Origin of the sequence: Sanguibacteroides sp. AM78-02pH3A, assembly GCF_027666085.1 — a bacterium.
In the GTDB taxonomy this organism is placed as follows: Bacteria; Bacteroidota; Bacteroidia; order Bacteroidales; family Marinifilaceae; genus Gabonibacter; species Gabonibacter massiliensis.
The window spans coordinates 461372-519042 of the sequence record NZ_JAQEHX010000003.1 but is presented as its reverse complement, the minus strand read 5'-3'; the positions used below and the strand labels follow the sequence as shown (position 1 = coordinate 519042).

Annotated in this window: 42 protein-coding genes, 2 tRNA genes and 5 pseudogenes (1 of these 49 cut by a window edge); 28 read left to right on the top strand and 21 right to left on the bottom strand. The window is 42.3% G+C overall.

The annotated features are described in order from the left end of the window. Nucleotides 1–60: 60 nt before the first annotated feature. Nucleotides 61–387, top strand: coding sequence for a cupin domain-containing protein (locus PGR74_RS07160; protein ID WP_041504417.1), 327 nt, complete (start codon nucleotides 61–63; stop codon nucleotides 385–387). A 142-nt stretch (nucleotides 388–529) separates the two neighbouring features. On the opposite strand, the gene PGR74_RS07155 is transcribed toward PGR74_RS07160, so the two are convergent. Continuing rightward, on the bottom strand, nucleotides 530–916 hold the full coding sequence (locus PGR74_RS07155) for a hypothetical protein (RefSeq protein ID WP_270516878.1): 387 nt from the start codon (nucleotides 914–916) through the stop codon (nucleotides 530–532). An 82-nt stretch (nucleotides 917–998) separates the two neighbouring features. Further along, nucleotides 999–1568, bottom strand: coding sequence for an RNA polymerase sigma-70 factor (locus tag PGR74_RS07150; protein ID WP_235375110.1), 570 nt, complete (start codon nucleotides 1566–1568; stop codon nucleotides 999–1001). A 1093-nt stretch (nucleotides 1569–2661) separates the two neighbouring features. Here PGR74_RS07150 and PGR74_RS14130 point away from each other — a divergent pair. Next, a pseudogene (locus PGR74_RS14130) lies at nucleotides 2662–3046 on the top strand (type I restriction enzyme HsdR N-terminal domain-containing protein); the annotation flags it as partial. A 7-nt stretch (nucleotides 3047–3053) separates the two neighbouring features. Here the strand turns inward: PGR74_RS14130 and PGR74_RS07145 are convergent. The 8 genes and pseudogenes from PGR74_RS07145 to PGR74_RS07110 form a co-directional block, all read right to left on the bottom strand. Continuing rightward, nucleotides 3054–3524 (bottom strand): annotated as a pseudogene (locus PGR74_RS07145) (metallophosphoesterase family protein); the annotation flags it as partial. Nucleotides 3525–3904: 380 nt separating this feature from the next. Then, nucleotides 3905–5104 (bottom strand): glycosyltransferase, encoded by a 1200-nt coding sequence (locus PGR74_RS07140; protein ID WP_041504414.1) that lies wholly within the window; start codon nucleotides 5102–5104, stop codon nucleotides 3905–3907. 4 nt (nucleotides 5105–5108) lie between these two features. After that, entirely contained in the window at nucleotides 5109–6608 is a 1500-nt protein-coding gene (locus tag PGR74_RS07135) for a lipopolysaccharide biosynthesis protein (protein ID WP_052634859.1), read from the bottom strand. Between the two features lie 39 nt (nucleotides 6609–6647). Beyond that, the gene (locus PGR74_RS07130; RefSeq protein WP_235375109.1) at nucleotides 6648–7916 is read right to left on the bottom strand and encodes a nucleotide sugar dehydrogenase; all 1269 of its coding nucleotides are present in this window, start codon (nucleotides 7914–7916) and stop codon (nucleotides 6648–6650) included. A gap of 1 nt (nucleotide 7917) precedes the next feature. Next, nucleotides 7918–8514, bottom strand: a complete 597-nt coding sequence (locus PGR74_RS07125) for an acyltransferase (protein ID WP_052634856.1) — start codon at nucleotides 8512–8514, stop codon at nucleotides 7918–7920. Between the two features lie 2 nt (nucleotides 8515–8516). Beyond that, the gene (locus PGR74_RS07120) at nucleotides 8517–9638 is read right to left on the bottom strand and encodes a DegT/DnrJ/EryC1/StrS family aminotransferase (protein ID WP_181416522.1); all 1122 of its coding nucleotides are present in this window, start codon (nucleotides 9636–9638) and stop codon (nucleotides 8517–8519) included. Between the two features lie 12 nt (nucleotides 9639–9650). Beyond that, complete coding sequence (locus tag PGR74_RS07115; protein WP_041505150.1) at nucleotides 9651–10559, bottom strand: Gfo/Idh/MocA family protein; 909 nt, start codon at nucleotides 10557–10559, stop codon at nucleotides 9651–9653. A gap of 395 nt (nucleotides 10560–10954) precedes the next feature. Then, nucleotides 10955–11188 (bottom strand): DUF6043 family protein, encoded by a 234-nt coding sequence (locus PGR74_RS07110; RefSeq protein WP_052634854.1) that lies wholly within the window; start codon nucleotides 11186–11188, stop codon nucleotides 10955–10957. 159 nt (nucleotides 11189–11347) lie between these two features. Between PGR74_RS07110 and PGR74_RS07105 the strand changes: the two are divergent. The 8 genes and pseudogenes from PGR74_RS07105 to PGR74_RS07070 all read left to right on the top strand — a co-directional run. Then, nucleotides 11348–11998: pseudogene (locus tag PGR74_RS07105) on the top strand (porin family protein); the annotation flags it as partial. Between the two features lie 140 nt (nucleotides 11999–12138). Continuing rightward, a complete protein-coding gene (locus PGR74_RS07100; RefSeq protein ID WP_041504411.1) occupies nucleotides 12139–13311 on the top strand; it encodes a FecR family protein in 1173 nt (390 codons plus the stop codon). A 108-nt stretch (nucleotides 13312–13419) separates the two neighbouring features. Further along, nucleotides 13420–16830, top strand: coding sequence for a SusC/RagA family TonB-linked outer membrane protein (locus tag PGR74_RS07095; protein WP_236684980.1), 3411 nt, complete (start codon nucleotides 13420–13422; stop codon nucleotides 16828–16830). A gap of 18 nt (nucleotides 16831–16848) precedes the next feature. Continuing rightward, nucleotides 16849–18372 (top strand): RagB/SusD family nutrient uptake outer membrane protein, encoded by a 1524-nt coding sequence (locus PGR74_RS07090; RefSeq protein WP_041504410.1) that lies wholly within the window; start codon nucleotides 16849–16851, stop codon nucleotides 18370–18372. An 18-nt stretch (nucleotides 18373–18390) separates the two neighbouring features. Further along, nucleotides 18391–19095 carry a DUF4843 domain-containing protein gene (locus tag PGR74_RS07085; protein WP_041504409.1) on the top strand — a complete coding sequence of 235 codons (705 nt, stop codon included), beginning with the start codon at nucleotides 18391–18393 and terminating at the stop codon, nucleotides 19093–19095. Between the two features lie 18 nt (nucleotides 19096–19113). Then, nucleotides 19114–20742 carry a PKD-like family lipoprotein gene (locus tag PGR74_RS07080; RefSeq protein WP_041504408.1) on the top strand — a complete coding sequence of 543 codons (1629 nt, stop codon included), beginning with the start codon at nucleotides 19114–19116 and terminating at the stop codon, nucleotides 20740–20742. Nucleotides 20743–20870: 128 nt separating this feature from the next. Then, the gene (locus PGR74_RS07075; RefSeq protein ID WP_041504407.1) at nucleotides 20871–21791 is read left to right on the top strand and encodes an ABC transporter ATP-binding protein; all 921 of its coding nucleotides are present in this window, start codon (nucleotides 20871–20873) and stop codon (nucleotides 21789–21791) included. A gap of 20 nt (nucleotides 21792–21811) precedes the next feature. Further along, complete coding sequence (locus PGR74_RS07070; RefSeq protein ID WP_041504406.1) at nucleotides 21812–24106, top strand: Gldg family protein; 2295 nt, start codon at nucleotides 21812–21814, stop codon at nucleotides 24104–24106. Nucleotides 24107–24276: 170 nt separating this feature from the next. Here PGR74_RS07070 and PGR74_RS07065 read toward each other — a convergent pair whose 3' ends face one another. From PGR74_RS07065 to PGR74_RS07050, 4 genes are all read right to left on the bottom strand, one after another. After that, nucleotides 24277–24828 (bottom strand): RNA polymerase sigma-70 factor, encoded by a 552-nt coding sequence (locus PGR74_RS07065; protein ID WP_041504405.1) that lies wholly within the window; start codon nucleotides 24826–24828, stop codon nucleotides 24277–24279. 405 nt (nucleotides 24829–25233) lie between these two features. Continuing rightward, the gene (locus PGR74_RS07060; protein WP_052649390.1) at nucleotides 25234–25497 is read right to left on the bottom strand and encodes a sigma-70 family RNA polymerase sigma factor; all 264 of its coding nucleotides are present in this window, start codon (nucleotides 25495–25497) and stop codon (nucleotides 25234–25236) included. A 16-nt stretch (nucleotides 25498–25513) separates the two neighbouring features. Then, nucleotides 25514–25792: an RNA polymerase sigma factor gene (locus tag PGR74_RS07055; protein WP_052649389.1), complete on the bottom strand. Its 279-nt coding sequence runs from the start codon at nucleotides 25790–25792 to the stop codon at nucleotides 25514–25516. 66 nt (nucleotides 25793–25858) lie between these two features. Next, nucleotides 25859–26323, bottom strand: coding sequence for a hypothetical protein (locus tag PGR74_RS07050; protein ID WP_041505148.1), 465 nt, complete (start codon nucleotides 26321–26323; stop codon nucleotides 25859–25861). 77 nt (nucleotides 26324–26400) lie between these two features. On the opposite strand from PGR74_RS07050, the gene PGR74_RS07045 reads away from it, so the two are divergent. The 5 genes from PGR74_RS07045 to PGR74_RS07025 all read left to right on the top strand — a co-directional run bounded on the left by PGR74_RS07045 (nucleotide 26401) and on the right by PGR74_RS07025 (nucleotide 35041). Continuing rightward, nucleotides 26401–26907: a hypothetical protein gene (locus PGR74_RS07045; RefSeq protein ID WP_041505147.1), complete on the top strand. Its 507-nt coding sequence runs from the start codon at nucleotides 26401–26403 to the stop codon at nucleotides 26905–26907. Between the two features lie 91 nt (nucleotides 26908–26998). Beyond that, nucleotides 26999–29071, top strand: coding sequence for a M3 family metallopeptidase (locus tag PGR74_RS07040; protein WP_082027529.1), 2073 nt, complete (start codon nucleotides 26999–27001; stop codon nucleotides 29069–29071). 327 nt (nucleotides 29072–29398) lie between these two features. Further along, entirely contained in the window at nucleotides 29399–30535 is a 1137-nt protein-coding gene (locus PGR74_RS07035) for an efflux RND transporter periplasmic adaptor subunit (protein WP_041505145.1), read from the top strand. Continuing rightward, on the top strand, nucleotides 30532–33651 hold the full coding sequence (locus PGR74_RS07030; RefSeq protein ID WP_041504399.1) for an efflux RND transporter permease subunit: 3120 nt from the start codon (nucleotides 30532–30534) through the stop codon (nucleotides 33649–33651). Before PGR74_RS07035 ends, PGR74_RS07030 begins: the two co-directional genes overlap by 4 nt. Nucleotides 33652–33688: 37 nt before the next feature. Continuing rightward, entirely contained in the window at nucleotides 33689–35041 is a 1353-nt protein-coding gene (locus tag PGR74_RS07025) for an efflux transporter outer membrane subunit (RefSeq protein ID WP_041504398.1), read from the top strand. Nucleotides 35042–35092: 51 nt separating this feature from the next. On the opposite strand, the gene PGR74_RS07020 is transcribed toward PGR74_RS07025, so the two are convergent. Next, nucleotides 35093–36739, bottom strand: coding sequence for a metallopeptidase TldD-related protein (locus PGR74_RS07020; protein ID WP_041504397.1), 1647 nt, complete (start codon nucleotides 36737–36739; stop codon nucleotides 35093–35095). A 49-nt stretch (nucleotides 36740–36788) separates the two neighbouring features. Then, nucleotides 36789–38495, bottom strand: coding sequence for a TldD/PmbA family protein (locus PGR74_RS07015; RefSeq protein ID WP_052634838.1), 1707 nt, complete (start codon nucleotides 38493–38495; stop codon nucleotides 36789–36791). 534 nt (nucleotides 38496–39029) lie between these two features. On the opposite strand from PGR74_RS07015, the gene PGR74_RS07010 reads away from it, so the two are divergent. Then, entirely contained in the window at nucleotides 39030–39431 is a 402-nt protein-coding gene (locus PGR74_RS07010; protein WP_052634836.1) for a bactofilin family protein, read from the top strand. A 104-nt stretch (nucleotides 39432–39535) separates the two neighbouring features. Here the strand turns inward: PGR74_RS07010 and rocD are convergent, their stop codons facing one another. Both rocD and PGR74_RS07000 read right to left on the bottom strand, forming a co-directional pair. After that, entirely contained in the window at nucleotides 39536–40747 is a 1212-nt protein-coding gene (gene rocD / locus PGR74_RS07005; RefSeq protein WP_041504396.1) for an ornithine--oxo-acid transaminase, read from the bottom strand. A gap of 111 nt (nucleotides 40748–40858) precedes the next feature. Then, nucleotides 40859–45256, bottom strand: coding sequence for a translocation/assembly module TamB domain-containing protein (locus PGR74_RS07000; RefSeq protein WP_270516877.1), 4398 nt, complete (start codon nucleotides 45254–45256; stop codon nucleotides 40859–40861). A 282-nt stretch (nucleotides 45257–45538) separates the two neighbouring features. On the opposite strand from PGR74_RS07000, the gene tsaD reads away from it, so the two are divergent. The 4 genes from tsaD (at nucleotide 45539) to PGR74_RS06980 (ending at nucleotide 48090) form a co-directional block, all read left to right on the top strand. Continuing rightward, on the top strand, nucleotides 45539–46564 hold the full coding sequence (gene tsaD, locus PGR74_RS06995; protein ID WP_041505141.1) for a tRNA (adenosine(37)-N6)-threonylcarbamoyltransferase complex transferase subunit TsaD: 1026 nt from the start codon (nucleotides 45539–45541) through the stop codon (nucleotides 46562–46564). 37 nt (nucleotides 46565–46601) lie between these two features. Next, nucleotides 46602–47531: an NAD(P)-dependent oxidoreductase gene (locus tag PGR74_RS06990; protein ID WP_041504393.1), complete on the top strand. Its 930-nt coding sequence runs from the start codon at nucleotides 46602–46604 to the stop codon at nucleotides 47529–47531. A gap of 208 nt (nucleotides 47532–47739) precedes the next feature. Further along, nucleotides 47740–47821: transfer RNA gene (locus tag PGR74_RS06985), tRNA-Tyr, on the top strand. Nucleotides 47822–48017: 196 nt separating this feature from the next. Next, nucleotides 48018–48090, top strand: a tRNA-Gly gene (locus PGR74_RS06980). A 91-nt stretch (nucleotides 48091–48181) separates the two neighbouring features. Here PGR74_RS06980 and PGR74_RS06975 read toward each other — a convergent pair. Both PGR74_RS06975 and PGR74_RS06970 read right to left on the bottom strand, forming a co-directional pair. After that, the gene (locus PGR74_RS06975) at nucleotides 48182–49186 is read right to left on the bottom strand and encodes a DUF362 domain-containing protein (protein WP_082027519.1); all 1005 of its coding nucleotides are present in this window, start codon (nucleotides 49184–49186) and stop codon (nucleotides 48182–48184) included. Between the two features lie 28 nt (nucleotides 49187–49214). After that, on the bottom strand, nucleotides 49215–49454 hold the full coding sequence (locus PGR74_RS06970; RefSeq protein ID WP_146216453.1) for a hypothetical protein: 240 nt from the start codon (nucleotides 49452–49454) through the stop codon (nucleotides 49215–49217). A 444-nt stretch (nucleotides 49455–49898) separates the two neighbouring features. On the opposite strand from PGR74_RS06970, the gene PGR74_RS06965 reads away from it, so the two are divergent. From PGR74_RS06965 to PGR74_RS06935, 7 genes and pseudogenes are all read left to right on the top strand, one after another. After that, nucleotides 49899–50426: a flavodoxin gene (locus PGR74_RS06965; RefSeq protein ID WP_236684977.1), complete on the top strand. Its 528-nt coding sequence runs from the start codon at nucleotides 49899–49901 to the stop codon at nucleotides 50424–50426. A gap of 350 nt (nucleotides 50427–50776) precedes the next feature. Next, nucleotides 50777–51596, top strand: a pseudogene (locus tag PGR74_RS06960) (4Fe-4S binding protein). 51 nt (nucleotides 51597–51647) lie between these two features. Continuing rightward, nucleotides 51648–51989, top strand: coding sequence for a DUF1893 domain-containing protein (locus tag PGR74_RS06955; RefSeq protein WP_394341866.1), 342 nt, complete (start codon nucleotides 51648–51650; stop codon nucleotides 51987–51989). A gap of 60 nt (nucleotides 51990–52049) precedes the next feature. Further along, nucleotides 52050–53939, top strand: a complete 1890-nt coding sequence (locus PGR74_RS06950) for a TonB-dependent receptor plug domain-containing protein (protein WP_041504389.1) — start codon at nucleotides 52050–52052, stop codon at nucleotides 53937–53939. An 11-nt stretch (nucleotides 53940–53950) separates the two neighbouring features. Then, nucleotides 53951–54133, top strand: a complete 183-nt coding sequence (locus tag PGR74_RS06945) for a hypothetical protein (protein ID WP_041504388.1) — start codon at nucleotides 53951–53953, stop codon at nucleotides 54131–54133. A gap of 40 nt (nucleotides 54134–54173) precedes the next feature. Continuing rightward, nucleotides 54174–54951 (top strand): annotated as a pseudogene (tatC, locus tag PGR74_RS06940) (twin-arginine translocase subunit TatC). Between the two features lie 142 nt (nucleotides 54952–55093). Further along, nucleotides 55094–56560 carry a tetratricopeptide repeat protein gene (locus PGR74_RS06935; protein WP_041504387.1) on the top strand — a complete coding sequence of 489 codons (1467 nt, stop codon included), beginning with the start codon at nucleotides 55094–55096 and terminating at the stop codon, nucleotides 56558–56560. 6 nt (nucleotides 56561–56566) lie between these two features. Here the strand turns inward: PGR74_RS06935 and PGR74_RS06930 are convergent, their stop codons facing one another. Continuing rightward, nucleotides 56567–57052 carry a pyridoxamine 5'-phosphate oxidase family protein gene (locus tag PGR74_RS06930; protein ID WP_041504386.1) on the bottom strand — a complete coding sequence of 162 codons (486 nt, stop codon included), beginning with the start codon at nucleotides 57050–57052 and terminating at the stop codon, nucleotides 56567–56569. A gap of 129 nt (nucleotides 57053–57181) precedes the next feature. Here PGR74_RS06930 and hcp point away from each other — a divergent pair, with 129 nt between their 5' ends. Further along, nucleotides 57182–57671: the 5' portion of a hydroxylamine reductase gene (hcp, locus tag PGR74_RS06925; protein ID WP_041504478.1), read on the top strand. It continues 1154 nt past the right edge of the window; the window shows 490 of its 1644 coding nt (coding positions 1–490); its start codon is at nucleotides 57182–57184; its stop codon lies off the right edge, out of view.

The window sequence follows — 57671 nt, the reverse complement described above, 5'->3', positions numbered from 1 at the left end:
ATTATTAATATTATAAAATAAACTCTAATCATTCTATTGCGTTATCAAAAAAAAGATCATATGAAATCGACAGATCTCCATGCAGGTATCCTGAATATGGGAAAAATGATTGAATACGCCGATCAGGGTATCATCAGCAAACAAATCATTAAGAATGAGGCAGGTAATATCACCCTATTCTCTTTCGATAAAGGACAAAGTTTAAGTGAACCCACGGCTCCGTTCGATGCTTTGGTGCAAATTCTCGACGGGAGAGCCCAAATTTACATCGATAAAAAATCATTTATCTTAGGAATCGGCGAAGCGATTATCATGCCGGCAAACACTCCTCACGCCCTAAATGCTGTCGAACGGTTTAAGATGTTACTTACGATGATCAAAGGATAACCGGAAATAACCCTGATAAATAAATCCATCGGTAGTGATCTAATGGCAATTCAACCTGCAAACAAACTTCATTACAGGCTAAATATCTCTATTTTAGAGCCGTTTCATAACGAGTACCGAAATCATATTCCTTCTCCATCCGTCAATCCCCATCGACGGATTCTTTTATATAGATCGGTGTATACTTGGATATACTATGTGATGATGAATAATAGACACGGACAACAATATAATTCTCCCCCCAATCCACTTCTTCCCGCTTCGGCGTCCATTCCAAACTTCCTTTAGGAGATTCTATTTTCCCTATATAAGTTTGAATTTTATCCTTCTTTTCCACGTAAACGGACATAGATAAAGGTTGATTTATTTCTGCTAAAACCGTCACAGACTGCCCCAACACGATCGTATCTTCGGATAAACCGACAGCATACTCCACATTTTTCGAATTATAAGGAGAATCCTCCCCTTTACTGCAAGAGAGTAGCATCCCTAAAAAAATAACGAACCCGACAAAACCGATATTTTTCATTATTCTTTGTTTAAATGACTTTCAAAGTTAATCTTGACTTTTCTTTTATGCAAATTCAAAGACTCCTATTTCGATGTACCCGTTAATTTTGCCAAACGATTTCCTTCTCTTTCGCAATCGCAAACAACCCCATCAGCAAGAAAACAGCCATGTTATCATCACTCAATTGTTCTCTCAACTTTTTATACCCGCGAGCAATCTGGGTACGGACGGTATTCATCGTAATCCCCAATTCATTAGAAATCTCCCAATATTTTTTCCCTTCGACAACGCTCATTAAAACGATTCGCTTACATTGATCCGGTAATGTCTCGATTGCACTTTGTATCTTCGCGTACAATCTTTCATCCACACATTTATCAATATCGGCCGCGTAGAGCATCGCTTCCGCCATCAAAAACTTATTACGATCCATTACTTTCAAATGTCGTAAATAATCGATGGCGGCATTCCGGGCCAGACAATACAGCCAAGATTTCAAATTAAAATCATTCGGAAAAGAAGAACTATTTTCATACAATTTTAAAAAAATATCCTGAACCAAATCCTTGGCCGTATTCCGATCCCCAATATGTCTCTCCACAAACAAGACAAGCACCTTATAGTACATTTTAAATACTATTTCGTACGCTTCGGGATCTCTTTTTTTCAATCCCTCAATATAAATGTTGTCTTCCTTTGATTTAACTATCAACTCCTTATATCTTTAATCCCGGTTTTTATTTTAGCTTACAAAATCCATTTATTGGAATTTTCAAAAATATTAAAATTATTTCAACTCATCAACTACAAATTATCAAATATTATTACAATTATATCCAATACCAGCAACTACACAATTTGGTTTAAAGTAGATCAAATTTAATCTTTATAATCGCTCTATTTTAGAAAAAAATAAGTTCCCCTCGTCATACCTTAAATCGGAAGCATCCCGTGATAACTCGGATGACGGTTCTCGAACGTCCAAATCAACATGAAGAACCCTCCCTCTCGTTCCAAAATCGAAAAAAATAAAAATAAATAATATCATAAGAAAGGACAATTTTTAATGCGTTATCAGACACTTATATTAATTTTGTGACGTGACACCCTTATGAACGTTTGTTGAATGCTTAAAATTAACAATATCCGTCGTGTTGTTAGGAATACCGAGCAACAAGCATATTTGGTTATGGAAGCGTTTAGCTTTATCCCGTTTTTAGAAATCTGATATATTTCAAGTGATACGGGGATTAGCGTTACAAACGTTCATGCTTTTCGTATATATGAAAACGTATATAGGTTTAGCGTGGAGTGTCGTTTTATCTTGTACCACAGGTTTACCAGAACCTCTGAAACAGATAACTCTAACAGTTCCCACGCTTGAACCGAAATACATTCTATATAAGTCTGATATATAATTGTTATATATTGCTTTCTTATGAATATGGTACCGTAAAGTTCCCGTTGCTTGTTAGTTTCCCGAAAGCAATAATAACTATCACAGCATAGATTTGCCATTGCTTTGAATATTGATTCCATTGAAATATCAAAGGATTCAATTTTTGCAGCTTCATGTATCCTTCATCGTAAATATTGGTGTATTTTTTATGCTCAAATTTAATATAGAACAAGCAAAAACAGAGCTATGATATTCTTATCAAAAGATATATAATACACCTGTTTTGAAATTAAGCCGTATTTAGTGCGAAACATAAACGTCAACTATGCTTAAGCATAGAAATAATAATAAATATTATTTGAATATGGGCATCTGTCACGAGCTTACAGAGGAAGATATAAAGTTCCGCTATATCAACTATGCCATCATTAGCAATTAATGGACGAAAGATAGTATCTTCATGGAACAGCATGTTAAGTTTACCGATGGTAAAATCAACTTGCATGGTAATTTTGTGCATCGTGAAAAGCCGAAATTCGCAGACTATGTGCTCTATGCAAACAAGGCAACTCCCATAGCTGTCTATAGACTAAAAACACCAATCACCCTGTTTCGCATGGGCTGCAACAGGCTATGGAATATGCTAAATGCTTGATGTGAATTTTGCTTTCAGTTCAAACGGAGAAGGTTTTGCGGAACATGACTTTCGGACGGATAAGGAGAGAACTTTCGGAATGGATGAGTTTCCATTCTCGCTTCCAGGTCTTTGAATTCTCCGACGTCGATGCAGAAGCGCACCAGCGTGCGTACCTTATGGAAACCGTAACGTCCGGCTGCTCCGGGGTTAATCTGGAGCATATTCAGGCTGCGGTCGTATTTGACTTTGAGGATATGCGAGTGTCCGCTGACGAACAAACGTAGCGGGCGCACTAACAATGTGCCGACGATGGAAGGGGCGTACTTGCCGGGATAGCCTCCGATGTGCTTTATCAGTATGTCGGTTCCATCTACGGTGAAACGATTCAACAACGGAAAGCGTTGTCTCAGGTCCTGGCCGTCGATGTTGCCATATACTGCGCACGGGAGGCGGAATGCCGAAAGGCGGTCGGCTACCTCGGCGGAACCGATGTCGCTCGCGTGCCAGATTTCGTCGCATTCAGCAAAGTATTGTTTGTATCGCTCGTCCCACCAGGCGTGGATGTCCGATAAAAGTCCGATTCGTATCATTGCTTTTCTTTTGATTTGGACGACTAAAGATATTATATTGATTGCGATAAGCGGTGGGAAGCATCCTGCGATTGTCGATGTAAACGGAAAATATTGTAAGAAGCGTGTGCTTCATTCTTGTCTTTGAGAACCTGAGAAATTATCAAAACACTCGAGAATGGCACAGGCGGTTTCCTACGCGGATTTCAGCGTGGGTCTGCTGTCTATCTATCGAGTGTAAGGTTTTCTCAGGACTGTCAAAGATAATGGGTAGCACGTAGTTTTACGCTTATTCTTCTTCATGTTAATGCTCATAAATAAGATTTCTTTTGCCACAAAGAACTAAAAAATTTAGTTGGGCTACAAAAGTACTTTCCCAATCCATTATAAAAAACACATAATCACCTGGAAGCAAGATAATCAATAAGCAAACGAGTCTGATAACGACGCGAATATTGACGAATATTATCCCAATTACGAGGCAAAACTTCACGATTTTGCCATATACGATAGCACTTCATAATGACCTCTTTAATGCCTTTTATATCAGACTCGTCTACTACAAAGCCTGCCTTGGTCTCCTCCATTAAAGCACCAACAACATCAGTAGGATCATACATAGCTATAATTGGCTTATTAGTAGCCAGATAATCAAGAAGCTTTCCTGAATAAACTCCCTTGCGCCCTTTGGGATGTACCATGACTAAGACATCTGTTTCATAAACTGATATCCTTATGGCTTCATCATGGATTACAGCATCAAGTTCCTCAACATTAGACTTTATGGAATCGGGAATATTCAACTTCATATAATTTCCTACTATCTTTATTTTACTGTCGGCCGGTAACCGTCCTTCACATATTAATTCAGAATAAGCCTTAAACCAATTATCAGGAGTTATCTGGCCATAAAAGTGACCTATATATCCCATAGTGAAGTGGTTTTGGAAATTGGTTTCATGAACTTCTTCATAGTCATAGCCATTTCTGATCTCAAGAAAGCGATCATGTATAGTCATAGCCCGGAAATCGTCTAGAATCGGCTTCGACACAGACAACACTAAATCGGCATTATTCAATATCCGACGTTCAGGCCCCGCAAGTCTACGGGATATTTTCCACCTGTCTTTCGGCCATTTAATCTTCGACATCTCGTCACGCATGTCAGCTACCCAATAAAACTGATATCCCTTCCTACGCATAGCCAAAGCGATCATGTGCGGTGACAACATCCCATAAGTAGTCAATACCACATCAAATTTCCTGCTATCAAACAGCGTTTTCACACGTTTTTGAGCCCTAATACGCCATAAACGTTTGTCATCAAGCGTCAAACGGTATTCCAAAGCCCGAACAATACGCCGGGGAACCCACTTCCGCCGAGATTGCAAATATTGGTGCAATTGCTGTTCAGAAATAACAGGATCCTTAAGATAATGTATTTCACACCCCTCCCAAAACGTCGTATAATCACAACAACCTTCAGTAACTACAGTCACTTCATAACCGACTTCATGAAAATATTTGGCAAAAGCATTAATCCGAAAAGAAGCTATTCTATTATTCGGGAAAAAGTAATTAGATATTATCAATATATTCATAACGTTATGGATTGTTTGTTTTTAATCTAAACGTGGACAACACCGACTTTATTAAAGAAAAATATCTGATGCCGGCAATGCGAGAGACAAAAATATAAACCATGAGATAGGCAAATGAGCCAATGACAAAACGAACCAATTCACCATTAGCATTGCACAATTCCAAAATTACCTTAGACACCAAACCAGCTAACAATGAACTCACCAACAACCTGACAAGGCCACCCCACGGTATCATGCGAGAAAGACTGACATCGAACATACGGGAGATAGATTTCATCAGAAGAATCAGGCATAATATGGTAGTGGAGACAAATATCACGGCAATACCGGTAAAAGACGGAAAAAATCGAACACAGACGATATCGAGACAGACAATCAGGATGGCAATAAACAAATGAATATTTGCAAAAACATTTCCCTTTCCGACCGCAAACATTATCGGACCGTAGGGAAGCACTCGAACAAAATTAACTACTGTAATGATGCGAAACAGATGTGCCGCATCTTGATAACCATTCCCAAACAAAAACATCATTATATCCTCGGCGAAAATAAAACAATATATAGCCACCGGATATATCAATGCCGCTGATTTATAGACTGTCCTGTTCCACAACGATACGTACTCACTTTTAGAAGTACCGGCGCAGCGCATTCTCAAAAACTCAGGCAGCATAACAGTCCCGACAGCACTGACAATCATGTTCGCCAACGGTAATTCACGAAATCCGTTGGCGAATACGGCAAATTCACATTCTCCAAAATATCGGCTTACAAAAAACGGGCTTGACGACAATATGATGAATCCATATATTCCTGCATAAAAAACAGGCAAAGAGAACCTGAAAACATCGACAAGCCTTAGCGAACTGCACACAGACCCAATACCAGAGAAAGGAATATACATCAATAGCAGGCCGACGGCACATGTCAGTGCCGATGCAACCACAAAACCTGTAACTGCACCTTTAATCCCGGTGTCAAAAACCGTCACTGCCATTACCACACATACCAGCGTTACCAAACGACTTATCAACACATAAATAAAAATAAGCCGAGTCTTCTTATAGACCGTAAGGACACCCTCGACACCAATAACCGGCATTAGCAACAAGGGTACTGGAGAGAAGCAGCGAATATACTGGTCTAACATAGGATTGCCCAGTAACCCGGCAATCCATCCGGATCCGCAAAATAAGGTCAGGGAAAACAATGCACCAAGCAACATAAACAGCATATTAAGCTTACAGACCACTGAACGTCCTTCGTTAACCGGCACCAATGTCAAGAAATAGGAATAACTCTTGGGAAGGCCCAAAGAAAATATAATCAACAACGTGTTATATACATAGAATATTTGGCAGTATGTACCGTAAGCGGATTGATCCATGAAACGGCTCAATATTGACGCCAATGCCAGTGACATACAAAAAGATGCCATATTAGCCAGACCAAGCCACGCTGTAACTGCCGTACGGCTCTCGCCCATTGCAGGAGGCATATTCTTGACGTTTTTACACATAATCATTCGGCACAACAATCACAATGTCCAATATTTCATATTCTTTATACGACCTCGATAAATTCCTTTCAAATCAGCTAACAAAGCATCCTTGTCAATGGTTATCGATAAGAAATAGTTTTCGTCCAAATCCAAAAAATCGCTATGTCCTACAGTAACAATGACAACATTATAAGGGGGACAGATATTTGAGGACATATCAACCCCAAAAACTTTTTTGACATTAGCCATATCAGCATGAGGGTCTACCAGATCGATCGCAACGCCACCCGCCATTAACAATTCCCTAAGACGGAATACGGCCGGATTGCGAATATCATCGGAATTATCTTTATAGGTGACTCCCATTATCAATGCCTTTGCCGGCTTTGGGCGAGACAGGTCAATCCTATCAAGTACCGAACGGGCTATATAGTCTGACATACCATCGTTTACTACACAACTATACTTGATCAAAGGTAAATCCATTCCCCAATGACGAGCTTCGGAAATTAAATAATACGGATCTACAGGGATACAATGCCCGCCAACCAAACCGGGAGCATAAGAGGAAAAATTCCATTTTGTAGAAGCCAAATCGAGCACCTCGCGCAGGCTCATCCCCATATGCGAAAATAATGCGGACAATTCGTTCACCAATGCAATATTAACTGCACGTTGAACATTCTCTACGATTTTTGACGCCTCGGCCACCTTAATGGAGGAAGCCGCATGTACACCGGCTGTAATAACATAGCCGTAAATTTTCTGTAATTCCTCAGTGGCAGCCTTATCAATGCCTGACACAACTTTCGGAGTATTAGATAAAGTATGCGCCGAATCACCGGGATTTATACGTTCAGGAGAATAACCAACTTTAAAATCAATGCCACACCTTAATCCCGAGATTTTTTCCAACAATGGCACACACTCAGACTCTGTACAACCAGGATACACCGTAGACTCATACACGACATAATCACCTAACTGTAAATGAAGACCGACAGTACGCGTAGCAGACATGAGCTGAGATAAATCGGGACGCATGTACCTGTCAACGGGAGTACCTACCGTCACAATAAAGAGGGACGCATCGTCAAGAGCACTATCAGAGGATGTGACATTCAACGACTGTGATAAATGAACACATTCGTCACGAAGATGATTCACACGGGACTCGGATATGTCATAAGCTATCACATTAAAGATTTTGGAAAACTCCAACGCAACAGGAGCACCCACATACCCAAGCCCAATAACAGCCACAGAAGTCTCTCGATCAAGAAGACGCTGAAATATCGTACTCATGTCATTCATATTCAAAAATCACATTACCACACCGATGATACTTTATTCCCGACTCAGGACACACGGCATTATCATTACAGTCAAACTCAAGCATATGGCCATAACGACTCATCCAACCAATCTGCCGACTTGGTACACCGATCACTACAGCATAATCAGGAACATTATGAGTTACCACACATCCAGCTGCAATAAATGCATAGCAACCAATTGTCACTCCGCAAACCACGGTTGCATTAGCACCAATGGTAGCCCCCCTACGCACAATCGTTTTCTCATAATTTCCTCGCCGGGAAATCTCGCTGCGAGGATTGCGGACATTAGTAAAGACACACGAGGGACCTAAAAAGACATCATCCTCGCAAATGACTCCTTCATACAGAGACACATTGTTCTGAATCTTAACATTTCGCCCAATAGTGACACCAGATGCTATCATAACATTCTGCCCCAAATTGCAGATATCACCAAGAACAGCTCCGCACATGACATGAGAAAAATGCCAAATCTTACATCCGCGTCCTATTCTTGCTCCCGGATCAACTACCGCAGTAGGATGAATAAATATATCATCCGTACATTCACAATAATTACACATACTTACTTGTAAAAATTCTTTATAGCCTCTATCACAATCCTTTGATCATCTTCTGTAATATTTCCATGCATAGGAATAGACAAAACGGATTCAGAAAGTGTTAAGGCATTTGTTATTTTCTTATCCATCGAACACGCCTTATGGTAGGCTGGCTGCAAATGTAACGGCTTAGGATAATAAACCATAGATTCGATACCGGCTTCCTTTAATGCCCTGCGCAGGCTATCGCGAGTTTCGGAAGGAACTTTTAGTGTGTACTGATGATATATATGGGTTCCGAAAACAGCCTCAACAGGAGTCTGAATCATAGGGACATCTGACAACATGGCTGTATAAACAGCAGCCGCATGACGCCGATGAGCAATCCATCGGTCAAGATGAGGTAGCTTAACCCTCAATACCGCAGCCTGTAAGGTATCAAGACGGGAATTTAAACCAACATAATAATGATGATATTTTACACCTTGTCCATGATTAGCAAGCGACTTAATCTTATGAGCAAGCTCAGGATCATCAGTAAACAACGCACCACCGTCACCAAAGCACCCAAGCACTTTGCTCGGAAAGAAAGATGTACAACCGACCAAACCTATCGTTCCTGCATATCGACTACTTTTATCGGAAAACACGAATCGGGATCCCAACGACTGAGCATTATCCTCTATTACCACGAGCCGATATCTGTCAGCTATCTCCATAATCCGCTCCATGTCACATGGCTGACCAAACAAATGTGTTGGAATGATGGCTTTAGTACGAGAAGTAATCAACCGTATCACACTTTCATAATCAATATTAAACGTAATAGGATTGACATCGGCAAATACCGGATGCCCTCCAAGAAGAACTACCGCCTCTGCAGCGGAAACAAACGAAAAAGAGGGAATAATAACTTCATCACCAGGACACAATCCGACAGCCATCAAAGCCAGAATAATCGCATCGGTACCATTGGCACATCCTATGCAATGCCGGGCACCGACATACTCAGCCAACTCAACCTCAAAAGCATGTACATCGGTTCCATTGATAAACGAGCCGCCAATCATGACATCACCCACGGCGCAATCCATTTTGTCTCGCAAATCAGAATATTGTGCCTGGAGATCAACCATCTTTATCATCGGAAATAGAATTTAAAATACAAACCGGACAAAGGGATGGCAATCTCCTGTCAATGCAGAAACAGACTCCTTTTGTATCATTGAAGCTGTCTCAATGGCAGGTGCAGCGTCAGCAATAGAGAAACCATCTCCTTGAAAAATACGTTCGTAACAGAGTGTGTGGAGATTAGAAAAACCATTAGAAAAATCAAACTTTTCGCCATCAATATCAAGCCTGCGACAGGAAGACTGATCGGCCGCATACGTACGGTTGATACTCAAAAAGAACTTCACTCTGGCTCGTTTAAGTAGCATTACCCCGGCAATGCAATCGGAAGCGGAGTGATGCACATAGAAATTATCCATGCTTCCGAACACCCATAGCAACATATCAATGAAGTGAACCCCAATATTCAGTATTAATCCGCCACTGCGGGACAGGTCACCTTTCCATGATTCGGCATACCATTTTCCGCGAGGAACCACATAAGTAAGTTCAACATCATGTATGCAATCAGATGACTGTATGTCAACCAGTTGCTTTAAGCGTACTATTTCAGGGTGAAGCCGCAATTGCAAAATCGGATATACGCGATGTCCTGATTGTATCTCAGCCTCTCTCATTATAAAAAGTTCCTCACCATTCAATGCCAAAGGCTTCTCGCAAATAACATCTGCTCCAGCTCTCAAGCCCATAATAGAGTGTTTATAATGAAGATGATTGGGGGTACACACGGCCAGGTAATCCACACTCTTTTCAATCGCCTTTACAAACGTCTCATAATCAGTGGTAAAATAAGCGTCAGGGAAATAACTATCAATAACGCCCACACTATCAGACAAATCATGAGCCATGACCAAATCGCATCCCAAACTTTTCATGGCAGCAAGATGGCGAGTCGCCACATATCCCGCCACTCCAATAAAGCCTAAACGTTTCATCAACAAAATATTATATTCACCTTAATTTTCAGAGTCTATTTAAATCTACCCAAACCATTCCTTTATGGTTTTCTCTGAACGGTGCCAAGCATGATTCATGCCGACTTTTCTCAGTGCGAAATTACTTATATTATATACATATTACAAAATCCCCCCTCCTTTTTAAATAATTTAACGCGGGTGCGACTGACATAGGACATCAAACATTTTTTTCAACACATCGAACGGAAGTGCCTGGCGGACGGCGCTCGTGTCGTCGGGATCGAATTTGCGGATACACTCTATAACAGCTTACTTATTCTCACAGTCAAAATAGTCTGCAAGCGGGTGTTTCTGTATCTTTTTCTTTCCGGTTGTGTATTATAACTTGAACGTTGCATCAATATTATTTTCCGCTAAATTTGTTGCACTGACATTTTTGTCATTACCTGCCTCCAGTTCAGCACAGCAGTAGCAATCTGCAAAGCCCATTCACCGACATGGCCTTTCTTCATGGCCTTGTTCATGGAGAAGTATCTGTCCCAGTCTACTCGGATACGGAAGCCGTTCCTGATGGGTATAACTACAATCTGTCTGGCGACAAAAGAGCAACCGAGTTTGTCGGCATTGGCCACCTTCGGGTTCTTCATCTGTCTATAATACTTATCATCGCCTCGAAACTCTTGCCGTAATACAACCGGTTAAATCACCTATCTGGGAATTGAGGTACACAATATCATTTTTATGAAAAAAATTCTCATGTTAGCGGTTATTATCGCAAGTACGGCAATTGTGCAAACGCACAAGAATCAAGGTTCGGCGTAAGAGGCAATATGAATCTCTCGAACATTATGAACAAGTACGATGGTTCTCTTGCAGAAGGAGACAAAGCATCGGATTATGAAAATGATTTCAAAAGTCGTTTAGGATTTAAAATCGGTGTGATTTACGATTGGGGACTTAGTAAAGCATTTTATATTCAACCCGGATTGTATTTCTCTACCCAAAGTGCGCATGACAGTGAAAAAGAAGAAGGCGATAAATATGAACAAAAATGGAAGCTGAATTATTTACCGTTATCGATCCTCGCTTCGTATAGGATTGCATTGAGCGACAATATGAAATTACATATCAACGCTGGTCCATATTTAGCGCTTGGATTAGGAGGAAAAGTAAAATGGAACGCAACAATCGGCGGGGAAAAATACAAGGGAGACTACAAAGCTTTTGGAACAACCAAATCGGGTGATGACGAGTCTGAAGATGAGTCAGACAACAGAAAAGGCGGTCTAAAAAGATTTGACGCCGGGTTAAGCTTTGGAATCGGAGTTTCAATTAAAAAGTTTTACGTCGGTTTAAATTATGATCTGGGATTGGCAAATATTGCCGATAAGGATCAATGGAAAGATTATAAAATTAAGAATCGTAATTTTTCAATCGGAGTTGGCTATAATTTTTAACTCTTCTCCGCTCTTTTCCATTCGAGTTTAAAATAGAACATTAAAAAGACTGCCGAAAAAACATTCTTAAAAAAAAATCCAAAAGCTTGTCACCCGTTTTCAGGGGGTCGTTGTGTTATTGATAAAATAACATAAAAAGGATGAATTACAACGATCAAGACATAGAATTTGCCTATCGTATCTTAAATCACCGAAAGGAGTTACATGAAGAAGAAATTACTGCCTGGTTGAAAAATCCGGAACATCTGAAACTATTGGATGAAATAGCGGCAATCCGACAATCCTTCTCTTCTCAAGACTTCGAAATCATAAAAGAAGAAGTACATTCCCGTCTTTTGCAATCCATACAAAAACAACAAAGTTACCGCCATATGATTCGATGGTCGGTAGCCGCTTCAATCCTCATCGTGATCGGCCTATTGGCTAATCAAGTCATAAATCGTTCGATAGAAAAAGAGTGCGTCACGCTGAAAACTCCGATTGCCGCCATTACACCCGGAGAAGTAAAAGCCCAATTGATCCTGCCCGACGGGAAAGTAACCAAGCTAAAATCGACCAATCAACGAGTAGAGGTTCCTTTTGTACAAGGGATCAAAAATGATTCCCTATTAGGACTTAGCTACAAACAAGTTCATATCAACGATATAAATCTGGCCGAATCGGAGATTTACAGTACGTTAGTCGTACCCACGGGCGGATTCTACCCGCTGGAATTATCGGACGGAACGCGGGTATGGCTGAATTCCGAATCGGAATTACGTTTCCCGGTCAAATTTCTGTCGGACAAACGGCAAGTTACCTTAAAAGGAGAGGCTTATTTCACGGTGAAAAAAGACAGTACCAAACCGTTTATCGTGCACATAGAAAATGCATCTGTCGAAGTATTAGGTACCACGTTCAATATAAACACATACGGCGATGATGAAAACATATATACGACACTCGTAAACGGTTCCGTACGATTCGTCTCTGAAAAAAACAAACAGGAGATCATTCTGAAACCTGGAATGCAAAGCGTAATGAACACACGTACCGGAAATACGGATATAAGACATGTGGATGTACAAGATTATATCTCTTGGAAAGAGGGACGTTTCGTATTTCATTCCATGACGTTGGAGTCCATCATGCAACAACTCCGACGCTGGTACGACATCCAAGTTTTTTATCAAAATCCGGAAATAAAGCAATATGAATTCAAAGGAGTGATCAACAGAGACATGGATTTGGATAAAGTTTTAAATATTATATCAGAAACAACGAATATAGCATTTAACATAAATGGCCGGACAATAACCATATCAAAACGATAAAGAAAGATTACTTATTTATTACTAAAGGAAGAAAAACGAGGATTGCCGTGAACAACCCTCGCTCATCCTCCTAAGAGAATCTTAGTATTAATTTTCAACTACAAAGTTATGAAAAAAAAACGAAGTTGGTGCTTTTTATGCACGCATGAAAAAATCTTTAACTTATTACGAGTAATGAAAATCGTGATTTTTATAATGCTGGTAAGCTTGGCCCACGTATCTGCCGAAGTTAAAAGCCAGAATTCTTTAATTAATCTCAAATTAAAGAATGTTTCTATCGAAAAAGCCGTTATAGAACTGGAGAAACAACTGAAACAAGATTTCTTTTTCAGCAAGCAAGAGATAGATGTAAACAAGAAAATCACGATCAATTTAACACAAGCGACTCTGGAAGAGGCCGTACGAATTGTTTTCGGAAAACAATTCAAGTACAGAATAGTAGATAATGTCATCGTTATCTCCCCGCTAAAAAATATACCGGATGAGATTAAAAAGATGGTCATTAAAGGAAAAGTCTTGGATAAAGACTCTGTTGCCATTCCCGGCGTAACGATTCGTCTTAAAGGTTCGGCCATCGGTGTGGCAACGGACCGGGAAGGTAAATTCTCTTTCTCCATACCGGAAACAAAAGATCCCGTGTTAATTTTCTCTTTTATCGGGATGAAACCCCAGGAGATTAAATACACGAAAGAAGAATTTCTGACTGTTATTCTGGTAGAAGAGACGACCTCTTTAAATGATGTTGTTGTAACCGGATACGCTAACATTAAAAAAGAAAGTTTCACGGGGGCTTCCACTAAAGTCAATAAAGAGGATCTCCTGAAAGTATCCAGCCAGAACGTAATGAAAGCCTTACAGGTTTTCGATCCCTCTTTCAAATTAATTCAAAACAACGCCATGGGTTCCGACCCGAATACGATGCCCGAGTATTATATCCGGGGACGATCCGGCACATCAGAATTGAAAGAGTTGGACAAACTAACTGCCGACGACGTCTCTCAATTCGCTTTAACGAACAACCCGAGTGCTCCCATTTTTATTTTGGACGGATTCGAAGTGGATATGGCTAAAGTATATGATATGGATATCAACCGGATCGAGAGCGTTACCATCCTAAAAGATGCAGCAGCAACCGCTGTTTACGGTTCACGGGCCGCCAACGGTGTTATCGTTATCGAAACTTCGGCTCCGGAACCTGGAGAAATCCGGATCAGCTATGCCGGAACATTAGCCGTCTCGGCTCCGGATCTAAGCAGTTATCACCTGTTAAACGCGGTCGAAGCGCTGGAAGCGGAATATCAGGCCGGTTTATATACCGGAACGAACGCCAATTCCATCGCTGCCGGAATCATCAATTACGACAACCAATACAACAACATCCTCCGCGGCATCGATACGGATTGGATTTCCAAACCTTTGCAAACGGAAGTAAATCATAAACATTTCCTTTATATCGACGGAGGTTCTCAGGAACTTCGCTGGGGCTTGGAATTAAACTATCAACACAACGGAGGTGTAATGAAAAAGTCATTTCGGGATGTATATGGAGCCGCTATTACCGTCGATTACAGATGGAAATCCTTACAGATTAAAAATCAGGCTTCATTAAGTATTATGTCTTCCGAAGATTCTCCTTACGGTTCATTCAGCGATTACGTAAGAATGAAACCCTATCTCTCTCCTTATGATCCGGAGACAGGAAATCCTTATAAAAAATTTGAGATTTACCGTACCTCCGTTCCGCCTAACGGAGCGACACGGATCAACAATCCCTTGTATGAGGCCTCTTTACAAAGTTTCGATAAAACCAAATACAAAGAATTTACCGACAACTTAAGTATCAGCTGGTATATCAACAACTACTGGTTGTTAAAAGGAACGTTCAGCGCTTCTTTCAAATTACAGGATGAAGATGAATACAAGGATCCGGCTTCAGGAGATTTTTATCAAAGTGAAAACGATTTAAAAGGAAAATACACGGACCGGGAAATCCGTACAAGCAAATGGAATGCCAACGGTTTGCTGTCTTACAACCAACAATTAGGAAAACATAATTTGAATTTCTCTTTAGGCCTGGAAGCATCAGAAACCAAACAGGAAGCTACTTATGCTTATTATCAAGGATTTCCGTTCGGGAGTGTTCCTTCCCCCAGCAGTGCCGTTGACGTGAGTTCCAAACCGACCTATAAAGACAGTTATAGCCGTCGTTTCGGCACCTATCTGCAATTCAATTACAGTTTCAATGACATTTATTTGTTCGACGTTTCCGGTCGTCTGGATGGATCTTCCGCCTTCGGTAGTAAAAAGAAAACAGGTACTTTCTGGTCGTTCGGTACCGGAATAAACATTCACAATTATGCGTTCATGAAAAACATCAGTTTCCTGAACCAATTCAAGATCAGAGCGACTTACGGACAAACCGGAAAAGCCAATTTCAACCCTTATCAGGCGAGAACAACGTACGAAGTTCTATACGATGTAGATTATGCCAATATCCGGGGTATGAAATTAAAAGCCCTCGGTAATGAAAACCTTAAATGGGAAAAAGTAAGAACCTGGAATGCCGGTACGGAAATCTCCGTATTGAATAACGCTTTAACCCTGAAAGTGGATTACTATCACGCTAAAACGCTTGATCAGGTCGAAGATGTAAGTATCCCCTCTTCTTCCGGTTTCACCTCTTACAAAAGTAATGTAGGCGAAATCTTAAACGAAGGGGTCGATATCGATATCAATATAAGGGCATTTGAAAACAGAGACTGGAGTATCTATCTTTTCGGCAATGCCAACCATAACAAAAATACCATTACCAAAATCGGAAAGGCTTTGGAAAACTACAACAAACGAATCGATGAACACTTCAGTAGTTACGGTTCTACAAGCACGAGTTCGAATGTTGCCACCCCCTTTATGAAATACGAGGTAGGAAACTCCCTATCCGCCATCTACGGTATGAAATCTTTGGGCATCGACCCGGCCCGGGGGGATGAATTATACGTGAAACGGGACGGGACTACCACACACGTGTGGAAATCCGAAGAACAACAAAATTTGGGTGATTCCGATCCTAAAATATCGGGATCTTTCGGTCTTAACGTTCGCTGGAAAAACTTTACTCTCTACACTACCTTCATGTATCGCTGGGGAGGACAGGCTTACAATCAAACCTTACAAGCCATCGAAAATGTTGATTTGAAATCATATAGCGGAGACCGACGTATTTTAACCGATCGCTGGAAAGAGATCGGAGACGTAACCCCGTTAAAGGATATCAAAGACCAAACTTACGTTACCCGTCCTACCTCCCGGTTCGTCCAGGATGACAACACGTTAACATTTAACTCACTGACAGTAGGTTACGATTTCAACAAGGCATTAGTAAATCGTTGGGGACTCAGTACGTTAAGATTACAGTTCAACATGGAAGATATCGCAACCATCTCCTCCATCAAGCAGGAAAGAGGTACGAGCTATCCTTTCGCACGTTCGTTTAATTTCAGTATGAATGTCAGTTTCTAATATTTAACCACATCGATTATGAAAAAAATAAAAATCATAGCACTATTTCTCACGCTATCGACCTGCATCCTGGTCAGTTCATGTGATAAATGGTTAGATGTCCTTTCGAACGAGGAGATTCTCGAAGAAGATGCTTTTGCCACAACGAAAGGATTCCGGACTGCTTTAATCGGAGCTTATCAGATTGCGGCCTCCGATCCTTTATGGGGACAGGAATTAACCTGGGGAATGATGAGTGTTTTAAGCAGAAATTATACCGCAAGCTCTCTTCCTACCAAATACAAATACGCGATGGACAATACAAACTTTGAAAGTTCTTATACCAAAGATGCCATTGCCAGTATTTGGGAAACCGGTTATAACGTTATCGCGAACTGCAACAACATCATCAAAAAAGTCGAAACGACGGACAAACCTTTCGAATACACGTGGGAGAAAGGTATGGTATTGGCAGAAGCCAAAGCCTTGCGCGCATTGATGCACTTCGAACTTTTACGTTTATTCGCTCCGGCACCTATTTTAGGAAACAAGGATAAAGCCATTCCTTACGTGACGAATTATCCTAACATATCCCCCGAATACAAATCGACCTCTGAGATTATCAAAAATATAATCGAAGATTTGAAATACGCCCGGGATATCCTGAAACCCATCGACGTGGATATACTTTGGGGTGAAAGTATCATGTCATATTTCAGCACGATGTTGTTTTACGGCATTCAAAACTTACAGGACGACGGTCAACGATCCAACGGAAACGCAGCCGGATTTTTCGCTTACCGGGGATACCGGTTAAATTACTGGGGCGTCACCGGTTTATTGGCACGGGTATACTCCTACAACAGGGAAAATGACAAAGCCATACCCTATGTAAATGAAATCATAGAGGAGTGGATCGATTCAGGTGTCGGATTCGAATTTGCCTGGGATCAAAAACCCAATAACAATCCTAATTTAATCGACGGCAAAAGATGTCCGGAGGGATTGATATGTCTGTGGAATACAAAAGTTGCGGAAAATTACAGCAAGGCCGCGGGAACAAGCTATTTCAAAATGACAAAACTAAACGATCTGTTCGGGGCGGACGATATTAAAGAAGATTACCGCTACACGGCTTTCTATAACACGTCGACTTCCCGCTATCGCGTATGGGATCCTTCCAACTCTTCCCATTCAACGGATAGTTACATCGAAAAGGTCCGGGTTATCTTGCCGGTATTGGAAATTCCTGAAATCTATTACATCAAAGCAGAATATTTAGCCGAACAGGGAAAAATCGGGGAGGCCATCAATACGCTGAAAGTGGTAAAAGACAATCGCAATATCACCACCCCCATTCCCAGCACGGTAAACGATTACAACTCTTTCATGGAAATTCTGATCAACGATTTGAGCCGGGATTTCCTGACGCGGGGACAAACCTGGTTCTATTTGAAAAAATTAAACTGGAAAAAGATGTATAACGGAACAAACGTTCCGTGGGAAGCTCCCGACTCCTGGTTCGTGTTACCTCTTCCGGACAGTGAAACATCTTATTATTAATACTATAAAGTAAATCATATGAAACATATATATTTATTGGTAATAAGCATCGTAGGTCTATTGACCAGTTGCGAACGGGAAGATATTCCCACATACAACGATTTGACCTCCAATAGATACCTCTATCTATACAAGGCCGAAACGGATTCTACCGAAACCTCTTTCTTCTTTTATCCCGGAGAGACAACGATCGAGTTCCCGATCAGCGTAAGATGTACCGGCAGGGGAGATCAAGACCAGACTTATAAAATTTCCGTGGTGGATGAATATACCACGGCCCCGGCAGAAACCTACGAAATCCCGGAAAATCCGATTATGAGAGCCGGAAGAGCTATCGATACCTGTTACATCAAATTAAAATACAATCCTGTTTTAGACACGAAAAAAGTCCGTTTAGTGGTCGAAATAAAGGATTCTGAAAATTTCTTAGCCGGAAGGACAGAATACAGAGTGGCTATCATCTGGTTCCATAACATCATCGCAAAACCCAAATGGTGGAATTCCAACGTGGTAAATTATTATTTGGGTAAATATTCCGATGAAAAATACCAATTATTCTTGGACAAGATAAAAGTAGACCTGACAAATGCAACGGACAGTGAACTCCGGAATTATTCGCTTTTATTCAAAAAATACCTGACAGATGAAAAAGCGGCAGGAAGAACCGTGTATGAAAAAGACGGTTCTGAAATGGAAGTAGCGGTTCTCGGGAATTTGATCTAACACTAAAAAACGATGTATATGAAAAAAATAATATATTATTTAGGCGCGTTTTTAGTCTTATGGGGACTATTTACAGGATGCTATGACGATAAATCGAAAACAGCCCGGATTCCGATGCCCAAAATCACGATCCTGGGAGACGAGGCTCTATCCGGAGACCGTAGTAACAGAATTGCTTACGTCGGAGAAGAGTGCGAGTTGGATTGTAAAGTAAACTGGGGGACGGAAGACTCGACCCAATACGATTTTAAATGGACTTATAACGGAGAAGAGATCTCGCAAGAAAGAGTATGTCGTTATACATTCAACGAATCGGGAAGTACCTATGTCACCTTCCAGGTAATACAAAAATCTACCGGTCTTAGCTGGGGGGCTTCCCTTTCCGTAACGGTCAGCGCCAAATATCTTTTAGGATGGTTGATTCTCTCCGACAAAGAAGGACGCTCCGCTTTGGACTTCATCCATATTGACACGTATGAACTCTACCCCGATATTTACAAAACCTTGCATCCCGATAAACCTCTCGGCTCCCAACCGTTCCGACTGGAACAACATTTCACTTCGGCTTACGACGAAATATTAGTCATGCAGAGAGGAGAACCCGGATTAGTGGAATTGGACGGAAGAAATTTCAGTCAGGTAATTCAAACGAAAGATGAGTTTATCGGTGAAAAATATCCGTACGAAGGTTTTGATCCCGTACAGGTATGTTACGCCAACGGAACGATCAGCGGTGTCGAATTGTTATTGACGGCCAAAGGAGAAGTGTATGCCCGAATGAACAAAACCGTAACGAGCCAATTCCAAACGGCCCAATACCCCACGATTCCTCTTGAATACCCCGGTGGAATGGAGATCACCACGTTTACCTTCCCCAAACCGACCTATTATCAACTTATGTTCGATAATAAAAACAAAAGATGGTTAGCCATATACAAATCTTCCAGCAACGACAAAATGTTACCCTTGTTGGTCAAAAACTACGACGAAGAAGAGTTCCCGGATTATTTCGATTTCTGTAACGGGATGGATCAAAAAATGGAATTAGTATATGCCCAAACCTGCGACGAATGGGGAGGCGACTGTTACCTGATAAACATTTTAAAAGATACGGAAACCGGGAAATATTATTTCCAAAAGTGTTATCTGACTTGGGATTCCTCAACAAATACCATAAAGGTGTCACAACCCGTCCAAAAAGAATTTGCTGCAGGTTACAATCTCACCGAAGATTCGCAATTTTGGATGTTACGGGGACAAAATACCTACTTCCAGGATAGTCCTCACGTATTCTTTACGGTAGACAAAAAAGTCTATTTCTACCGGGAACAAAATGATAAGTATTATTTATACAAAGACTGCAATTTAGGAGAAAATCCTCCGACCGGAAAAATTGTTTCCATTCACACGAATGCCGTTGTTTCAGAAATGGGAATCGCTTTCAGCGACGGTCATTTCTATATCTGTAACTTGGATCCGGAAGAGGTTGTCAATGCTATCGCCCGGGGTAATATAGATCCCTCCACACCTGCTGTAAACGCAGAATTGGAGATTAAACACTATTCCGGATTGGGAAATATCGTTCACTCTATTTTCAAATACGGTAGATTTTCCAACTGGTCGTCAGCAGAAGATCGATACAGATAAAAATAGACCAAAATCATTCATGAGGTCGTGATTAAACGACCTCATGAACACCTAAATTACTTGTTATAAAATTGTATATCATATATTTCGTGTATGATTAGGGATGTGTTATGTAATCAAATAAAACTATGGAAGAAACAATTGTAAAAGTGGAAAATCTATCCCACCGTTATAGCGTTCAGTGGGCCATTCGGGATATCAATTTCGAAATTTCCCGTAACGGCATATACGGTCTTTTGGGATCCAACGGGGCGGGTAAATCGACCACGATGAATATCATGTGCGGGGTACTGAAACCCACGCAAGGAAGTGTTTACATCAAGGGGATCGACTTGAGAAAGTCGCCGGTGGAAGCCAAAAGACATATCGGTTTCCTACCGCAAAAACCTCCCCTGCACATGGACCTGACGGTAGAGGAGTACCTGGTGCATTGTGCCAATCTACGATGGCTCAGGGGTAAAGAGGTGGAGCGTGCCGTGAAAGAGGTGATGGGCAAATGCGGGATTACCCACTTCAAAAAGAGGCTGATCCGGAATCTATCGGGTGGATACCAGCAACGCGTGGGAATAGCCCAGGCGATCGTGCACGACCCCGATTTCGTGGTGTTAGACGAGCCTACCAACGGGTTGGACCCCAACCAGATCGTGGAGATACGACACCTGATCAAGGAGATCGCCGAGGAACGTACCGTGGTCCTATCCACTCATATCCTACCGGAAGTACAGGCTACCTGCGATTATATCCGCATGATCGAGCAAGGAAACCTGGTATTCGCCGGGACGGTCGATGAATTCGATAATTATATCATTCCGAACACTTTACTGATCAACATGGCGGCGGCTCCACCTGTCGACGAGCTACGCTCCATACAGGGCGTGTTAGCCGTGGAAGAATTGGGCGGAACGAAATTCCGGGTACAATTCGGGGACGCCCAAGACGTTTGCGAGCGTATCGTGGAGACCAGCGTGGCAAGGGGATGGAGACTCACGGAGATCAATATTGAGAAGAGCTCGCTCGATGCCGTCTTTGCAGAATTATCCAAGAAATAATAACCCTTAAAATTGATGTTATGAGAATGATATATAAAATAGCCCGAACCGAATTGCAAACTCTTTTCTATTCACCCGTGGCCTGGTTGATTATCGTGATTTTCACCTTCCAGGCCGCCATGGCGTTCTCTGACGTTTTCAGCAATTTCGTCAGGAACCAGGAATTAGGATATACCCTACGGGATGTTACCATGAGAACCTACGCCGGGATGTGGGGACTTTTCACTAACGTGCAACAATACCTATACTTCTACATACCCCTGTTAACCATGGGACTCATGAGCCGGGAGTTAGGGAGCGGGTCCATTAAACTACTGTACTCATCTCCCGTTACCAACACTCAGATCATACTGGGGAAATTTTTATCCATGATGATTTACGGGATCGTGCTCGTGTTCATCCTTTTCGTTTTTGTCGTCTACGGGGCTGCCGCTATAAAATCGTTTGATTTCGTGGCCACCTTATCAGGTTTGCTCGGGCTCTATCTTTTGATCTGCGCCTACGCGGCCATCGGGCTGTTCATGTCAAGCCTCACCTCTTACCAGGTCGTGGCCGCCATGGGAACGCTGGCAGTGCTGGCCGTGTTGAATTTCATCGGGGGCACGTGGCAGGATATCGCTTTCGTGAGGGATATCACCTACTGGCTATCCATACGGGGACGCGCCTCCGAGTTTATTAACGGACTGATTTGTAGCGACGACGTGTTATACTTCATCATCGTGATCGCTCTTTTCCTGGCTCTTTCCATCATCCGGTTGCAGGGTGTCAGGCAAAAGAGTGCGTGGACTGTTTCGTGCGGGAAATACATCGGGGTGGTTTTTATCGCCATGTTCCTCGGGTACCTCAGTTCGAGACCGAAATTGATGGGTTTTTACGATGCCACGCGTACCAAGGCCAGGACATTGACCACCAACAGCCAGGAGATCGTGAAAAAAATGGAAGGCGGGTTGACCATCACGACCTATACCAATATCCTCGATAATTACTACACCATCGCTTTACCACGCAGTATCAACAGGGACCTCGAACGGTTCAAACAATACACCCGGTTCAAACCGGAGATCAAGATGAAATACGTCTATTACTACGACAAGGCTGAAAACCCGCAACTGGATAAGCGATACCCGGGGCTTTCCGACAGGGAACGCATGGTGAAAATATGCAATTCATGGAATTTAGACACCAACATGTTCATCACGCCGGAAGACGTCAGGAAAATGGAAGATCTATCGCCCGAGAAAAACAGGTTCGTGAGGGTGTTGGAGAGAGAAAACGGCCAGAAAACGTTCTTGCGCGTCTTCGATGACATGTACGTGCATCCATTCGAGTCCGAGATATCCGCCGCCTTCAAGCGACTGGTGATGGAACTACCGAAAGTCGGTTTCGTGAAGGGACACGGCGAGAGGGACTGCATCAAGGAGGGGGACCGCGATTACAACCGGTTCGCACAGGACAGGCCTTTCCGTTACTCGTTGATCAACAACGGGTTCGATTTCCTCGAGGTGACGCTGGACAGGGAGATTCCGGAAAACATCGATATCCTGGTTATTGCCGACATGCGGGAACCCCTCTCCCCGGAAGAGAACCGGCGCTTGAACGCTTATATCGAGCGGGGCGGCAACCTGATGATCGCCGGGGAGCCCAGGCGGCAAGAGGTCATGAATCCTCTCGTGGAACAGTTCGGCGTACGATTCATGCCCGGACGCCTGGTTCGACCGACTGAAAATTTCCAGGCCGATTTCATCATCGCCACGCCCACGAGAGAGGCTGGGGAGTTCTCCTATCATTTCGACAACATGATCAAGAGGGAATACGTGGTCACGATGCCGGGTTGCACGGCATTAGAATACACGCGGGACAAGGGATTCAACGTCACTCCTCTTTTCACGGGCGACACCGTCAACTGCTGGAACGAGGTGGAAACGACCGATTTCGTGGATGACACGGTGAGATTGAACCCCGAAGCCGGAGAGATCGAAAAAATTTATACCACGGCTTTAGCCTTAACCCGGAAGGTGGGAGAGAAAGAACAGAAAATCATTATCCTGGGAGATGCCGATTGCCTGAGTAACGGGGAGATCAGCATCAGCAGAAAAGGCGTGAGAGCTTCCAACTACTCGCTTATTACCGGCTCCTTCTTCTGGATGTCCGACGAGGAAGTGCCCATCGACGTGCGCCGCCCCAATCCGCCCGACAACGCCGTGCGCGTGGGTGAAACGGGAATGTATATTTCAAAACTCGGTCTCATGGGACTCTTCCCGATCTTGTTAGCGATCGCGGCTATCATCATCTGGATCCGGAGACGGGGAAGATAAAAACATTCTTTCAAGTACCAAGAAAGGGGTATTCATATCCCTTTCCACGTACTTACAAAAACATTTGAAACCAATTACCTAAACATAAAACAAACAACCCGCCGTAGTGTGCTGCCGGAGAAAACAATGCTATTTCTCCGGCACTTTTAATTAATCCTCCGGAATAGAAATTAAAATCTTCCCATACCCATCTTTCTATACTGGAAGAACAATAAAACCACTTCGTCATGCATCTCCTCCCGCAAAAATTTCAAAGCCCGGGACAGATGGGTTTTTACCGTGTTCAAACTGATTCCGAACTCTTCGGCCACATCTTTATACCCCTTCCCTTCTATAAAACACTTTTTCAATATTTCCTGCTGTTTTTGAGGTAATAGAAGCAGCTTTTCATGTAAACGAAACAATCTCTTCTCACGTTGCTCCAATTCATCATTCGTACTCTCTATGAAAGCCGTCATCTCCCGTTCATTCGAGGCAACAACGCGCAAGTGCTTCAAGTAATTCAAGGCATAATTCCGGGATAACGTAAATAAATAAGATTTCATCGAATAGGAAAAGTCTAATCGCTTTCTATTATTCCAGAGTACCAGAAAAACATCATGAACAATATCTTTAGCTACTTCCTCATCTTTTACATAGCTATTAACAAAGCCCATCAAATCTACAAAATGAAGATGAAATAATTTTTCGAACATTTTACTATCAAAAACAGACCTTACCATGCTTTTGCTTATTTTAGTCACCACCCATACACTTGTCAAAAATAACTTTTTTTATCATCAATACAAATATTTTCTTACTATTAACCCCTCATTTTTAAGTTAAAAAACAGCCGTATTTCAATATAATCCAATATACAAACAGTATAATAATCTGTGAATTACAACATATAACCTATAAAACTATTATTCACAAAATAACAACTTATTTATAAAAACAAATGTAATTCCAAAATTCAATCTCCCCGAACAATAACGTAAATGTACCCCCGATAATAAAAACGTGGATTTTCCGTCATACGGAGAATCCACGTTTATTCAACCATCCGTTTTCAGTTTGCCTATCTATTAAAAACATTATTTTCTTCAACAACTACCTTTCGGACGAAAAGGCGAAAATTATACCGATCAATGCCTTAACAACAAAAGGACGATAGCATCCAACTCTTCACGTAATTGTTTCAAAGCTCTTGAATAATGAGTCTTTACCGTATTCATCGAAACAGATAATTTTTGAGCGACCTCTTTATAAGACATATCTTCCAAAACAATAGAGACGAACACCTCTCGACACTTTTCCGGTAATCGGTCAACCTCTTTTTGCAGTCTATGCTGACGTAAACGAATCTCCTCCTCCGATAAATTTTCTAAACGTTCGGGAAGTGAATTCAAATGATTCTCGATCTCTTCAAAAATAAAACGTCCCGAACGGTTCCAAGAACTTCAGTGCAGCCTTTTTTACGGACCCGAACAAATATCCTCGAACGGACCCGACGAAACGAGTGCCTTTTTTATTTTCCCAAAAGGAGATAAAAACATCCTGAACAAGGTCTTCAGCATCCTGAAACGAATCAATATAGCGCAAAACATAAACGGATAAAGCCTGATAATAATTATCAAACATCATCTTTACACACAAGGGATCGCCCTGTTTGAGACTCTTTATTATATCCGTTTCTGCATACACGATTTACGCTCAAAAAGTATACAAAAATATAAAAAAGTCCAAACAAACAATCAATTTTAGAATATACTACTTTTTTTGTTTTTTCGCCTTATAGGTCACTTTGGTTTCCATGGACTGCATGATGGTAGCCTTCACTTCAGAATCGAGCTGACCGTCAATCACTTTCCCCGAGGCTTTCACCTCCATGGGCATTCCGTTATAGGTATAGGAGAAAGAGATATAAAGATTATAAATCGTTTTCCCTTGCTTTATTTCCGATTTCACGGAAACACCTTGAGAACGGTAATTGAATTTTTGACCGTTAGGCAGTACGAAATTCGTCACCTTCACGATAACGCTATCCTTATGAATTCGTATCAGTTCCAGTTTCAATTCCATCTCTTGTTGCATGATCTCCACGAAGGCCGTTCCCTCGTATACTCCTGCAACCGAAGCCGCATTGTCCTTTTTTTCCTTATCACCCGCGAACAGGAAATTTTCAACCCCAAAAATACTTATTACAATTAAAAGGAATACGCGTACGAATTTCATTATTCAAGCTGTTTTAATTCTTAAAAAGGTTTTCTTATTTTAGCCGTTCGAAAATACAAAAAATAAAATCAAAAACAATGAAGCGGATACGACTCTTTACCGGGATTCTTTTCTTACTGTTGTTAATGGCACACCTGATGACTTCCTGCACGGGATGCAGCCGGAAAAAAGCAAACGATGTCACCTCCTTGCCGGGAGTGTACAAAGGAGAAGCTACCATCGAATTACCGGAACATATTAAAAGTATGATCAAACCGGCTCCCGACGGGAAAAAATTAATACCGGACGAACCGGTTCCCTGCAAATTAGAAATAACCCGGAACGCGGAAGAGGAAATTTTCATTCAATTAATTGATTTCAAAATGCCCGTAGAAGGAATCAAAATAGAACCGGCAAAATGCCAAATAACACAAACGGCAGACACGTTCTATTTGGCTGGAAACGGAAACGTCGTTTACGGCAAACAAACCATCGGTTATTCTCCTAACGGAACGATCAAGGAAGACGAAATGGACTTGAAGATAACGGTAAGTATCATTCCTATGATATTGGAAGTTCAAATCCTTTTTAAAGGAAAAAAATAATCTACCGGAAAAGCGGAAAAAATCTTATTTTTGTACCCGCAATTTGAAGTATAAATTAAACTGACTTTTATAAATGAAAAAAATAACTTTTATGGCTGCAATTATTCTCGTTATGGCCTCTTGCGGTAAAAGCGATCAAAATCCCTTATTAACGGCTTTCGATACCCCGCACCAGACCCCTCCGTTCGATAAAATAAAGGCGGAACACTACGAACCGGCTTTTGATATAGCTATTGAAGACGCAAAAAAAGAGGTCGCTCGGATTGCCGCTTCCAAAGAGACTCCTACATTCGAAAACACCATTGTTGCCCTCGACAATACCGGAGAGCGTTTGGAATATATTTCCAGTATTTTCTTTAACCTGAATTCTGCCATGACCGACAGCCTGATGCAGGATATAGCCCAAAAAGTCTCTCCTAAATTAACAGCATACGGTCACGAAATATACATGAATCAGGAACTCTTTAACCGGGTAAAACAGGTTTACGAGCAAAAAGAAAAACAGAATCTGAATCCGGAACAGCATGCATTACTGGAGAAGACCTGGAAAGCCTTTATCAAAGGCGGAGCCAATCTGGAAGGAGCCGACAAAGAACGGTTCAAAGAGGTTTCCATCGAACTCTCCAAGTTGAGCCTGACCTTCGATAAAAACGAACTGGCCGAAACCAATGCCTTCGAATTACACGTGACAACAGAAGAGGATCTGTCAGGACTACCGGAAGGAGTAAAAGAGATGGCCGCAATAACAGCCAAACAAAAAGGAAAGGAAGGTTGGATATTCACGCTCCACTACCCGAGTTTCGCCCCCTTTATGAAATATGCCGATAACCGGAAATTAAGAGAACAAATGTATAGGGCGAACTCTTCCAGGGGATACCATGACAACGAATACAACAATGAAGAAATTATAAAAAAAATTACCGCTCTGAGATTGGAACTGGCCCAAATCATGGGATATAAGAATTACGCTGAATACGCCCTTACCGATCGCATGGCCAATACTCCGGAGATCGTGAATAATTTCATCGAAGAATTACATAAAGCATCCCATCCGGCCTCTTTGAGAGACAAAAAAGAGGTGGAAGAGTATGCCCGCAAAGCCGGCCTGAAAGGAGAACTACAACGTTGGGATTGGGCCTATTATTCCAATAAACTCATGCAAGAAAAATATGCCCTCGATGATGAAATGTTAAAACCTTATTTCAAACTGGAAAACGTACAATCCGGCATATTCGATTTAGCCAACCAATTATATGGAATTACCTTCAGAGAGGTGCATAATATCCCGTTGTATCACAAAGAGGTGAAAACATTTGAAGTTTATGATACAGACAGTACCTATTTAGGTGTACTTTATTTGGATTTCTTTCCGAGAGAAAGTAAAGGCGGCGGAGCCTGGATGACCGAATTCAGAGGACAAAAAATAAAAGACGGCAAGGATTCCCGCCCGTTGATTTCCATGGTAATGAATTTTACCAAACCGACAGAGACGAAACCTTCACTCCTGTCTTTTAATGAAGTAACCACATTCTTACATGAATTCGGACACGCGATGCACGGCATGTTATCCAAATGTACTTACGGATCTACTTCAGGAACGAATGTTTACCGTGATTTCGTGGAATTACCCTCTCAAATCATGGAAAACTGGGCATTGGAAAAAGAGTGGCTGGATACCTGGGCCGTACATTACCAAACGGGGGAAAGATTACCTCAAGAATACATCGACAAAATCAAAAAATCAGCTAATTTTCAAAGCGGATATGCCAGCGACCGGCAATTAAGTTTCGCCATGGTAGATATGGCATGGCATACCATTACCCAACCGGTGACGGAACCTTTGATCGAGTTCGAGAATAGGGCTATGGGTAGAACGGAGATCATGCCGGCAGTAAAAGGAAGTGCCTTTTCAACAGCCTTCGGGCATATCTTCGCAGGAGGATATGCTGCCGGATATTACGGTTACAAATGGGCGGAAGTCCTGGATGCCGATGCCTTTTCCGTTTTCAAGAAGAATGGAATTTTCGATAAGAAAACGGCAACTTCTTTCCGTAAAAATATTTTGGAAAAAGGGGGGTCGGAAAATCCCATGATTCTTTATAAACGCTTCCGCGGGCAAGAACCTACGGTCGACGCTCTCCTTGAACGTAGCGGATTGAAATAACATTTGGAAATAATATGCTGAAAATAGCGATATCTTAATTACAGATCCGTAAAATAATACTGCAATCACATAAAAAATAATTAACATCTTTGATTGAATATCCGATGTTAATTATTTTTTGTGAAATCGCTCCAACGTAGAATAATTCCCCAATACCGTGGAAAAATACCTCAAGATTTCGACCGGACATTAAACAATTTCCATCTGGGGTACGTAAAACATATCACTGATAACCAATCGAATACAATTAATATTATCGAATTATCCAAAAATAGCACGCCATTTTCATAAGAAAGGGCATCGTGTACGAAATTAAAACAAAAAAGTATGAATAGATTATGTGAAGTCCTTATTATTTTTTTGCTTGTATCTTTAGTCGGATGTAAAAAAAATCAGGAACCGGAAAGACAAGTTGTAACCGTTGAAAAAGTCGGTGTTGATGATGTTGAGATATACGGTGAATACGTGGGAAGAATTCGAGCCAAACGTTTCGTTGAAGTTCGGGCCAGAGTAGAAGGTTATCTCGAACAAATGTTATTCGAAGAAGGAAAAAGAGTACATAAAAACCAACCTCTGTTCCGGATCAACAGCGATTTATATAAAGCAAGAGTGGATAAAGCAAAAGCTCAACTAAAAAAAGACAACGCCCAAAAAGCCAAATCGGACCGGGATGTCGAACGTCTTCAACCTTTATACGCTCAAAAAGCCGCCAGTCAATTGGATTTGGATAACGCAAAAGCCGCTTCGGAAAGCGCAGAAGCCAACGTTGCCATGAGCAAGGCCGATCTGGCTCAAGCCGAATTGGAATTAAGCTACACGACCGTGAAGTCCCCTATCGACGGCTATATTAGCGAACGCTACGTGGATATAGGGACATTGGTAGGTCCGGGTTCCAAATCGCTTTTAGCCACGATCGTGGAGAGTGACGAGGTGCTCGTTGATTTCAGTTTGACCGCATTGGACTATTTACGTAGCCAGCAGCGTAATGTCCGCTTAGGAGAAAAAGACGCTAACCGCTCCTGGCAGCCTAACGTCACGATAACCCTGGCGGATAACTCCGTTTATCCCATAAAGGGAGTCGTTGACTTCGCGGAACCGCAGGTTGATCCTCAAACCGGAACGTTCGGGGTACGGGCAGAACTTCCGAATCCGAATCGTATCCTGTTACCCGGACAATTTACCAAAGTAAAACTGTTGCTCGATGTACGGGAGCATGCCATCGTCGTTCCCACGAAAGCCGTCGTAACTGAAAAAGGAGGTGCTTATATCTATGTCGTACGACGAGACAGTACCGCAGAAAAACGTTTCATCGAATTAGGTCCGGAATTTGAAAATCAGGTCGTCGTAGAACGGGGATTGGGAGAAGGAGAACTTATCGTGGTGGAAGGTTTCCATAAATTAACCCCGGGAAGTCTTGTACTTCCAGTCGTTGCCACTAAAGAAGAGGAGGAAAAAAGCTTATGAAATTAACCTTTTTTATCGATAGGCCGATCTTCTCGGCCGTGCTCTCTATCGTAATCGTGATCATAGGTTTTATCGGTTTATTCCTTCTTCCTGTCGATCAATACCCGCAAATCACCCCCCCGGTAGTAAAAATATCGGCTTCCTATCCGGGAGCCAGCGCCCTTACGGTTTCTCAAGCCGTGGCCACACCCATTGAACAAGAGTTAAACGGAACCCCGGGAATGCTTTACATGGAATCGAGTAGTTCCAATTCCGGTGGTCTCTCTATCGACGTAACATTCGACATTTCGGCCGATGCAGAACTTGCCGCCGTGGATATTCAGAATCGGGTTAAATTAGCGGAATCGCGTCTTCCGGCCGAAGTAATACAAAACGGCATTAAAGTAGAGAAACAGTCATCCAGTCAGTTGATGACCTTGTGCCTCACTTCGTCCGACGCTCGTTTTGATGAAATTTATCTGAGTAATTTCGCCACGATCAACGTATTGGATATCCTTCGACGGATACCGGGAGTAGGACGGGTTTCAAATATCGGAAGCCGATACTACGCCATGTGTATCTGGGTACTTCCCGACCGAATGGCAAATTTCGGACTAACGGTCAAAGATCTCCAAAATGTACTGAAAGATCAAAACCGGGAATCCGCCGCCGGAGTTTTAGGTCAACAACCGATCTCCGGATCGGATCTGACCATCCCTATTTCCGCCCCGGGACGGCTCTCCAGCATTAATGAATTTGAAGAAATTGTCGTTCGCGCCAACCCGGACGGTTCCATGATCCGCTTACGCGACGTGGCCAGGGTCTCGTTGGAAGCGGGTTCCTATTCCACGGAAAGTGGTATAAACGGGGAGAATGCCGCCGTATTGGGCATATACATGCTTCCGGGAGCCAACGCCATAGAAGTAGCCGATAACGTGAAAGAAGCCATGGAAGAGATCAGCAAAAACTTCCCGGAAGGATTAAGTTACTCTATTCCCTTCGACATCACCACTTACATATCGGAATCAATACATGAAGTTTACAAAACACTTTTCGAGGCCCTCTTTTTAGTTATCATGGTGGTTTTTCTTTCTTTGCAAAACTGGAGAGCCTCAGTCATCCCGTTACTCGCGGTTCCCGTCTCTTTAATAGGCACTTTCGGTGTTATGCTCATGATGGGATTCTCCCTGAACATGTTGACATTACTCGGATTAGTACTGGCTATCGGTATTGTTGTGGATGACGCCATTGTCGTCGTAGAAGGTGTCGAACGCCTTATGGAAGAAGGACTCTCCCCCTACCAAGCCACCTGCAAGGCAATGAAAGAATTAACCGGCGCTTTGATCGCAACCTCATTGGTTCTGGCAGCCGTTTTCATTCCGGTCAGTTTTCTTCCGGGAATCACGGGAATGCTTTACCGCCAATTTGCCATAACAATAGTCGTCTCCGTACTGATCTCTACATTGGTAGCCCTGACTCTGAGTCCGGCCATGTGTGCCATCATGCTTCGACCGAATAAACATGAGAAAAATTTTATTTTCCGCAAAATCAACGAATGGTTGGCAAGAGGCAACAATTTTTACATTCGGACTTTATATAAAGCCGTAAATTGCCCCCGCCGTATCATTGCCGGATTCGGCATGATCCTTATACTCATTTTCGTGTTGAACCGGTTTATTCCGAGCAGTTTCTTACCCGAAGAGGATCAGGGATATTTTAAAATCGAACTGGCTCTACCAGAAGGGGCAAGTCTTGAACGTACCCGTATCGTAACGGAAAGAGCCGTAGAATTTTTGAGAAAACATCCGGCTGTCGAGTATGTACAAAATGTGACGGGAACCAGTCCGAGGATCGGAACGGCACAATCCAGAGCAGAACTGACCGTCATACTTAAATCATGGAAGGAAAGAAAAAAAGGTGACTTATCATTGGAGAAAGTCATGGAGGAGGTACGTTCCGAATTTTCCAATTACCCGGAAGCACAGGTGTTTTTATCCACACCTCCCGTGATCCCGGGATTAGGAGCCTCCGGGGGGTTTGAAATGCAAATAGAGGCACGCAACGGAGCCACATTCGAAAATCTCGTGGAAGCCGTCGACACGTTAATGAAATACGCCTCCCGTTCCCGGGCCATTACAGGAATATCCTCCTCATTACAAGCCGAGATTCCACAATTGTATTTCGATGTAGACCGCGATAAAGCCCAATTATTGGGCATCCCGCTGGCCGACATATTTTCAACGATGAAAGCTTACACGGGATCGGTTTACGTGAACGACTTCAATATGTTCAACCGGGTATATAAAGTTTACATTCAAGCAGAATCCCCGTACCGCAAATACAAAGATAACCTGAATCTGTTTTTTGTTAAAACGGCCAAAGGGAACATGGTTCCCCTGACGGCGTTGGGATCAGCCGAATACACGACCGGACCGGGAAGTATAAAAAGATTTAATATGTTCTCTACCGCCGTGATTCGGGGTTCTGCCGCACCGGGATACAGTTCCGGACAAGCCATGAACACCATAGAAAAAATAGCCCGGACCCGTTTACCTGAAAATATGGGTATCGAATGGAGCGGTCTTTCCTTCCAGGAGAAAAAAGCGGAAGGACAAACCGGACTCGTCATGATTCTGGTATTTACCTTTGTATTTTTGTTCTTAGCCGCTTTATACGAAAGCTGGCTCGTGCCTGTTTCCGTGTTGCTATCCCTTCCGGTTGCCGCTTTCGGAGCTTATTTAGGGATATGGGTTTTCGGATTGGAAAACGATATTTATTTCCAGATCGGATTAGTTACCCTCATCGGTCTGGCCGCCAAAAACGCCATATTAATCGTGGAGTTTGCCAAAATAGAAGTAGACCGGGGCATCGATGCCGTACAAGCGGCTGTAACAGCCGCAAGGGCCCGGTTCCGTCCTATTTTAATGACCTCACTGGCTTTTGTTTTAGGTATGCTTCCTCTCGTAATAGCAAGCGGTCCGGGATCTGCCAGCCGTCATTCCATCGGCACGGGAGTATTTTTCGGTATGATCGTCGCGATTACGGTCGGAATTATTCTGGTTCCCTTCTTCTTCATCATGATCTATAAACTGAAGCAGAAAAAACATCGCAGGGTGCCAAATGAAATTTCAAACTGAAATAAGTTAGACACCCATTTTAAAGTTATGTAAGACTATGAAACACTATAAGCTCATAAGTATCGGACTACTGACAGGAGTTCTTCTCACCTCCTGCAAATTAGGACAAAAATATACCCGTCCCGAATTAGATCTCCCGCAAGCGATTCTTGCCGGAGGCAAAGACACCCTTTCCGTCCAGCATATCAAATGGTGGGAACTGTATAGGGATACCGTATTGCAAGGATTGATTAAAACGACTTTGGAACACAACAAAGATATGTTGATTGCCGCTGCCCGGATCAAGGAAAGCAAAGCTTACCAACGGATCAGCAAGGCCGATTTATTTCCACAAATCCAAGGACAAATCGGTGGAGAGAGAGAGTATGACGCAACCCCGGAGAATACCTTCGAAGCTAAATTAAACCTCACCTGGGAAGTTGATCTATGGGGTAAACTGCGCTGGGCCACACAAGAAAGCTTAGCCGCTTATCTGCAAACGGTAGAAGGTAAACGAGCCTTGCAAATGACACTGATCGCACAAGTCGCACAAGCTTATTTTGAACTCAGAGCACTGGATCAAGAACTAAGTATTGTACGACAAACATTTAAGGCACGGGAAGAAAGCGTATATTTAGCTAAACTCCGTTTCGAAGGAGGGTTGACATCCGAGACCTCTTACAGACAAGCACAGGTGGAATTGGCTAAAACCAAAACCTTGATTCCGGACTTGGAACGCAAAATAAAATTAAAAGAAAACGAAATCTCTTTACTTACCGGACACTACCCGGGACAAATCCCTCGCGGACAAGATATCGTAAATCAAGCTCTACCCCCATCATTACCCGTTGGTTTACCCTCCACATTATTGGAACGCCGCCCGGATCTCAGGCAAGCTGAACTAAAGCTAAAGGCAGCAAATGCCAAAGTCGGCATTGCCTACACGAACTTATTCCCTAATTTCAAACTAACCGGGGTATACGGCCTGGAGAATAATGAACTCAGTCATTTTTTGAAAGCACCCTACTGGTACATAGGAGGCGAATTACTCGAACCTTTATTCGCCATGGGTAAACACAGGGCCAAACTGAAAGCGGCAAAAGCTGCTTACGAACAGGAAGTATACGCCTATCAAAAAAGCGTGTTGACCGCTTTTAAAGAGGTTGACAACGCCCTGACTTCCTACCAGAAAATAAAAGAGATACGAGAATCACGTTTACATTTGGAAGAAGCCGCTCACTCCTATATGGATTTGGCAACCCTCCAATACATTAACGGTGTAATCAGTTACTTAGACGTATTGGACGCACAACGTGGCTATTTTGATGCTCAAATCAGCCTGAATAACGCCATCCGGGACGAACTACTTTCGGTTGTCTATTTATACCTTGCCCTCGGCGGCGGATGGTAAAACTAAAAAAGCCGGATTTTTTTATCCGGCTTTTTTTATATGAAAAAACTTTTATCGTTGCAACGGATAAGTCAATACGGGTGCTTTCTCAGCCTTTACAGGCAATTTACCGATCTCGACATCTTCTATTAAAATGGCAGAAGGATAAATCAAAGAAGATAAAACATCATTGTTCAAAATGTAATTGGAGACATTTTCTTTGTTTGAGATCTCCAATACACGCTTAATCTTAGGTAAAGTAATCGCAGAAATATCAGCCGTACGGGTCAATGTTTCGCTACCGTCTTTTACATTCACCCGATAAAGCAAGGATCCGATACCACTTATACGACGAACAATGTAAGCGTAATCCAACCCTTCTTCCTTCGCGGCCTTAATTAAGGCTTTTTTCATCTTCTCCGGCTTAATTCCTTTATCCGCTTGGATGTGAATCGTACCGGGAGCAGTCACGTAAGCTATTCCGCTATACACGAACCGGGAACTACCGGTAGAGTGCGGAGCCTTCGAGGTAGGCACACAACCGTTCAACATTCCCCGAAGAATACCATGCTCTACTAAAGTCATCTCTTTTTCCGGAACAACTCCCTCTGCATCGATCTCATAAGCACCGATCAAAGAAACTCCGTTGTATTTATCCAATGTGCTGTAATTTTTTACAGTCAAACGAGAGTCTATGATCTTCTTACCCATTCGGTCGTCTAACGTCTTTACTTGTTGAACACGGTCTGAATTAGGCTTGCGATAAGCAAACAGACCTTGTTTATTCAACAGATTACGAGTGAAGATCGAAGAAGCGGCACCGTCCTCAAATAATACCGGACCGGAATAATACTCTTCAACTTTAGGAGCATCTTTCAATTTAACCAGATTCTCTGCAAATTTCGTTACATTTTTCTTCAATTCCTCTATGGAAGGTAAATCCTCCGGGGTTTTCACCAAAACAGAGTAAGTATCCGTAATCTTCTCGCCTTCCGGAGTCGTTACGGTTCCCTGTGCAAAAAGATTCACAAAACGAGAAGGTTGCTTCACGGAAACCCCATCCGTCGTTTGGCGATACAACTCCATATCTATACCACTTACCACAACCCGCGTATTGTATATCTCCTTGTAATTTTTAAAAATAACGGACAATTCTTTTACTATCTCTTCCAACTTAGAACGATCGATCGTATAAGGCTCCTTGGGCTCCACGATCTTTACGATAGGTTCTACTTTTTCCAAATCAGCCAATTGAGCTTCTTCAGTAGATTGTGGATTAGCTTTCAAATAAGCATCCTTGGCAGATGCCGATTGCAGGGCAAACTTATACATGACATCGGTTGCCAACCAAAAACCTCTCCGGACACCCAAATAATCCATCTCTTCGGGAATAGACGCCTCTGCATATTGTCCCACGTACATGGCATCACTCGTGTGATTATAATCACCCAACATCAACTGGACTCCCCCTGTCGTATTCCCATTCGACACGTAAGAGTTTACTACCCCTCCCAATACCCCCACTATTTCAAACTGACGATAATGTCCCAACGCGTAAGACAGGAAAAAAGGTCTTTGCATATTCGGCAAAACAATTTCTTCTTTATTCCGCTCGATCTCATCTTGCATAGCTTTGAAAACCACCTTATCGGAATCGCTTTGTGCCGATACCGGAGCGACCAGCAAAAAAAGCAAAAATACAGCTAATATATATCTCATCTTATTTTAGATTTACGATTTTAGACTTTAAACCAAAGTACAATAACTTTTATTTCTTGTTTTCACTCGGAGCCTGCAGTATGGGAGGCAATTGCCGAGACTTTTCTCTCCGTTGCGTTTCAATCTTATTAACGAAAATCATGGGAGAACTTGCCGTTACGGGCACCCATCCGGACTCAGCGCCACACATTCCCGTGAACACGCTCGGCCGATCTCCACCGGCTACGATATTGGAAAACATAGACAAGGGCGTACCGATCAGGTCTACCCCCCGAACCAACTCGTCCGGGCGACCGTCCACGTAAACACGGTATACCTCCAACGGAGTTACATTAAAGGAGTTCAAACTTCCCCCCTCTCCCGTATAAGTAAAACCACTCGTTACCTCTTTGAAATAATAACCGTATTCTTTTCCTTGTTTCTTAGCCTCCTCTATCAACATCTGGCGTAATTGAGCCTCAGTCCGGGGATTCGTCGTTTCCACGACCAAATTGGCCTGACGGGATACGGGATCCCCACCTCCGGCAGTACGTCCGTGAGCATTGCTATGAGGGAATCCCTCCAAAGGAACCCGACTCATCAAAAACTCTTTCAATACTCCGTTCGTAACGACATCCACCCGACGGGCCTTAACTCCCTCGTCATCATACAGATAGAAACCGTTCATATAATCTCCTGCATATTGTCTCAGCGTGGGATCCGAATATACCTGGAAGTCAACTGGTAAAACTTGCTCGCCTACCATTTTCTTAAAAGTTTGTCCGCCGCTCTTCATCCGATGACCTTCCAAACGATGTCCAAAGATTTCGTGAAAAAAAACACCGCTGGCAGGCCCTGAAAGGATGGCCGGTCCCGTATAAGGATCAACGACCGGGGCCGTCCGCAAAATATTCAATCTTTTTACCATATCTTTCGCATCCGCAATCAAACGCTCGTTGGAAGGAAGATCTTTCAGCTCGTAAGCAAAATAAGAAAGATTCAACGGTAAATCCATCCCGTCCTCGGCTTTCATGGAAGCAGAAATGATAATACGAGCGTACGTCCGGTTCTGCACGACTTCCGTACCCTCTGTATTCACGAAATAAGTACGCAATACCCGGAAACTCAAGCTCGCCTGTCCCTCCTGCAATAAAGAAGACTCTTTAAATATAGAAGAAACCTCGTTCAAACGCTTTTCCCAGGCTTTTACATCAATAGCTTGCTTTTCTGCCGGAATCGGTGCTTCATAATACTTTTCCACAGGAGTGGAAGAAAAGCAAGGAGCTTTATCCTCGTTATCCACACTTACCGTACTTTGTGTTTTTGCCTTCTCGTACATATCAAGGGCAAAATTGTAACGCTTTATAACCTCCGACCAAATAGCCTGCTTTATACCGTCCTCTCCGTTTTCATCTTCCAAAGGAAGCAACGACCCCCGGTAATTTCTTCTTTGATCCGGTGCCGTTCCCATGTAATTATATTTAAAATTATCCAGTAACGTATCACCTAAACGGATCTGAGGTACCAACATACGGGTACGATAGTCTTGAACCGACATAGTCGCCCCGAAAGAGCTGGATATATTCACGTTTCTATCATCCAAAACACGGAAATTCATGTGATAAGGAGGAAATTCCTGTTTCTGCAACTCTTTCATATCATACGCTAACTCTTGCTTCAAAAGTTGCAGTAACTTATCCTGTTCCTGCCCGAAAGCACCCGGCAAAAACAACAGAAAAAGAAATAAGCTTAAAATAACCAATCTACATTTTCTCATTTGTGTAAATTTAAGTGAATAAATAAATATATAAGGCTACGCACAAACCTCGTAACAAATATAGCAAGATAAATCTAAGAATAAATAAATTGATATTTTAAAATTATGTTATAATAAACCTAAAATACCGGGAACTACCCTCCTCGAAGTGATAATCAATACCTATAAACGCATTATATATAAAAACAATTTTAAACATTTACCCGCTATATTCCATGCAGTTATGACTATATTTCATTTCAACCACACATATTTTACTCCATTTATACTATCCATATCATTTTTATTTTATAATATTACGCTTTAAACGAAGGTTTTATAAATACGATTCGTACTCTATTATTACACCATATTCGCCTTCCAATACTGAAACCATCTAATTGTCAATCAGAGTTATAATTATATATTACTTTGTATCTAATTTCTAAAAAATATACCTATTACCATTCTCATAAAACGTTCGTTTTATGAGTTACGTCATTGGGTTTAAAATACTGATATACTATCACCTATCAATCCTTAATATTAATATATATGTTAAAAAAGAAAGCCATGGCAAAAGAGAAAGAAACAGAAAACATTTTCAACTTATTAAACGAAGGGCTTACACTGGAAGGTGATTTACAAACGGATAAAGACATTCGTATTAACGGGACACTAAAGGGAAACATGACAACGAACGGAAAAATAATTATTGGCCCGGTAGCAAATATCACAGGACAAACAAAAGCCCCTTACATTGAAATATTCGGCAAATTAACCGGAAATATTATTTCGGAAGGAAGTGTGATTCTGAAATCGAAATCCATCATAGAAGGAACGATTGTCACACACACTTTGATTGTAGAACCGGGAGCTCAATTTAACGGAGAATGTAAAATGATCGATAAAAAGAAAGCGGAACCCCAACCGCCTCAAGCTCCCCTTAAAAAATAAATAGGCTTCGATTGTACAAAAATAACCGTTGTAAAACAGATTTCTCTTTATTTTACAACGGTTATAAACTTTATTTTGTATACCTCTTTGAGATTATACCTTGTCTACTTGAATTCTTCCAGGGTCTTTTTAATGATGTCGATCGCTTCGAGTAATTGTTTCTTCTTAATTACCAAAGGCGGCGCAAAACGAATTATATGTTCGTGGGTAGGCTTAGCCAACAAACCGTTATCCCGCAATTTCAAACATACATCCCAAGCCGTCTTTCCATTCTTCGGCTTAATTACCACGGCATTCAATAAACCCTTACCGCGAACCGACTCGATCATATCGGATTTTATCTCTCCTACCTTCTTCCGGAAAATTTTACCTAATTTTTCGGCATTTTCTACTAATTTCTCATCTTTCACGACCTGTAAAGCCGCCATAGACACTTTTGCCGCAATCGGATTACCACCATAGGTAGAACCATGCTCTCCCGGCTTAATGGTCAACATAATCTCATCATCGGCCAACACGCAGGAAACAGGCATTGCGCCCCCGGATATGGCTTTTCCTAAAATCAAAACATCCGGTCGGACTCCTTCATGATCACATGCCAACATCCGCCCCGTACGAGCCACTCCGGTTTGTACCTCATCAGCCATAAATAACACATTATGGGCCTTACACAAATCATAAGCCTTTTTCAGGTAGCCATCCTCAGGCACGAACACGCCGGCCTCTCCCTGTATCGGTTCCAACAAAAATCCCGCCACGTTAGGATCTTTCAACTCTTTTTCCAAGGCCGGAATATCATTATAAGGTATACGTACGAACCCAGGAGTAAAAGGTCCGAAACCCGCGTAAGAAGAAGGATCGTTAGAAAGGGTTACAATCGTAATCGTACGACCGTGGAAATTATTATCGCAGACAATGATTTTTGCCTGATCGGCAGGAATACCCTTCACGTCGTATCCCCAACGACGACAAAGCTTTAAAGCCGTTTCATCCGCTTCTGCCCCGCTATTCATCGGCAACACCTTATCATACCCAAAATACTCGGTGATGTATTCTTCCCACTCGCCTAAAACATTATTATAAAATGCCCTGGAAGTCAACATCAGCGTTTTGGCCTGATCGGTCATAGCTTTCACGATCTTCGGATGACAATGCCCCTGATTCACGGCAGAATAGGCGGAAAGAAAATCAAAATAACGTTTCCCGTTCACATCCCATACAAAAATTCCTTTTCCTCTCTCTAACACCACGGGTAGCGGATGATAATTATGAGCACCATATTTGGCCTCACGATCCATGTAATCTTTTTCTGTCATTTTTTTAATATTAGTTGGTTATACGTATTCATGTAACGTTCCCAATTTCATTAAAAAAAAGGAAAAAAACAATGACATATGAATCGAAAATAAAAAAGAGCATACAGAATATTAATCTTGTACTTTATTATCAACCGTTTGCATATCTTCCGGTAAAGGTTTTTTCCGTTTGAAAAAACCAAAATATTTTCGTAACAACTCTTTGAATGTATCGAAAGTCTCTTGATAAGAGATACCGACCCCTTGAACCGTCTCCGTGGCATTGTACGTGATCTTCTCATCCGTATGAGAATAAGCCTTCAATTTTAAAGTACCTTGCTTATTGATTTTTACATCCACGTCAAAATCTCCCGTAATCGGACTATTAGAAGTCGTTTTAGCCTTTTCGACCACATTACCGTTAGCAGAAATAGTCACCCGGTTGTTCCAAATTTGAGTGGAAAGAGCCAGTTCGAATTCATTGGTAGTCACCTCATCCCCGGGACGGTAAGAGAACCCTATATCGAAATTATTGCTGATTTGCGAGAACCAACGAGACAACTGGTTAGAAAGCAACTCACTCGCGGTAGTCACTCCCACCTGATAGCCGGCACTTCTCTCCTCCTTACCCTCCAATTTATCTACGTAATCCGGAGTGTAAAATTTATTCAATATCAAAAGAGAAAACATCTGCTTATTGATATCATCCTGACTGGCGAAAAGACTTTGTATCAAACTTTTCATCTGGGCATCCAAAGAAGGGAAATTAATACTGAAGTTCACGGAAGGATTCATCAAATTTTCTTTCAAGTTCAACACGCACTCCACGGGTACCTTGGTTGTCCCCTTCTCCATGCCGGACAATAAATCATTCAACGACGTTTTTAAATGATAAACAGCACTCATATCAATGATAGCGTCATCCAAAGAGCCATTCCATTTTATACTTCCCCCGGGAGTCAAAATAAATTTTTTGTTGACCAAATTACTCAACGTGAAAAGATAATCCCCTTTTTCGATTTTATATTCACCAAAAACATTTAATTGACGGTCTTTATCCAAAGAAACTCTGATATCCCCACTTCCCACCGTCTTCAATATATCCCCGATCGTAGGATCAAATATAATCTGTACCTCCAGATTATTATTAATCTCCAGGTTAGCATTCAGATCGACCCAATCTGCCAAGGAATGCTGAAACTCCAAAGGACGCCTCAGGGTATCCGACCGCTCGTTACCCATGAAATGCAAAAATTGTCCGCTATTTTCCGAAGTGGCCGATGTCAGGGGAACGTATATTTTAGAATGAGGTTCCGTCTTTATATTAACAGCAAAATTAGTCGGCCCGTTCAAATTGTGCATACGAGTCAGCCCGCTAATATACAATTGACCATAGAAAGATTCGCCTTGTTCCATACGCGTATTCAACACCATGAAATTCTTTAATTGTACATTCACATCATACAAACTGCTTCCTATATCGTAATATCCGGAACAAGTCGCCTCGTTGGAAGCGGCATCCCGAATAGCAAAACGATCCAGTAAAATTCTGTTGTCTCTTATCTGTATCCGGTCGTCAATAGAAAAATCCGTATTCAACCCGGTCAAAGCGAAGGAAACAGTATCCATGCCTAAAAATCCGTTGACCTTAGCGTCCTCCATCGTTCCGGCCAAAGATAAATCACCGAAAACCGAACCCGAACCCTTTTTGATAAGATCCGGAAAGTAATCAGATACATATTTCATATCAATACCGGAGAGGGACATATTTATGTTTATACTGTCCGAAGAGGGTTTATAATATCCCGATATAAACAACGGCACCTGATCACCGATCTGGTCCGAGACCTGCATTTGTAATGCACTCCCCGGAGCATCCCAAAAAGAACGGATCTTCATTGTTCCCAACGTATCCTGATTTATACCCCACCGATTTACGTCTACGTTAGCATAAACCAAACGATCTTTATAAAAATCGGACACGTTCACCCGCCCGACTACTTTTCCAAAAAGTTTCACCTTATTATCGAAAATAATCCTATTAAACTCCGCCAGATCAAAATTATCAAAAGAAACAGTAAGCGTATCCCTCGGACTGCTACCGATTTTTCCCTGCAAGCTAAAACGTTGATCGCCACGATAGATAACAAAATTATTCACGAAGATATTTTTATCCTCTTTTAACAGAAGAGCCCTCTCGACCTGCCACACGCTATCCGCCATAACGATCGTACCGGGATTTACAAAAACTTGTGTAATATACCGGTCGTGATACTTCATCAATCGTAAGTTAGCCGACAAGGAACCGGAATATGTTTCCTTTTCCCAATTTCCCCATGAAAGGGCATTGTCCACGTCATTGGTCTTTATATTCGTCACGTTGCGAACATTATACAATCGTCCTATACGTTTGTATTTCAATTCATCCGCGGTATATATACATTGTAAAGTCGAAGAATCGCCGATCGCCCGGATTTTCGAATGATACAAATGCATATCTCCCCAACGCAACGTGTCCGCTTCCACTCTCACTCGCAAACTCCCTTGATAATCATTGAAATCACAGGAAAAGCTCGTCCCGTCTGAAACCGTTAACTCGGGATAGATAACTTTCAACACGGGACTTATTTCTTTGAGTGCCGCTTCACAAATAAAATTCGTCCCCGGTCTCAATGCTTTATCTACAGCATAGCGATAAGCCGGGATATAACGACAGATCAGATTATCCACAAAATCTTCGAAAGTAAGCCCCGCGTAAAAACCTTCCACGCGTACATCCGCCATGGAAGAGCGTAAATCTGTCAATCCATAGTCCTCTATCTTTTTATGATCCAAACGTATCGAATCGACGGTAAACTTTCCCCGGATATTTTCATACGAGAGATCTGAAACGGATAATTTCACTTCCGCATCTTCGTTTCTTTGTTCGTAATTACCGAAAAAACGGAAACCGAAGGATTCTCGTTCTCCAAAAACAGGCGTATTCCACGAGTCCCAATGCCGGACATGCAACTCTCCCGACACATCCGCCAGTCGAATCGCATCCCCCCCGTACGTATAGTCTAACGCGACTCTGGCCTGTATACTGTCATTTTCCACGAATGAAGAAAGTTGCATGTAGTCGTTATCGCTATGAACATCCAAAGCGATATTTCGCACCGAACCGTGAAACAGGTTTACATGGCCAATTCGGCTATTCAAGGTAAAAGCAGACGATGAATCTCTCAAGTACCCCGTGTATTTCCCGAAATAAGAACCATTCCCCAAATAAGATTGTCCGGTAAGAAACCCATAATCCACATGATAAAAACGGAAGCTTCCATGGTACCGATGCCCGGCTATCGTATCCGGTTTATAGGTTAATCCTATACTCCCCAAAAGCCCGGGAGTCTCACTTTTTGCCGTTAATATGAAATCTTCTATTCTACCCTTAAAATTCCCTTCCAAATCAAAAGTCCTGTATTTATGCAACAAGTCCGGCAATTTTACATAATGACTTTCCAACCAAGGCATGTAAATACCTTCCAATTCCTCAGAAGCAATTCTACTATCCCGGAACGTGATATCAAAATCCGTCTCCCAAAAACGGGGTAATCCTATGGATTTAAATTCCCCTTTAATAACACTTTTCTCCCCAAGGTAAATTTCCAACCGACGCCCCTCCAATCGATTTACCGTACTCGAAACCTCCCCACTCGCGACAATGATATTATTCATACCCAACAACTCCCCGTTAAAATAAGCCAAATCGTCAAAGTGTAAAGTGGAAGGAGAAAAAACATACCGCTGTTTCATCTTTTGGGTGAAAAAATGCCAATACCTTTCGTTCGGGACCCAATTGTATTGCAACGTATCCAGGTAAAGTTCGCTTCTTTCTGTCTGTATCAAGCCTTTGGTAATCAACAATTGATCGTTTTCTGCCAGGATTCTTGCGGATAAATTCAATAAACGAAACCCGGATTTTTCTTCCAATGTCAATCCCGAAACATATGCCCCGTACCTACCTTCTGAAAAATCGATATCGGAAATCACTACATCCAACTTCCGACAGTCCACGTCTGTCCAATTGATCCCATACTCCTCAGGCTCATATTCATCCTCCGCGTATTTGAAACGACAATCCTTCAAATATACCTTGGACAAATTTACATTCCATTCCAACGGAGATGCCGAAGTAACGGAAGAGGACAAGGTATCCCTTGCATTGGAAAGAACATCCAACCACAACTCTATATTCGTGACACCTCCCTCTTTACCTCGCGTGACCCACAGATTAAAAAGGGCTTTCTCAAATCCCATTTCCGTCACAGTAAAACGCCGTTTCACGAAACTAACGGAATCCACCTTCGTTACCAAACGTTTACAAAACAAAAGCGTATCTTTCCGGGCATCTTTTATCAACACATCCTCGAGTACCAACGATTCGATCGGGCGGAAGTTTACCCTCCCTATGGAAATTTCCGTCCCCGTTTGCCTCTCGATCTGACGGGTAAAAAACTCCACAACCCTCGTCTGTACCCAAGGAGTCATAAATGCCAAATAAAGGATTGCGACCAGTAGTCCCAACCCCACCAAGCACGTAGATAGTATACTTATTATTTTTTTTATAACACAGCCGTTTTAGTTGAACGCAAATTTATTAATATTGCAGAACATTTTATGACCAGAAAAGGAAAATAATTTGAAAAATTGAAAATGAATAGATTTAGCGGTAATGCAATTATAAATTCATGTTCTACTGTTCATTACAAACGCAAAACAATTTTATCGCATTTGCCTGCTCCGGTCATGTTAATTCTAAATTAAAAAACAATGAGTATTATTATATTAGGGATCGAATCTTCCTGCGACGACACCTCTGCCGCAATACTGAAAGACGGTGTGGTATTATCCAACGTCATTGCCAGTCAGAAAGTACACGAGGCTTATGGCGGGGTAGTTCCGGAATTAGCATCCCGAGCCCATCAACAAAATATCATACCCGTGGTTGCTCAAGCCTTAAAACTTGCCGGAACCTGTGCCGACGAGGTTACCGCCATAGCTTTCACCCGGGGTCCGGGATTACTGGGTTCACTGCTCGTGGGGACCTCTTTTGCCAAAGGCTTTGCCATCGCCAAACAAATACCTATGATCGAGGTTAATCATTTACAGGCACATATCTTGGCTAATTTCATCAAAGAACCGGGTATTGAAGCCCATCATCCTCAGTTTCCTTTTCTCACGTTATTAGTATCCGGAGGCAACTCCCAACTCATTGTCGTTCGGGATTACCTCGATATGGAAGTAATCGGACAAACCATCGACGATGCGGCCGGGGAAGCCTACGACAAGTGTGCCAAGGTCATGGGACTCGGCTACCCCGGCGGACCGATCATCGATCGCTTAGCCAAAGAAGGGAATCCGGAACGCTTCTCTTTCAACAAACCACAAATACCGGGTTTGGATTACAGCTTCAGCGGATTAAAAACATCCTTCTTGTATTCCATCCGGGATGAAATAAAAAATGATCCTGATTTTATACAGCACAATTTGAACGACCTTTGCGCTTCATTGCAAAAAGCAATCATCGATATACTTATGGCTAAACTAAAAAAAGCAGCCAAACAGACCGGGATCAAGCAAATTGCCATAGGAGGCGGTGTTTCTGCAAACACTGGATTACAAAAAGCCGTACACGCAGAAGCGGACAGACTCGGATGGGAGGTATATATCCCCCGCCTCGGTTTCTCGCTCGACAATGCAGGAATGGTAGCGGTCACGGGATATTACAAGTACCTAAAATCCCAGTTCATCGGTTTAGAAGCTCCTGCCGATGCCAGAATGAGTTTAAAAATTTGACAACAATATAAAAATTCATTTATTAAATTACAATCACATGAAAATATTAGTTACGTATAATATCCCTCATGAATCTTTTACAGCCTTGGGTAAAGAACACACGGTAACTTTGCCGGAGGGAGAATTCTTCTCTAAAGAAGAGTTAATAAAAATGGTTTCTGAATACGATGCTTTATTAGGCATATTCACTCGTCCGATCGATAATGAGGTCATTGAAGCCGGCAAGAACCTGAAATTAATCAGCAATTTCGGCGTCGGATTCAATAACATCGATATCAAATTCGCCCGCTCGAAAGGTATTGCCGTCTGTAATACGCCCAAAGCCGTCTGTTTCCCGACTGCAGAAATGGCCATGGGACTTATGTTAAGCGTGGCCCGCAGAATTGCAGAATGCGACCGTCGTTTAAGAGTAGAAAAAGAGAGCATGTGGGGAACCATGAAGAATTTGGGCTACACACTCGAAGGAAGGACACTCGGTATCATCGGCATGGGTAACATCGGGAAAACAGTAGCCCAGATGGCGTCCGTTTTTCGGATGAAAGTGATCTATCACAATCGTCGTACTACCGTCGAAGGGTATGAAAAAGTGGATCTGGACACGCTTTTACAAAGATCCGACTTCATTTCCATCCATACGCCTCTTACCGATGACACCCGGCACATGATCGGGAAACGGGAATTAAGTTTAATGAAACCGAGTGCTTTTCTGATTAACACGGCCCGAGGAGCTGTAATTGACGAACAAGCTTTGGCAGAATGCCTCCTGAACAAAAAAATTGCCGGAGCAGCCTTGGATGTTTTCGAAAACGAACCGCATATCAACGAAATCCTTTATAGCCTGGATAACGTGATACTGGCTCCGCACAACGGTACCGGAACCATCGATACCCGCATCGCTACCGGACGGGAAGCGGTCGACAACATATTGAACTTTTTCAAGGGAACCCCGACCAATGTGGTCAACTAAATACATGAAAGAGGAACAATCCGGATTGTTCCTCTTTCATTTTATTTCCCGGGACACGGAATCGTAATTTTCAAATAAAGAAATAAATAGCTTCATTTGTTTAAATACCTCTCGATTTTCACTCAAAAAATCGATCACAACTATTGCAATATATACAAAAAGCCCTATATTTGCACCCGCTAACGACAAGCAAACGTTCTTTGAACAAGGGCAGTTACCAGAGTGGCCAAATGGGGCTGACTGTAACTCAGCTGGCTTAGCCTTCGGTGGTTCGAATCCATCACTGCCCACGAATTTTTAATAGCGGATGCTGAAAGCATCCGTGATTGAAAAAAGTTTACCGTCAAAAGTCCGTTTTTGGAAGGTTAAATATTTTTCAATCAACAAGAAAGACTTCGTCTTTCGTTAGTAAAAATTAGTAAGGTCTCCCCCTTCAGGACCGCCGAGCAAAGTGAGGCCATCCATACGGGAGAGGAACTTATATCTGCGGAAATAGCTCAGTCGATAGAGCACTAGCCTTCCAAGCTGGGGGTCGCGGGTTTGAGTCCCGTTTTCCGCTCTACGAAAAAGCACTTACAAAAGTAAGTGCTTTTTTTACATAACGTTGGCACGTTTTGAAACACGATCATCATCAACACCTACCTGAATTATTATTTCCCGTTCAAAAGAATCAATTCGTACCCTTGACTACCGAGTCCTATTTTCTCCGCGTACTCCAAGGTATGTATTCCATGTCGCGATTCCATACGTTCTATCAGATGAACGCGTCCGTGATCAGAAGAGGCATAAATAAGGTCGATGCAGGCCTTATCCAGTGCCACCGGATCGAGTGAAGCCAAAATACCGATATCGCCCATTTGAGGATCGGCAGGACTGGAATCGCAATCACAATCCACCGAAAGATTATTCATCACGTTGATATAAATAATTTTGTCCCCGCAATGATCGGCAACAGCTTTGGCCGCCTCAGCCATCGTCTCTAAAAAATCATCCTGAAGCGGATGTTCCCAATTAGTAGTGCTCTTTCCTGCCGAATGAATAAGAAGTTTACCAGCAGAAGAAGCAATACCGATAGATATATTTTTAACGGCTCCGCCAAAACCGGCCATGGCATGACCTTTGAAATGTGAAAGTACCAAAGTGAAATCGTAATTCTTAAAATGCGAACCGACAATGTCCTCGGTAATGTGCTTACCTCCTTTGACCGGCAGACGAATTTCACCTTCGGCATCCATAATATCAACCGGTGCGATCGCCGTAAAACCGTGATCCTCCGCTGCCTTCAAATGAGCTTCCGTCGTTGCCCGTCCTCCCCCGTAGGCCGTATTACACTCGACAATCGTACCGTTCACGGCTTTTATCAAATCACCGACCAATGCTGGTTTCAGATAATTATTGCCGCCCGGTTCTCCCGTACTCAATTTAACGGCCACTTTTCCGGTCGCGGGACGATTCAACGCTTCGTAAATACGTTTAAGACTCCGCGGGGTAATCTCTTTCGTCATATATACTTTCGCCGTCTTTTTCGTTACAGCCCCCCGTCCGTCAGAATTTTCTTCCCGCAACGTCTGCCTGTCTCCCTTTTCCCGGGAAGAACTAAAAACGGAAAAAGGCAGTATAACCGCAACCATTAATGTAAATACACTTTTTTTCATACCGATCTTTTTTATTATGTTTAAGATATTATTCTCCCTCTTTCCACCATTCGGTAAATACCTGTGTCGCGGCAAATTTTCCTTTGTCCGAGGTCAACCGTTGGGTAAGAATAAGATTTCGGAATTGTCCGTCACGATAATCAGGCGAGAGCTTCAGACGTTCCAAACGTTCACCATGCGAAGCTTTACCGAAACTGGGATGATCAATTATTATCACCGTAACAATACCAAGAACCACAACAATCGCCACAATAATTATCAATGTCATACGTACTATTTTCATTCGTAATTCTCTTTTTATCCGATACAAATATAAGTGCAGAAAAAAAACAATTGGTATACCGATTACAGATATCCTTACCATTATTACAGATCAAAAATAAAAAATCCAAATAATAAGAAAAGGAAGTTGAAATCAAGGCTTAAAAATAGAATTTCCAAGCTTCGATAAACAGGAAATTCAAATCCATTATTTTCTTTCGATTTCTGCTTCCGTTTACCTATCAGTCTCTTCTTAATACATTATTCCCTAACAATTTATGCGATCGGTAATATTGGTATGACAATCCGTAATCCGTATATGAACATTTTAACTCATCCGACATAATTTTGTCATATAAAATAGATCAAATAAACCCTTTTTCACCGAAGAATATAAACCTAAAAACAAGAAAAGATGATTACAAAAAGCTTAATATTAATTATGACGATTATGGCAATATTCAGCACAGATTCAGAAGCGCAAAAAACATCTACCGAAAAAAAAGTATTGGTTGTTTATTTCTCCCGTAGCGGAAATACCCGGGCAATAGCGAACCATATCAAAGAGTTTACGGGTGGAGACCTGTTTGAGATTCAAGTGGCAAAACCCTATCCGGCGGAATACCGCGCATGTACGGACGTCGCTAAAAAAGAAAAAGCGGCCCATGCCCGCCCGGCCCTCAAAACCAAAGTCGAAAATATTGCACTGTACGACACTATATTTATCGGTTATCCGAATTGGTGGGGAACAATGCCTATGCCCATACTGACATTTATCGAAAGCTACGATTTTTCCGGTAAAATTCTTATCCCTTTCTGCACTCACGGAGGCGGAGGCGAACAGAATTGCTTTACAGATTTCGTAAAGCATACAGACAAACAGGAACACAAAAAAGGTTTTTTAACGAACGGCGAGAAAGCAGAGAGCTCACGCAAAGAGGTAGAGAAATGGTTGCGTGAAATCGGAGTTGTAAAATAAAGGTGAAGGGACAAACCCAAAGGGGGGCGGTACATACCTCGTGCAGGCGGCAAGAGAATTTCAAGATTCATCTTACCGCCTATTCTTATCCATGTATCTGTTTCACAAAAAAACGAATCCGTAAAATTGGTATAACTCTCTGTAATCTGTATACAAAACATCCCCCTTCAACTCTTTAATTTTGTATCAACATCAACACGACCAAGTACTTAATGATTAAAACAGTAAAAACGATCCAATCCCCGGAGACATGGGAATCGAGAAAAAAGAACATAAAACAATAATCTACGGGAAAATCGGGTAAATCAATTTTCCGGTATACGAATATTTACTTTTAAAAAATAAATATCATGTTACGTACTATCAGACGAACAATCGCCATCGTGAGTTTTACCCTCATATCCATGCTATTCCTCGACTTCACGGGAACAATACACACGTGGTTCGGATGGTTGGCCAAAATACAACTTCTACCCGCTTTACTGGCATGGAATGTTGGCGTGGTGGTATTTCTTATCATACTAACGTCGGTATTCGGACGCATCTATTGTTCTGTCATTTGTCCCCTCGGTATATTTCAAGATACCATCTCTTGGCTGGCCGGAAAACAAAAAAAGAATCGCTTTCACTATTCGCCCGCTTTATCCTGGCTACGATACGGCATATTATCCGTGTTTATCATGGCTTTATTCGCGGGCATCGGCTCGTTAGTCGCCTTACTCGATCCTTATAGCACTTACGGCCGTATCGTTTCGAATCTGTTTGCATCCCTTCGGCAATGGGGAAATAACCTATTGGCTTATGGAGCCGAAAGGATAAACAGCTATACGTTTTATTCCGTTGAGGCATGGATGAAAAGTACAATGACGCGGTGCCATTCATCCGATTACCCCAGCGGATAAATCGGCGATACAAATCGGTCATGCCGTATGGGTAAAAGAAAATTGCATTCCTCTGACCGACGGAGTTAGCTGTGGCAACTGCGCTCGCCATTGTCCCACAGAGGCGATACATATGGTCACCTCCGATCCGAACGTATCGACTTCACCCCGGATTCCGGTAGTAAATACAGAGCATTGTATCGGCTGCGGAGCTTGTGAAAATTTATGTCCGGCCCGCCCTTTTAGTGCCATTTACGTGGAAGGACACCAGTCGCACCGAATCGTATAACCTATTAATAAAAATAACCTCATTTCTCTAACGATTGATACAAGCAACGCGATGATCGAAAACTTAATTCACTTACTGCATTCAGACCAATACTCCTGCGTGATCGCCAACAACGAATCGATCCGTACTTTCAAACAACCCGGAATAGCCGATTTATACGGCTTACTTCGCCAGGACGCTCCCTTCCTACAGGGAGCCGTCATTGCAGACAAGATCGTAGGCAAAGCGGCCGCCACATTGATGATATTGGGAAATGCACGACGGATATACGCGGACGTTGTCAGTCAACCGGCCTTGGATCTATTACAAGACACTAACATCCGGATTGACTTCGGACAACTTGTTCCTTTTATTAAAAACCGGATGGTGTCCGTTGGAATCCGCCTGCTTTGAGGTAAAATCGACGCAAGATATCTTCTCCACGATACAAAACTTCATACTTAACAATAGGAAATGAACAAGAAAATAACTTATATTCTAATAGTCAACTTTTTACTATTTTTAGAATTAGATGTATACTCCCAAGAAGACAGTACCCGTTCGACTAAAAACTACACGATAGATGAAGTTGTCGTTACGGGGACGCGCAATGAAACGGAGATCCGTCATCTCCCCATGAGTATATCGATAATCAAACGAAACCAGATCGAACACAGGTATGAACAATCTTTGTTACCCATACTGACAGAACAAATACCGGGATTTTTCACTACAAGCCGGAGTATTATGGGATACGGCATATCCACGGGAGCCGCGGGGAGTATGAGTTTACGCGGCATCGGAGGCAACCCCACAACCGGCTTGCTGATATTAATAGACGGTCACCCGCAATACATGGGACTAATGGGGCATCCGTTGTCTGATGCCTATCAATCCATGTTAGCGGAGAAAGTGGAGGTCGTACGAGGTCCAGCATCCGTTTTGTACGGTTCAAACGCTATGGGTGGCGTCATTAACATTGTCACTCGTAAACAACAGGATGATGGTATAAAGAATCACGCGAGAGTAAGTTACGGCTCTTACAACACCCTGACAACCGAACTCTCCAATCAAATCCGGCAGGGACGCTTCAACAGCATCGTGACCGGTTCTTACAACCGGACCGACGGCCACCGTTCAGATATGGAATTTGAGCAATACGGAGGTTACGCCAAACTGGGATATGAATTAAATCGGGTTTGGAATTTATTTGCAGATATAAACCTAACCCATTATAACACGTCCAATCCCGGCACGATGACCTCTCCCGTTTTCGATAACGATTCACGGATTACCCGTGGCGTAACCTCTTTCTCTCTCGAAAATAACTACAACCATACATCGGGAGCCTTAAAACTCTATTATAATTGGGGACGCCATAAAATCAACGATGGCTATTCCCGCGAAGAAGAACCGCTGAATTACCGGTTTCATTCCACCGATAAAATGTTAGGCCTCACCTGGTACCAAAGTGTAACGCTATTTACCGGTAACCGAATAACCGTCGGTGCGGATTATCAACACATCGGAGGTGAAGCTTGGAATAAATTTCTGAATGGCAATCACACGGATATAGTCAACAAATCGGAAAATGAAATAGCCGGATACATGGATTTTCGGCAGTCTATCGGAAGAATCTTTACCTTCAATGCGGGAGTTCGGATAGATCACCATTCCCAAAGCGGAACAGAATGGATTCCTCAAGTCGGGATAAGTACGCAATTTCAACCGAACGCCGAATTGAAAGCCTTGATGAGCAAAGGATTTCGAAACCCGACACTTCGAGAACTATACATGTTCGGTTCGAAAAATCCGGATCTCAAACCAGAACGGATCATGAGTTACGAACTTTCCTGGTCCCAACGTCTAATGAAAAATACCTTGTCGTATGGAATAAACCTTTTCCATATCAACGGCGACAATACCATTCAAACCGTAGTTATGGACGATAAACATCGTAAAAATATCAACACCGGAAAGATTGAGAACTGGGGAGTTGAAACTGACATGTCTTACCGACCGAATCGTTCCTGGAATATATCAGCCAATTACAGTTGGTTACGAATGGTGCATCCTGTTATTGCAGCCCCCGAACATAAACTGTATGCCGGAGCCGACTTTACCCGGGGAAGATGGAATATATCAACGGGAATAATGTATGTCCGAGGACTTTATACAGAAGTCAAACCTTCCAAGATAAAAGAAGATTTCATATTGTGGAACATGCGGGGAAGTTACCGGGTCTTCCGCTTTGCAGACCTTTTCGTACGTGGAGAAAACTTGCTTGCACAAAGTTACGAGATCAATATCGGCTATCCGATGCCCGAAGCCACGTTTATGGGGGGAGTGAATATCAATTTTTAATATGAACGAATATGAAAACTACAAGCGTAAAACTTTACTCGTTACCGTACAACGAAACAAAAACCTATTGGGTAACCATCTTATTCATGAAAGGGATCGGTAAAGGAGTACGCAGTTTCAAAGAAGGAATGAACGGTATGGATACCACAAATGAAAAAACGAAACCGGAAAAAGAAGAGTCATTAAAGCCATGAACGAAATCGACGGCAAAAAAAACAGACTTTCTGGGAACATCTGGATGAACTAAGAGTTTACCTGTTGAAGATAGCGGTTGTAACCATCGGATGCGGAATCATAGCCTTCCTGTTTAAAGAGGAACTGTTCACCGTCATTCTGGCACCCAAACAAGACGATTTCATCACCTACAGGATCTTTCATCTCATTTGGAACCGGCTGTCTCTTCCAGAGGTAAATTCAGGAATCTTTTCCGTCAAATTGATAAATACGGGATTGGCAGAGCAATTTATCATTCATGTAAAAACAGCCCTATATGTAGGCCTACTCTGTGCTTCTCCTTATATCCTGTATTTGCTGTTCCGTTTCGTCTCTCCCGCTTTATACACCAAAGAAAAAAAATACGCTTTACGAATGGTCGGCGGTGGGTACGCTATGTTCATAACAGGTGCGGCACTAAACTACTTGATAATTTTTCCGCTGACCTTCCGTTTCCTCGGCACCCATCAAGTGAGCACCGAGGTCAAAAATATGATTTCGTTACAATCGTACATGGATACCTCTATTAATGATGAACCTGATGATGGGAATTGTTTTTGAAATTCCCATTTTATGCTGGCTGCTCGCCCTGTCCGGATTTATCTCCGCTCCGTTTATGCGACATTACCGCCGGCATGCGATCATAACCATTCTCATCATTGCCGCTATCATCACTCCGACATCGGATGTATTCACCCTCTCCTTGGTTGCCATGCCCATGTTTTTACTCTATGAATTAAGCATTCTGCTTGTTAAACGTACTGTTTCAAAGAAAATTAGAACAAACAATAACAATTGAACGACCTACTTCTCTCCATGTATTCGTCGCAGTTAATCAATAAAAACGGCATCTAATAACTAAAAAATTAGTTGATTCGGTTTTTTTTTCATATATTTGCTCAAAGTACTAATAAAAAATAGAACCTGCTAAGACCTCTGCTATGAAAATATTACTCACTTCAATAGGAGTTATTTGTGCTCTTACGCTTACAGCCCAACATTCGGACAACTGGATTAAAAATCTGATCATAACCGGTAAATACGCAGAGGCAGCCATTTATATTGATTCGTTATTCGAAACGGGAACAGAATCTTCCTCCCTCCTTTTTTACGCGGGTAAGACCAACGAAGAACTAATGCGTTATAATAAAGCTTATCGATATTACAAAAAATGGTATTCCCGTGACACCGCCAATCAAGACGCCAAACTGGCCATGGCTCGATCTGCCAATCTGGCCGGACACCAAACGATCGCATTGAAATATTATGAACAATTATCACGAGAAGATCCGGTACATTTTCTCATCAATTTTTCTTTAGGACGCCTCTATCAGCAGATTCCGGATTATCCTAAAGCCATACAGGTTTATACGAGATTATTAACCGTAGATTCTACCAACACTTCATTACTTTCCAGCCTGGGAGATTGTACGAACGGACTGAACCTTACTGCAGATGCTCTATCTTTTTATATCCGCGCTTTCGAACAGGATAAAAGAAACGGGAAAATCGCTTTGAAAGCGATCAATGCGATACGCAAAGACAAAAAAGTTTGGCCCGAATGGATGGATACAATCATCGCTTTAGCAGACACGGCAATCCGGTATAATCCGAATTACCCGCTCCTGGCACAAAGTAGGGGAATATTAAAATACTTCGATAAACGTTACAAAGAGTGTGACACGATATTTACCAAATTAACCGAAGGAGAAAGAGTTTCACGCGTAACTCTCAAATATTACGGCTTAACTCTATTCCAATTAAAACGCTTTTCCCAGGCAGAAAAATGGCTTGCCCAAGCAGATTCGTTATTTCTGGATGAAGAGGGCAATCACACGGATCTCGACGTTGCCCTGAGATACGGAGAAGCATTAATTCAAACGGGGAATCCTTATAAAGCGCTCCAGATTTTTCGGGAGGTGGAAACACAACTACAACCGGACAACACGTTACTTTCCCGAATTTCAGTAATGAACGGTAATGCTTACAGCACCTCCAAAGAGAATAAAAAAGCCGTACTCGCCTATTGGCAGGCTTATAAACTATACCCTGCAAACAAACAGGCCATCGCCAATCTGACCTATCTTTGTCAACCGAAAGATTCCGACGAAAGTATACTTATGTCACAAGGTATACCCAGAGAAAAAATGTTGTTCACCTGTATTCTGTTCCTGAAAAATTACAATGTCAAAAGTCGGTACACGGAAATCATGCAGGAGTACTGCAGAGAAGTTTTAAATCATGCCTTGAGAGAAGCCTTTCTGAAAAACACAAAAAAACTCACGGCAAGAGATCCAGAAGGTAAAAAATACACCTATTCTTACCGTGAACTTCATCGTCTTGCCAATCCTCCCGAATCTCCGGCCCCCTCGACACCGCCGGTACCGTTAACACCAAAAGCCATGTAATCTATTTCAAATACCCGCTTTTTTCTGCTTACCGGAAATCGTCTCTATATCCAAACGTAACACATTGGTACGATGGAAAGAAGCAGTAATGTATTTCTCGGCCATTTCCACATAATCCGGAGAATACTTCTTTACGATCAAACGCAACGCATGCAAACGTTCACATTCCGGAAGCCCTTCCGAGATCATCCCGAACACTAAGGTACTTTCGTATTCCGTGGTAAACTTTTCCGGAATAACGCGTGTCTTTCCTACCACACAAAAACTTACCCGATTGTCCTTCTTCAAATTGTTTAACTTCATTCCTTCCGGAGCACAATGGAAATAGATATGTTCATCCTCCAGTACATAACTTAAAGGAAGTCCGTATCCGTAACCGTTCTCTCCGACCATAGACAAAATGCCGTATTCTCCCTTCTCCAAAAGCCGGATCGCAGTCTCCCGGTCCAATACCCGGTCTTTTCTTCGGATTGTATCGAATTTTTCTTCCATGATCCTTCCGTTTTAAACAGATTAACAAATCTAATATTTTACAATCTTTTATATGTGATTTACCGTATAAATGTTACCGAAATAAACGAAACCTTTAATTTAAACTATAATAAATCTGCAATGGAAAAAATGTTTTGTTTTCAATGCCAGGAAACAGCCAAAGGAAGTGGTTGTACCGTCCGCGGCGTATGCGGAAAAACGCCTGATGTCGCCAATCTCCAGGACCTCTTACTTTTTTTGTTAAAAGGAATCGCCCATTACAGGGTACAGCTACGAGCGCTGAAAGCCGTAGACCATTCCGCCGACCAATTTATCCTCGACGGACTTTTTATGACTATCACCAACGCCAATTTCGACAGGGACCGGTTTATAGATAAAATAAAACGGGCACTTCTTTTGCGGGAACGATTAAAACAAACCTTTTTGGACAAAAAAGGGGATATCCGAAACATCACATTCGAAGGGGCTTACTGGCAGTGTGATTCCACAGAAGAAATGGAACAAAAAGCAACAACCATCGGAGTCCTATCCACCTTAAACGAAGATGTACGTGCTCTACGGGAACTTCTTATTTACGGAATAAAAGGAATCGCCGCTTACACGGAGCATGCTTACAACC

What these genes read in the sequence shown, in the direction of transcription:
- tsaD (WP_041505141.1), top strand. Translation starts at nt 45,539, where the DNA reads ATGAGTATTATTATATTAGGGATCGAATCTTCCTGCGACGACACCTCT.
- PGR74_RS07160 (WP_041504417.1), top strand. Translation starts at nt 61, where the DNA reads ATGAAATCGACAGATCTCCATGCAGGTATCCTGAATATGGGAAAAATG.
- PGR74_RS06935 (WP_041504387.1), top strand. Translation starts at nt 55,094, where the DNA reads ATGAAAATATTACTCACTTCAATAGGAGTTATTTGTGCTCTTACGCTT.
- PGR74_RS07015 (WP_052634838.1), bottom strand. Translation starts at nt 38,495, where the DNA reads ATGAGAAAATGTAGATTGGTTATTTTAAGCTTATTTCTTTTTCTGTTG.
- PGR74_RS07090 (WP_041504410.1), top strand. Translation starts at nt 16,849, where the DNA reads ATGAAAAAAATAAAAATCATAGCACTATTTCTCACGCTATCGACCTGC.
- PGR74_RS07135 (WP_052634859.1), bottom strand. Translation starts at nt 6,608, where the DNA reads ATGCCTCCTGCAATGGGCGAGAGCCGTACGGCAGTTACAGCGTGGCTT.
- PGR74_RS07040 (WP_082027529.1), top strand. Translation starts at nt 26,999, where the DNA reads ATGGCTGCAATTATTCTCGTTATGGCCTCTTGCGGTAAAAGCGATCAA.
- PGR74_RS06930 (WP_041504386.1), bottom strand. Translation starts at nt 57,052, where the DNA reads ATGGAAGAAAAATTCGATACAATCCGAAGAAAAGACCGGGTATTGGAC.
- PGR74_RS07095 (WP_236684980.1), top strand. Translation starts at nt 13,420, where the DNA reads ATGAAAAAAAAACGAAGTTGGTGCTTTTTATGCACGCATGAAAAAATC.
- PGR74_RS07115 (WP_041505150.1), bottom strand. Translation starts at nt 10,559, where the DNA reads ATGAAACGTTTAGGCTTTATTGGAGTGGCGGGATATGTGGCGACTCGC.
- PGR74_RS07045 (WP_041505147.1), top strand. Translation starts at nt 26,401, where the DNA reads ATGAAGCGGATACGACTCTTTACCGGGATTCTTTTCTTACTGTTGTTA.
- PGR74_RS06970 (WP_146216453.1), bottom strand. Translation starts at nt 49,454, where the DNA reads ATGACATTGATAATTATTGTGGCGATTGTTGTGGTTCTTGGTATTGTT.
- PGR74_RS07010 (WP_052634836.1), top strand. Translation starts at nt 39,030, where the DNA reads ATGTTAAAAAAGAAAGCCATGGCAAAAGAGAAAGAAACAGAAAACATT.
- PGR74_RS07065 (WP_041504405.1), bottom strand. Translation starts at nt 24,828, where the DNA reads ATGGTAAGGTCTGTTTTTGATAGTAAAATGTTCGAAAAATTATTTCAT.
- PGR74_RS06950 (WP_041504389.1), top strand. Translation starts at nt 52,050, where the DNA reads ATGAACAAGAAAATAACTTATATTCTAATAGTCAACTTTTTACTATTT.
- PGR74_RS06955 (WP_394341866.1), top strand. Translation starts at nt 51,648, where the DNA reads ATGATCGAAAACTTAATTCACTTACTGCATTCAGACCAATACTCCTGC.
- PGR74_RS06975 (WP_082027519.1), bottom strand. Translation starts at nt 49,186, where the DNA reads ATGAAAAAAAGTGTATTTACATTAATGGTTGCGGTTATACTGCCTTTT.
- PGR74_RS07035 (WP_041505145.1), top strand. Translation starts at nt 29,399, where the DNA reads ATGAATAGATTATGTGAAGTCCTTATTATTTTTTTGCTTGTATCTTTA.
- PGR74_RS07125 (WP_052634856.1), bottom strand. Translation starts at nt 8,514, where the DNA reads ATGTGTAATTATTGTGAATGTACGGATGATATATTTATTCATCCTACT.
- PGR74_RS07140 (WP_041504414.1), bottom strand. Translation starts at nt 5,104, where the DNA reads ATGAATATATTGATAATATCTAATTACTTTTTCCCGAATAATAGAATA.
- PGR74_RS07050 (WP_041505148.1), bottom strand. Translation starts at nt 26,323, where the DNA reads ATGAAATTCGTACGCGTATTCCTTTTAATTGTAATAAGTATTTTTGGG.
- PGR74_RS06945 (WP_041504388.1), top strand. Translation starts at nt 53,951, where the DNA reads ATGAAAACTACAAGCGTAAAACTTTACTCGTTACCGTACAACGAAACA.
- PGR74_RS07020 (WP_041504397.1), bottom strand. Translation starts at nt 36,739, where the DNA reads ATGAGATATATATTAGCTGTATTTTTGCTTTTTTTGCTGGTCGCTCCG.
- rocD (WP_041504396.1), bottom strand. Translation starts at nt 40,747, where the DNA reads ATGACAGAAAAAGATTACATGGATCGTGAGGCCAAATATGGTGCTCAT.
- PGR74_RS07030 (WP_041504399.1), top strand. Translation starts at nt 30,532, where the DNA reads ATGAAATTAACCTTTTTTATCGATAGGCCGATCTTCTCGGCCGTGCTC.
- PGR74_RS07110 (WP_052634854.1), bottom strand. Translation starts at nt 11,188, where the DNA reads ATGAAGAACCCGAAGGTGGCCAATGCCGACAAACTCGGTTGCTCTTTT.
- PGR74_RS07120 (WP_181416522.1), bottom strand. Translation starts at nt 9,638, where the DNA reads ATGATAAAGATGGTTGATCTCCAGGCACAATATTCTGATTTGCGAGAC.
- PGR74_RS06965 (WP_236684977.1), top strand. Translation starts at nt 49,899, where the DNA reads ATGGCAATATTCAGCACAGATTCAGAAGCGCAAAAAACATCTACCGAA.
- PGR74_RS07130 (WP_235375109.1), bottom strand. Translation starts at nt 7,916, where the DNA reads ATGAGTACGATATTTCAGCGTCTTCTTGATCGAGAGACTTCTGTGGCT.
- PGR74_RS07025 (WP_041504398.1), top strand. Translation starts at nt 33,689, where the DNA reads ATGAAACACTATAAGCTCATAAGTATCGGACTACTGACAGGAGTTCTT.
- PGR74_RS06990 (WP_041504393.1), top strand. Translation starts at nt 46,602, where the DNA reads ATGAAAATATTAGTTACGTATAATATCCCTCATGAATCTTTTACAGCC.
- PGR74_RS07155 (WP_270516878.1), bottom strand. Translation starts at nt 916, where the DNA reads ATGAAAAATATCGGTTTTGTCGGGTTCGTTATTTTTTTAGGGATGCTA.
- PGR74_RS07075 (WP_041504407.1), top strand. Translation starts at nt 20,871, where the DNA reads ATGGAAGAAACAATTGTAAAAGTGGAAAATCTATCCCACCGTTATAGC.
- PGR74_RS07000 (WP_270516877.1), bottom strand. Translation starts at nt 45,256, where the DNA reads ATGACTCCTTGGGTACAGACGAGGGTTGTGGAGTTTTTTACCCGTCAG.
- PGR74_RS07080 (WP_041504408.1), top strand. Translation starts at nt 19,114, where the DNA reads ATGAAAAAAATAATATATTATTTAGGCGCGTTTTTAGTCTTATGGGGA.
- PGR74_RS07085 (WP_041504409.1), top strand. Translation starts at nt 18,391, where the DNA reads ATGAAACATATATATTTATTGGTAATAAGCATCGTAGGTCTATTGACC.
- PGR74_RS07070 (WP_041504406.1), top strand. Translation starts at nt 21,812, where the DNA reads ATGAGAATGATATATAAAATAGCCCGAACCGAATTGCAAACTCTTTTC.
- PGR74_RS07100 (WP_041504411.1), top strand. Translation starts at nt 12,139, where the DNA reads ATGAATTACAACGATCAAGACATAGAATTTGCCTATCGTATCTTAAAT.